General features: G+C 73.4%; 36 protein-coding genes (1 of these 36 only partly in view). 13 read left to right on the forward strand and 23 right to left on the reverse strand.

Annotated elements, in window-relative coordinates:
• From gap to IF83_RS0114870, 6 genes are all read right to left on the reverse strand, one after another.
• On the reverse strand, positions 1-929 hold the 5' portion of the coding sequence (gap, locus tag IF83_RS0114845) for a type I glyceraldehyde-3-phosphate dehydrogenase (RefSeq protein ID WP_030544640.1). It extends 76 nt beyond the left edge of the window; only the first 929 of its 1005 coding nucleotides appear in the window; the start codon lies at positions 927-929; the stop codon falls past the left edge of the window.
• 242 nt (positions 930-1171) lie between these two features.
• Positions 1172-2182, reverse strand: coding sequence for a DNA-binding protein WhiA (whiA, locus tag IF83_RS0114850; protein ID WP_030544641.1), 1011 nt, complete (start codon positions 2180-2182; stop codon positions 1172-1174).
• Entirely contained in the window at positions 2173-3195 is a 1023-nt protein-coding gene (locus IF83_RS0114855) for a gluconeogenesis factor YvcK family protein (RefSeq protein WP_051722792.1), read from the reverse strand. Before IF83_RS0114855 ends, whiA begins: the two co-directional genes overlap by 10 nt.
• Positions 3196-3251: 56 nt before the next feature.
• Positions 3252-4181 carry an RNase adapter RapZ gene (gene rapZ, locus IF83_RS0114860; protein WP_078843490.1) on the reverse strand — a complete coding sequence of 310 codons (930 nt, stop codon included), beginning with the start codon at positions 4179-4181 and terminating at the stop codon, positions 3252-3254.
• On the reverse strand, positions 4178-6280 hold the full coding sequence (gene uvrC, locus IF83_RS0114865; RefSeq protein WP_030544644.1) for an excinuclease ABC subunit UvrC: 2103 nt from the start codon (positions 6278-6280) through the stop codon (positions 4178-4180). The genes rapZ and uvrC overlap by 4 nt, the downstream gene beginning before the upstream one ends.
• Positions 6281-6525: 245 nt before the next feature.
• A complete protein-coding gene (locus IF83_RS0114870) occupies positions 6526-6957 on the reverse strand; it encodes a QcrA and Rieske domain-containing protein (RefSeq protein WP_030544645.1) in 432 nt (143 codons plus the stop codon).
• A gap of 235 nt (positions 6958-7192) precedes the next feature.
• On the opposite strand from IF83_RS0114870, the gene IF83_RS0114875 reads away from it, so the two are divergent.
• On the forward strand, positions 7193-8155 hold the full coding sequence (locus IF83_RS0114875) for a carbohydrate kinase family protein (RefSeq protein WP_030544646.1): 963 nt from the start codon (positions 7193-7195) through the stop codon (positions 8153-8155).
• 239 nt (positions 8156-8394) lie between these two features.
• On the opposite strand, the gene uvrA is transcribed toward IF83_RS0114875, so the two are convergent.
• Entirely contained in the window at positions 8395-11307 is a 2913-nt protein-coding gene (gene uvrA / locus IF83_RS0114880; protein ID WP_030544647.1) for an excinuclease ABC subunit UvrA, read from the reverse strand.
• A 249-nt stretch (positions 11308-11556) separates the two neighbouring features.
• On the opposite strand from uvrA, the gene IF83_RS0114885 reads away from it, so the two are divergent.
• Both IF83_RS0114885 and IF83_RS0114890 read left to right on the forward strand, forming a co-directional pair.
• On the forward strand, positions 11557-12285 hold the full coding sequence (locus tag IF83_RS0114885; protein WP_030544648.1) for a maleylpyruvate isomerase family mycothiol-dependent enzyme: 729 nt from the start codon (positions 11557-11559) through the stop codon (positions 12283-12285).
• A gap of 4 nt (positions 12286-12289) precedes the next feature.
• Positions 12290-12946 (forward strand): MBL fold metallo-hydrolase, encoded by a 657-nt coding sequence (locus IF83_RS0114890; protein WP_030544649.1) that lies wholly within the window; start codon positions 12290-12292, stop codon positions 12944-12946.
• A gap of 22 nt (positions 12947-12968) precedes the next feature.
• Here the strand turns inward: IF83_RS0114890 and IF83_RS0114895 are convergent, their stop codons facing one another.
• The 4 genes from IF83_RS0114895 to uvrB all read right to left on the reverse strand — a co-directional run bounded on the left by IF83_RS0114895 (position 12969) and on the right by uvrB (position 19234).
• The gene (locus IF83_RS0114895; protein WP_037680028.1) at positions 12969-13997 is read right to left on the reverse strand and encodes a TerC family protein; all 1029 of its coding nucleotides are present in this window, start codon (positions 13995-13997) and stop codon (positions 12969-12971) included.
• Between the two features lie 169 nt (positions 13998-14166).
• Positions 14167-16086, reverse strand: coding sequence for a TerD family protein (locus IF83_RS0114900; RefSeq protein ID WP_030544651.1), 1920 nt, complete (start codon positions 16084-16086; stop codon positions 14167-14169).
• A 262-nt stretch (positions 16087-16348) separates the two neighbouring features.
• On the reverse strand, positions 16349-16927 hold the full coding sequence (locus IF83_RS0114905) for a TerD family protein (protein ID WP_030544652.1): 579 nt from the start codon (positions 16925-16927) through the stop codon (positions 16349-16351).
• A gap of 180 nt (positions 16928-17107) precedes the next feature.
• The gene (gene uvrB, locus IF83_RS0114910; protein WP_030544653.1) at positions 17108-19234 is read right to left on the reverse strand and encodes an excinuclease ABC subunit UvrB; all 2127 of its coding nucleotides are present in this window, start codon (positions 19232-19234) and stop codon (positions 17108-17110) included.
• 351 nt (positions 19235-19585) lie between these two features.
• On the opposite strand from uvrB, the gene IF83_RS0114915 reads away from it, so the two are divergent.
• From IF83_RS0114915 to IF83_RS0114935, 5 genes are all read left to right on the forward strand, one after another.
• The gene (locus tag IF83_RS0114915) at positions 19586-20497 is read left to right on the forward strand and encodes a glycerophosphodiester phosphodiesterase (protein ID WP_051722781.1); all 912 of its coding nucleotides are present in this window, start codon (positions 19586-19588) and stop codon (positions 20495-20497) included.
• A gap of 89 nt (positions 20498-20586) precedes the next feature.
• Entirely contained in the window at positions 20587-21129 is a 543-nt protein-coding gene (locus tag IF83_RS0114920) for a methylated-DNA--[protein]-cysteine S-methyltransferase (protein WP_030544655.1), read from the forward strand.
• A gap of 116 nt (positions 21130-21245) precedes the next feature.
• On the forward strand, positions 21246-22535 hold the full coding sequence (locus IF83_RS0114925; protein ID WP_051722782.1) for an MFS transporter: 1290 nt from the start codon (positions 21246-21248) through the stop codon (positions 22533-22535).
• A gap of 127 nt (positions 22536-22662) precedes the next feature.
• On the forward strand, positions 22663-23934 hold the full coding sequence (locus IF83_RS0114930) for an FUSC family protein (protein ID WP_051722783.1): 1272 nt from the start codon (positions 22663-22665) through the stop codon (positions 23932-23934).
• Positions 23935-24128: 194 nt separating this feature from the next.
• Positions 24129-24758, forward strand: coding sequence for a DinB family protein (locus IF83_RS0114935; RefSeq protein ID WP_244177078.1), 630 nt, complete (start codon positions 24129-24131; stop codon positions 24756-24758).
• Between the two features lie 137 nt (positions 24759-24895).
• Here IF83_RS0114935 and IF83_RS0114940 read toward each other — a convergent pair whose 3' ends face one another.
• The 6 genes from IF83_RS0114940 to IF83_RS0114965 form a co-directional block, all read right to left on the reverse strand.
• The gene (locus IF83_RS0114940) at positions 24896-26944 is read right to left on the reverse strand and encodes a cellulase family glycosylhydrolase (protein WP_244177080.1); all 2049 of its coding nucleotides are present in this window, start codon (positions 26942-26944) and stop codon (positions 24896-24898) included.
• Between the two features lie 96 nt (positions 26945-27040).
• Positions 27041-27340: an endonuclease/exonuclease/phosphatase family protein gene (locus tag IF83_RS0114945; protein WP_030544660.1), complete on the reverse strand. Its 300-nt coding sequence runs from the start codon at positions 27338-27340 to the stop codon at positions 27041-27043.
• Entirely contained in the window at positions 27306-27803 is a 498-nt protein-coding gene (locus IF83_RS0114950) for an endonuclease/exonuclease/phosphatase family protein (RefSeq protein WP_030544661.1), read from the reverse strand. The genes IF83_RS0114945 and IF83_RS0114950 overlap by 35 nt, the downstream gene beginning before the upstream one ends.
• Positions 27804-27827: 24 nt before the next feature.
• Positions 27828-28541, reverse strand: a complete 714-nt coding sequence (locus tag IF83_RS0114955) for an antibiotic biosynthesis monooxygenase (protein ID WP_051722784.1) — start codon at positions 28539-28541, stop codon at positions 27828-27830.
• A gap of 246 nt (positions 28542-28787) precedes the next feature.
• The gene (locus IF83_RS0114960) at positions 28788-29933 is read right to left on the reverse strand and encodes an ADP-ribosylglycohydrolase family protein (RefSeq protein WP_037680031.1); all 1146 of its coding nucleotides are present in this window, start codon (positions 29931-29933) and stop codon (positions 28788-28790) included.
• Positions 29934-30009: 76 nt separating this feature from the next.
• Positions 30010-30816: a methyltransferase domain-containing protein gene (locus IF83_RS0114965; RefSeq protein WP_030544664.1), complete on the reverse strand. Its 807-nt coding sequence runs from the start codon at positions 30814-30816 to the stop codon at positions 30010-30012.
• A 70-nt stretch (positions 30817-30886) separates the two neighbouring features.
• Between IF83_RS0114965 and IF83_RS0114970 the strand changes: the two genes are divergently transcribed.
• Both IF83_RS0114970 and IF83_RS0114975 read left to right on the forward strand, forming a co-directional pair.
• Entirely contained in the window at positions 30887-31219 is a 333-nt protein-coding gene (locus tag IF83_RS0114970; protein ID WP_030544665.1) for a cupin domain-containing protein, read from the forward strand.
• A gap of 6 nt (positions 31220-31225) precedes the next feature.
• The gene (locus tag IF83_RS0114975) at positions 31226-31798 is read left to right on the forward strand and encodes a DUF488 domain-containing protein (RefSeq protein WP_037680033.1); all 573 of its coding nucleotides are present in this window, start codon (positions 31226-31228) and stop codon (positions 31796-31798) included.
• A 201-nt stretch (positions 31799-31999) separates the two neighbouring features.
• Here the strand turns inward: IF83_RS0114975 and IF83_RS0114980 are convergent, their stop codons facing one another.
• The 4 genes from IF83_RS0114980 to rpsA all read right to left on the reverse strand — a co-directional run bounded on the left by IF83_RS0114980 (position 32000) and on the right by rpsA (position 35911).
• Complete coding sequence (locus IF83_RS0114980) at positions 32000-32392, reverse strand: tetratricopeptide repeat protein (protein WP_030544667.1); 393 nt, start codon at positions 32390-32392, stop codon at positions 32000-32002.
• Between the two features lie 147 nt (positions 32393-32539).
• Positions 32540-33157, reverse strand: coding sequence for a dephospho-CoA kinase (coaE, locus tag IF83_RS0114985; protein ID WP_030544668.1), 618 nt, complete (start codon positions 33155-33157; stop codon positions 32540-32542).
• A gap of 64 nt (positions 33158-33221) precedes the next feature.
• Positions 33222-34163, reverse strand: coding sequence for a PAC2 family protein (locus IF83_RS0114990; protein ID WP_030544669.1), 942 nt, complete (start codon positions 34161-34163; stop codon positions 33222-33224).
• 227 nt (positions 34164-34390) lie between these two features.
• Entirely contained in the window at positions 34391-35911 is a 1521-nt protein-coding gene (gene rpsA / locus IF83_RS0114995; RefSeq protein ID WP_030544670.1) for a 30S ribosomal protein S1, read from the reverse strand.
• A 380-nt stretch (positions 35912-36291) separates the two neighbouring features.
• Between rpsA and IF83_RS30260 the strand changes: the two genes are divergently transcribed.
• On the forward strand, positions 36292-37248 hold the full coding sequence (locus IF83_RS30260) for a class I SAM-dependent methyltransferase (RefSeq protein WP_037680036.1): 957 nt from the start codon (positions 36292-36294) through the stop codon (positions 37246-37248).
• Between the two features lie 130 nt (positions 37249-37378).
• Positions 37379-40429: an ATP-dependent RNA helicase gene (locus IF83_RS30265; RefSeq protein WP_037680038.1), complete on the forward strand. Its 3051-nt coding sequence runs from the start codon at positions 37379-37381 to the stop codon at positions 40427-40429.
• Positions 40430-40580: 151 nt separating this feature from the next.
• Here the strand turns inward: IF83_RS30265 and IF83_RS0115015 are convergent, their stop codons facing one another.
• Positions 40581-41939 carry a lytic transglycosylase domain-containing protein gene (locus IF83_RS0115015; RefSeq protein WP_107046772.1) on the reverse strand — a complete coding sequence of 453 codons (1359 nt, stop codon included), beginning with the start codon at positions 41937-41939 and terminating at the stop codon, positions 40581-40583.
• Positions 41940-42624: 685 nt separating this feature from the next.
• On the opposite strand from IF83_RS0115015, the gene IF83_RS0115020 reads away from it, so the two are divergent.
• Positions 42625-43548 carry a DUF4184 family protein gene (locus tag IF83_RS0115020; RefSeq protein WP_051722785.1) on the forward strand — a complete coding sequence of 308 codons (924 nt, stop codon included), beginning with the start codon at positions 42625-42627 and terminating at the stop codon, positions 43546-43548.
• 508 nt (positions 43549-44056) lie between these two features.
• Here IF83_RS0115020 and polA read toward each other — a convergent pair.
• Positions 44057-46789 (reverse strand): DNA polymerase I, encoded by a 2733-nt coding sequence (gene polA, locus IF83_RS0115025; protein ID WP_030544674.1) that lies wholly within the window; start codon positions 46787-46789, stop codon positions 44057-44059.
• Positions 46790-46855 lie beyond the last annotated feature (66 nt).

Consider the following 46855-nt stretch of genomic DNA (forward strand, 5'->3'; position numbering starts at 1 on the left):
ACGACCTTGACCTGCTTGCCCTGCGCCATGGTGAGCAGCGAGTCGAAGGTGCAGGAGGCCGGCCAGTTGACGATGTCCGAGGAGACGATCGGGTCCTCGGTGTACTCCAGGACGCCCTTGAGCTGGCCCTCGGCCGCCTTCTGGAAGGCGGCGTTGACCTCGTCGCGGGTGACCTCGCGGTCGAGTTCGAGGACGAGGTCGGTGACCGAGCCGGTCGGGACCGGGACGCGCATGGCGATGCCGTCCAGCTTGCCCTTGAGCTGCGGCAGGACGAGCGCGGTGGCCTTGGCGGCGCCCGTGGAGGTCGGAATGATGTTCTCCGCGGCGGCGCGGGCGCGGCGCAGGTCCTTGTGCGGGAAGTCGAGGATGCGCTGGTCGTTGGTGTACGCGTGGACGGTCGTCATCATGCCCTTGACGATGCCGAAGGCCTCGTCGAGCACCTTGGCCATCGGGGCCACGCAGTTGGTCGTGCAGGAGGCGTTGGAGATGACGTGGTGCTGCGCGGCGTCGTACTTGTCCTGGTTGACGCCCATGACGACGGTGAGGTCCTCGTTCTTCGCGGGCGCGGAGATGAGGACCTTCTTGGCGCCGGCGGCCAGGTGCTTGGCGGCGTCGTCGCGCTTGGTGAAGATGCCGGTCGACTCGATGACGATGTCGGCGCCGAGCTCGGACCAGGGCAGGTTCGCCGGGTCCCGCTCCGCCATCGTCTTGAAGGTCTTGCCGCCGACCGTGATGGTGTCCTCGGTGTGGCTGACCTCTGCCTGCAGACGGCCCAGGATGGAGTCGTACTTGAGCAGGTGCGCCAGGGTCGCGTTGTCGGTCAGGTCGTTGACACCGACGATCTCGATGTCCGCACCCTGCTCCAGGGCTGCCCGGAAGTAGTTGCGGCCGATGCGGCCGAATCCGTTGATGCCTACGCGGATCGTCACGAACCGATCTCCTCGTTGGTACGCCGGCTGCGACACCGGCGAGCTGTATGGGATTCCCCGACCACCTCCGACCCTACCCCTAAGAGAGGACGTTCGTGACATTGGCGCCGTTCTCCCGGCCCGGTCCCGCCATGCGGACAGCGGGCCCGCCGGGGCCCGTCCGGAGCGGGCCGGCCGGGCGCCCGGCACGGGTACCGCGCCGCTCGCGGACAGCGGTCCGGGCGCCCCTGACTGACGGGCCGTCAGTGAAGCTGGCCGGCCATCTCGCCGGTGAAGTCCTCGGCCATCTCCTCGGTGAGACCGGCCTCGGTGCCGGGAATGCCCAGGTCCTGGGCGCGCTTGTCGGCCATCGCCAGCAGCCGCCGGATGCGGCCCGCCACGGCGTCCTTGGTCAGCGGCGGGTCGGCGAGCGCGCCCAACTCCTCCAGGGAGGCCTGCTTGTGCTCCATGCGCAGCCGGCCGGCCGCCGCGAGGTGCTCCGGCACGTCCTCACCGAGGATCTCCAGCGCCCGCTGGACCCGGGCACCGGCCGCGACGGCGGCGCGCGCCGAGCGGCGAAGATTGGCGTCGTCGAAGTTGGCGAGGCGGTTGGCGGTGGCGCGGACCTCGCGGCGCATCCGCCGCTCCTCCCAGGCCAGTACGGACTCGTGCGCCCCGAGCCGCGTCAACAGCGCGCCGATCGCGTCACCGTCACGGACGACCACCCGGTCAACACCGCGCACCTCGCGGGCCTTGGCGCCGATGCCGAGCCGGCGGGCCGCGCCGACCAGGGCGAGCGCGGCCTCGGGGCCGGGGCAGGTGACTTCGAGGGAGGAGGAGCGGCCGGGCTCGGTGAGGGAACCGTGCGCCAGGAAGGCACCGCGCCAGGCGGCCTCGGCGTCACAGGTGGCACCGGAGACGACCTGCGGCGGAAGCCCGCGGACCGGTCGTCCGCGACCATCCACCAGCCCGGTCTGGCGCGCGAGTTGGTCACCGCCGGCCACCACGCGGACGACGTAGCGGCTGCCGCGCCGGAGCCCGCCGGGGGCCATCACCACCAGGTCCGAGGCGTGCCCGAAGATCTCCAGGATGTCCTTGCGGAGCCTGCGCGCCGCGATTCCCGTGTCCAGCTCCGCCTCGATCACAATCCGGCCGCTGACGAGGTGCAGGCCGCCCGCGAAGCGCAGGATCGACGAGACCTCCGACTTCCGGCAGCAGGTCCGGGTGACGGGGAGCCGGGAGATTTCATCCTTCACCGCTGCCGTCATCGCCATGGGCCGATCCTTCCATGCATCCTGAAAATCCGGTCGTACGCGGCGGCCAGCAGCTCGGGGTCGTGCCGGGCCGAGCTGTCCGGCGCGGCCACCGGCGCCAGTTCGACCGCGCCGCCGAGCCGCTCGGCGGCTTCGGTGAGACTGTCCCGGTCGGGCACGGCGGCCTCGTCGGCCAGCACCACGTCGAAGGCGAGTTTAGGTGCGTGTCGGGCCAAAACCTCCAAATGACGCTGCGGGGAGAAGCCGTCGGTTTCGCCGGGCTGCGGCGCGAGGTTCAGCGAGAGCACGCGGCGGGCCTTGGTCTCCGTCAGCGCGTCGAGCAGCTCGGGGACCAGCAGATGCGGGATCACGGAGGAGAACCAGGACCCGGGGCCGAGCACCACCCAGTCCGCGTCGAGCACCGCCTCGACGGCCTCCGGCACCGCGGGCGGGTCGGCCGGGACGAGGTGCACGGACTGCACCTCGCCGCGGGTGAGCGCGACGGTGGCCTGGCCGCGGACGGTGTCCACGTCCTCCGGGCGGGCCGGGTCGTGGCCCCGGACCAGGGCCTCCAGCTCCAGCGGGACCGCCGACATGGGCAGCACCCGGCCGTGCGCCCCGAGCAGCCGGCCGACCCACTCCAGGGCCTGGACGTGGTCGCCGAGCTGCTCCCAGAGGGCGACGATCAGCAGATTGCCCACGGCGTGGCCCTGGAGGTCCCCCTCGCCCGCGAAGCGGTGCTGGACGACGCGGGCCCAGGTCTGGCCCCATTCGTCGTCCCCGCAGAGCGCCGCGAGGGCCTTGCGCAGATCACCCGGCGGGAGCACGCCGAGTTCGTCGCGGAGCCGGCCGCTGGAACCGCCGTCGTCGGCGACGGTGACGACGGCCGTCAGGTCGCCGGTGATCCGGCGGAGCGCGGCGAGCGAGGCGGACAGCCCGTGCCCGCCGCCGAGCGCGACGACCTTGGGGTTCGTCCCCCGCCGCCGCACGGTGTGGCCGGCGCGGGCTGCGGTGTGGCCGGCGCGCGCCGGCATCAGCCGCCGGACCCGTCCGCCCAGCCGGGAACCGGGCTCGGGCTGCCGCGGGCTTCTCACTCGCGCCCCATGTCCCGGTGGACCACCACGGTCTCCACACCTTCGGCGGCCAGGCGGGCGGCGAGCTTCTCGGACATCGCGACACTGCGGTGCTTGCCGCCCGTGCAGCCGACGGCGACGGTCACGTAGCGCTTGCCCTCGCGGCGGTAGCCGGCGGCGATGAGCTGGAGCAACTCGGTGTAGCGGTCCAGGAACTCCTTGGCGCCGGGCTGGTTGAAGACGTAGCCGGACACCTCCTCGTTGAGGCCGGTGAAGGGGCGCAGCTCCGGGACCCAGTGCGGGTTGGGCAGGAAGCGGCAGTCGACGACGAGGTCGGCGTCGACCGGGAGGCCGTACTTGTAGCCGAAGGACATGACCGTGGCCCGCAGCTCGGGCTCCTCGCCGCCGGCGAACTGGGCGTCCATCTTGGCGCGCAGCTCGTGGACGTTGAGGCTGGAGGTGTCGATGACGAGGTCCGCGTCGCCGCGCAGCTCGCGTAGCAGGTCCCGCTCGGCGGCGATGCCGTCGACGATCCGGCCGGAGCCCTGCAGCGGATGCGGGCGGCGGACGGATTCGAAGCGCCGTACGAGGGCGTCGTCGGACGCCTCCAGGAAGATCACCCGGCGCTTGACGTTCTTGGCCTCCAGATCGGCGAGCGACTGGCGGAGGCTGTCGAAGAAGCCGCGGCCGCGGACGTCGACGACGACGGCGATCCGTGCGACGTTCCCCTGCGAGCGCGCGCCCAGGTCCACCATGGTGGGGATCAGCGCCGGGGGGAGGTTGTCCACCACGAACCAGCCGAGGTCCTCCAGGCACTTCGCCGCGGTGCTGCGGCCGGCCCCGGACATGCCGGAGATGATGACCAGCTCGGGGATGGCGGCCGCGTCGACCGCGTCCGCCGTGGTGCCCGTACTCACCTGAGCTTCTTCTCCTTCGTGTCCGTTCATGCTCGCTGCCCCCGTATCCCCGGCGGCAGGGAAGCCGCCGGCTCGTCCTCTTCCATCATCTCTCCGGTCGCGGTGTTCACCGCGGGAGTGGCCGGTGCCGCGGCGGCGAGGGCCGCGGCGACCTGCTCGGCCGTCCGGCGGCCGATGCCCGGAACCTCGCAGATCTGTTCGATCGTGGCGGCCCGGAGCCGTTTCACGGAGCCGAAGTGCTTCAGCAGGGCCTTGCGGCGGGTCTCGCCCAGCCCGGGTACCTCGGAGAGCGGCCCGGCACGCAGGCTCTTGCCCCGTTTGCTGCGCTGGTAGGCGATGGCGAAACGGTGTGCCTCGTCACGGACCCGCTGCAGGAGGTAGAGGCCCTCGCTGGTGCGGGGCAGGACGACGGGGTCGTCCTCGCCGGGCAGCCAGACTTCTTCCAGGCGCTTGGCGAGACCGCAGACGGCGACGTCGTCGATGCCGAGCTCGTCCAGGGCGCGCCGGGCCGCCGCGACCTGCGGCTGCCCGCCGTCGACCACGACGAGCTGCGGCGGGTAGGCGAAGCGGCGGGGCCGGCCGGTCTCCGGGTCCACGGGGCCGCCGGGGAGACCGGGCTCCGGAGCCGTCCCGTCCTCCGCCGCGCCGTTCGCCTCCGCACCGTCCGCCGCGTCCACGCCCTCCCCGCCGGGGCCGTTCCCCGTCTCCTCGTCCCACTCGCCGGTCGCCATCTTCTCGCGCAGATAGCGGCGGAAGCGGCGGCCGACCACCTCGTGCATGGAACGGACGTCGTCCTGGCCGGCGAAGCTCTTGATCTGGAAACGGCGGTACTCGCTCTTACGGGCGAGCCCGTCCTCGAAGACCACCATGGAGGCCACGACGTCCTCGCCCTGGAGGTGGGAGATGTCGAAGCACTCGATGCGCAGCGGTACGGAGTCCAGGCCGAGCGCCTCCGAGATCTCCTCCAGGGCGCGGGAGCGGGTGGTGAGGTCGGAGGCGCGCTTCGTCTTGTGGAGGACGAGCGCCTGCTGGGCGTTGCGCCGCACCGTCGCCATCAGGTCCTTCTTGTCGCCGCGCTGGGGTATCCGCAGGTCGACGCGGGAGCCGCGGCGTCCGGCGAGCCAGTGGGCGAGCGGCTCGACGGGGTCGGGCAGGGCCGGGACCAGCACTTCGCGGGGGACGCCCTCGCCGCTCTCCTCCCCGTAGAGCTGCTGCAGGGCGTGCTCGACGAGGCCGGCGGTGTCCACGGCCTCGACCTTGTCGGTGACCCAGCCGCGCTGGCCGCGCACCCGGCCGCCCCGGACGTGGAAGATCTGGACGGCCGCCTCCAGCTCGTCCTCGGCGACGGCGATCAGGTCGGCGTCGGTGGCGTCCGCGAGGACGACGGCGTTCTTCTCCATGGCCCGGCGGAGCGCCTCGATGTCGTCGCGGAGACGGGCGGCCCGCTCGTACTCCATCTCCTCGGCGGCCTCGCGCATCCGCCGCTCCAGACGCTGGAGATAGGCGCCGGTGCGGCCGGCCATGAAGTCGCAGAAGTCCTCGGCCAGGTCGCGGTGTTCCTCCGCGCTCACCCGGCCGACGCAGGGGGCCGAGCACTTGCCGATGTAGCCGAGGAGACAGGGGCGGCCGATCTGCGCGGAGCGCTTGAACACTCCGGCGGAGCAGGTCCGCACCGGGAAGACCCGCAGCATCAGGTCGACGGTCTCGCGGATCGCCCAGGCGTGGGCGTACGGGCCGAAGTAGCGCACGCCCTTCCGCTTGGGGCCGCGCATCACCTGGACGCGGGGGAACTCCTCGTTCATCGTCACCGCGAGGGACGGATAGCTCTTGTCGTCGCGGTACTTGACGTTGAAGCGGGGGTCGAATTCCTTGATCCAGGAGTACTCGAGCTGGAGGGCCTCGACCTCGGTGGATACCACCGTCCACTCCACCGACGCCGCGGTGGTGACCATGGTGCGGGTGCGCGGGTGGAGGCCCGCCAGGTCCTGGAAGTAGGAGGAGAGCCGCTGGCGGAGGCTCTTCGCCTTGCCGACGTAGATCACGCGGCGGTGCTCGTCACGGAACTTGTAGACCCCGGGCGAGTCGGGGATCTGACCCGGCTTGGGCCGGTAACTGCTGGGGTCTGCCATGGCTCCACCCTACTGGCGCGGTAGGACAGCGACACCGGTTCCCGCCCCGGCCGACGAGCCGTCGACGGCGGTCTTTCCCGGGCTTCCGGGGGGTGTTGACGGCTGTTGACGGCGGCACGACGGCGGGGCCCCCGCGCGGCCGCCGCCCCGGCTCCGGCCCGGCCGCGGGCCCTGCGGCAAAAGGCCCTCCACCGGGCCCTGCCGCCGGTCGCCGTCCCGGTCGTCCCGGTAGTACCGGGCCGCGGTCAGGCGTCTCCGCCGGCCACCAGCCTGCCGTCCTTCACCGAGACCGGGACGGCGGGCAGCGCCTTGGTGGCCGGGCCGCGCAGCACCTTGCCCGTCTGGGTGTCGAAGCGGCTGCCGTGGCAGGCGCAGTCCGCGCCGGTGCCCTCGACGGCGCTCAGCACACAGCGCTGGTGGGTGCAGACGGCGCTGAACGCCTGGTACTCGTCCTCCGCCGGCCGGCTGACGAGCACCCGCTGCTCGCGGTAGAGCCTGGCGCCACCCACCGGCACCTCGTCGGCGGCCCCCAGGTCGACCGGCGCGGAGGGGGTCTCCTCGCCGCCGCCCCCGGCGTCGCCGCCCTCGCCGCACGCCGCGAGCCCGGCTCCGGCGGCGCCGGCGAGCGCGACCCCGCGGAGCAGGGTGCGGCGGGAGGCTGCGGGCTGGCTGGTCATGGGGACCCCCTGGTCGGAGCGTGGTACGGGGGCACCGCCGCCGGTACGGAGCGGACCGGGCCGGTGGTCGGGCGCCGCTCGTGGCGGACGGATGCCGCTGTGTCCGAACCCTACCGGCGGCCCGTCGGCGCCGCCGGGCGCCCCGCCCCTCGCCCGGGCACGGCATCGCGCGGGCGGGGTCCCGCACGGGGTGGGGCCGTGGACGCCCCGCCCCGTGCGGGCCAGGATGGGACGCGTGATCGTCGTAGCCGGTGAAGCCCTGATCGACCTCGTGCCGTCCGCCGCCGAGGGGTTGGCCTCCGCCGAGGGGTTGGCCCCCGCCGCGCAGCCGGCGCCCGGCGGACTGCCCGCCCTGCTCCCCCGGCTCGGGGGCGGGCCGTTCAACACCGCCCTGGCGCTGGGCCGGCTCGGTGCGCGGGCCGCGTTCTGCTCGCGGGTGTCCTCGGACCGGTTCGGCACGGAACTGCTGCGCGCCCTGCGCGCGGACGGCGTGGACACCGCCCTGGTGCAGCGCGGTCCGGAGCCCACGACGCTCGCGGTCGCCGAGATCGGCGCGGACGGGTCGGCGGGCTACCGCTTCTACGCGGAGGGCACGGCCGACCGCCTGTTCGCGCTGCCCGGGCCTCTGCCCGCGGAGACGCGGGCCTTGTCGCTGGGCACCTGCTCGCTGGTGCTGGAGCCCGGGGCGAGTGCGTACGAGGCGCTGCTGCGCCGGGAGGCTGCGCGCGGCGTCCTCACGGCGCTGGATCCCAACGTCCGGGCGGATCTGATCCCCGACGCGGAGGCCTACCGTGCGCGGTTCCGGGCCTGGCTGCCCTCGGTCGGACTGCTGAAGATGTCGGTGGAGGACGCGGAGTGGCTCGGCGGGGACCCGCGGGCGTGGCTGGCGGCGGGCCCGGACGCCGTGGTGCTGACCCGTGGCGGGGAGGGGCTGACGGCCCTGACCCGGGACGGCGAGTGGTCGGTGCCGGCCGAGCCCGTCGAGGTGGTGGACACGATCGGCGCGGGCGACACCGTGAACGCCGCGCTGCTGCACCGGCTGGCCGCGCACGGTGCCCTGGTCCCGGCCGGCCCGCGGCGGCTCACCGGCGAGGAGTGGCGGGACGTCCTGGCGTACGCCTCCCGAGCGGCGGCCCTCACCTGCTCGCGGGCGGGCGCCCGGCCGCCGTACGCCGGGGAGCTCGCCGAACGGCCCTGAGCCCCGGCGCCGGCCCCGGCCGTCCCGGTCGTGGCATCGACGCGGCCCTGGCATCGGCACCTGCACCGGCCCGGCGGTGGCCCAGCGGTGGGACCGTCCGGGCGCCGCGCACGTCCGGACGCGGGAGACGCCGGGCGGGCACGACGCGGGAGGCGCCCCGCCCCGATCCGCGCGGAGAGCGCGGGCCGGGGCGGGGCGCCCGCCGTCATCCCGGCGGCGGGCCTACCGCACGGCCGTCGTCACTTCGCGGCCGCCGCGGCCCGCTTGCGTCCGCCCGGGCGCTTCTTCGCGGCCGGGACCGGGGCGTCGCTCACCGAGTCCAGGATGTCCCGGAGGAACTTGCCGGTGTGGCTGGCGGGGACCGCCGCGACCTCCTCGGGGGTGCCCTCGGCCACCACGAGGCCACCGCCGCTGCCGCCCTCCGGACCCATGTCGACGACCCAGTCCGCGGTCTTGATCACATCGAGGTTGTGCTCGATGACGATCACGGTGTTGCCCTTGTCCACCAGCCCGGACAGCACCGTGATCAGCTTGCTGATGTCCTCGAAGTGCAGCCCGGTGGTGGGCTCGTCGAGCACATAGACCGTGCGGCCGGTGGAGCGCTTCTGCAGCTCGCTGGCCAGCTTCACCCGCTGGGCCTCGCCGCCGGACAGAGTCGGCGCGGGCTGCCCGAGGCGGACGTAGCCGAGCCCCACCTCGTTGAGCGTGCGCAGGTGGCGGGAGATCCTCGGCACGGCCTCGAAGAAGTCGAGCGCCTCCTCGATCGGCATGTCCAGGACCTCGGAGATGGACTTGCCCTTGTAGTGGACTTCCAGCGTCTCGCGGTTGTAGCGCGCTCCGTGGCAGACCTCGCACGGGACGTACACGTCCGGCAGGAAGTTCATCTCGATCTTGATCGTGCCGTCGCCGGAGCAGTTCTCGCAGCGTCCGCCCTTGACGTTGAAGGAGAAGCGGCCCGGCTGGTAGCCGCGGACCTTGGCCTCCATCGTCTCCGCGAAGAGCTTGCGGATGTTGTCGAAGACGCCGGTGTACGTGGCCGGGTTGGACCGTGGGGTGCGGCCGATGGGCGACTGGTCGACGTGGACGACCTTGTCGACGAGGTCGTCGCCGTCGACCCGGGTGTGCCGGCCCGGCACGGACTTGGCGCCGTTGAGCTCGCGCGCCAGATGCGTGTAGAGGATGTCGTTGACGAGGGTGGACTTGCCCGATCCCGAGACGCCCGTGACCGCGGTGAGCACGCCCAGCGGGAAGGAGACGTCGATGTCCCGCAGGTTGTTCTCCCGCGCGCCGTGCACGGTCAGCCGGCGCGCCGGGTCGGCCGGGCGCCGGGCGGCGGGCAGCGGGATGGACCTCTTGCCGGACAGGTACTGGCCCGTGACGGACTTCTCGTTGGCCAGCAGCTCCTTGAGCGGCCCGCTGTGCACCACGTGGCCGCCGTGCTCACCGGCGCCGGGGCCGATGTCCACCACCCAGTCGGAGGTCTTGATGGTGTCCTCGTCGTGCTCGACGACGATGAGGGTGTTGCCCAGGTCGCGGAGCCGGACCAGGGTCTCGATCAGCCGGTGGTTGTCGCGCTGGTGGAGTCCGATGGACGGCTCGTCGAGCACGTAGAGCACACCGACCAGACCGGAACCGATCTGGGTGGCGAGCCGGATGCGCTGGGCCTCGCCGCCGGAGAGGGTGCCCGCGGCGCGGTTGAGGGAGAGGTAGTCGAGGCCGACGTCGACGAGGAAGCGCAGCCGCTCGTTGACCTCCTTGAGCACCCGCTCGGCGATCGTCTTCTCGCGGTCGTTGAGCTTCATGTCCCGGAGGAAGTCCGCGCAGTCGCTGATGGACATCGCGGCGACCTCGGCGATGGAGCGGCCCTGGACGGTGACCGCGAGGACGATCGGCTTGAGCCGGGTGCCCTCGCAGGCCGGGCAGGGCACCTCGCGCATATAGCCCTCGAAGCGCTCACGGCTGCTGTCGCTCTCCGCGTCGCCGTGCCGGCGGCGGACGAACGGCACCGCGCCCTCGAAGGCGGTGGTGTACGCCCGCTCGCGGCCGTAGCGGTTGCGGTAGCGCACCTCGATCTGCGTGCGGTGGCCGTGCAGCAGGGCCTTCTTGGCACGCTGCGGCAGACCGGCCCAGGGGATGTCGGTGCGGAAGCCCAGGGCGTCGGCCAGGGCGTCGATCAGCCGGCCGAAGTACTCCTTGTTGTGGCCGTGCGACCAGGGGTGCAGGGCGCCCTCGTCGAGGGACTTCTCCTCGTCCGGGACGATCAGCTCCGGGTCGACCTCCATCCGGGTGCCGATGCCGGTGCACTCGGGGCAGGCGCCGAAGGGCGAGTTGAAGGAGAAGGAGCGGGGCTCCAGCTCCTCGAAGGAAAGGTCGTCGTAGGCGCAGTACAGGTGCTCGGAGTACATCCGCTCGCGCTCGGGGTCGTCCGCGTCGAGGTCCACGAAGTCCAGGACGACCATGCCGCCGGAGAGCCCGAGCGCCGTCTCGACCGAGTCCGTGAGCCGCCGCTTGGCGCCGGCCTTGACGGTGAGGCGGTCGACAACCACCTCGATGGTGTGCTTCTCCTGCTTCTTGAGCTTCGGCGGCTCGCTGAGCTGGACGGTGGTGCCGTCCACCCGGGCGCGGCTGTAGCCCTTGGTCTGCAGGTCGGAGAAGAGGTCCGCGAACTCGCCCTTGCGTTCCCTGACGAGCGGGGAGAGCACCTGGAAGCGGCTGCCCTCGGGCAGTTCCAGCACCTTGTCGACGATCGCCTGCGGCGACTGCCGGGCGATGGGACGGCCGCACTCCGGGCAGTGCGGCTTGCCGATCCGGGCGAAGAGCAGCCGGAGGTAGTCGTAGACCTCGGTGATGGTGCCGACCGTGGAGCGCGGGTTGCGCGAGGTCGACTTCTGGTCGATGGAGACGGCCGGGGAGAGGCCCTCGATGAAGTCGACATCGGGCTTGTCCATCTGCCCGAGGAACTGCCGTGCGTAGGAGGAGAGCGACTCGACGTAGCGGCGCTGGCCCTCCGCGAAGATCGTGTCGAACGCGAGGGAGGACTTGCCCGAACCCGACAGGCCGGTGAAGACCACGAGGGAGTCGCGGGGCAGGTCGAGGGAGACGTTCTTGAGATTGTGCTCGCGAGCGCCACGAACGGTGAGACGGTCGGCCACGCCGGTCGGCACCTTTCTTGAGAAAGCGACGGGGGTGCGGTGCGGAGCCCCGGACCCAGAGTATGAGGCGTGCCACGGCGGTGTCCCGGCAATGGGACACGGCTTCGGGCCCAGCCCGAGCCTATCGCACGCATTTTCGATTTACGTTCTCTTCCGCTCTCCTCCTGCCGTCCCGTCCGCCGCCCTCCCCCGCTTCCGCCGGCGGCTCGATCTCGACGATGCCCCGTCTCGCGACGATAGCGTCGGGGTATGACAACCGATCTCGCCCGCGATCTCGCGGCAGTGCGCGACGCCACGGAACGGCTGCTCGCCGCAGCCGGCGGACTGGACGACGCGGCCGTGGCCGAACCGTCCCGGCTGCCGGGCTGGACCCGCGGCCATGTGCTGACCCATCTGGCGCGCAACGCCGACGCGCTCGTCAACGTGCTCACCTCCGCCCGCACCGGCGAGCGCATTCCCATGTACGCGGACGAGAAGGCACGGGACGCCGCGATCGAGGAGGGGGCCGGCCGGCCGCTCGCCGTCCAGCTCGACGACCTGGAGGAGAGTTCTTCCCGATTCAACGACACGGCGGCCTCGCTTCATTCCGAACACTGGTCCCGCACCGTGGAGCTCCGCGGCGGGGTGACCGGTCTCACCGCGGCCATGCCCTTCCGGCGGCTCGCGGAGGTCGAGCTGCACCACGTCGATCTGGGCATCGGCTACGAGATGACCGACCTGCCGGCCTTCTTCACCGGTGAGCAGTTGGCATTCGTCGCCGGTGAGCGTTTCGCGGACCGCGAGGACGTGCCGGCGCTGTTGATCGCCGCCGGCGGCGAACACGGCGGGCAGGATTGGCGCACCGGGCGGCCCGGCGGGAAGCCCGTGCGGGTTTCCGGCTCCCCCGCGGCCCTGCTGGGCTGGCTCACCGGGCGCGAGGCGGGCACGGGACTCGACGCGGGCGGCTCCGCTCTTCCCTCCCTGCCCCCACTAGGCTGATCCCATGACGTACAGCGGAGCGGTGAAGGTCGGCGGACCGGCCGATGTGCACGAACTGACGGATTTGATGATCTCCAAGGTGGCGGTGGGGCCCCTGGAGAACAACGCCTATGTGCTCCGCTGCCGGGCCACCGACGCCCAGCTGCTGATCGACGCCGCGGACGAGCCGCGCACCCTTCTCCAGCTGATCGGCGACGGCGGCCTCACCGGAGTGGTCACCACCCACCAGCACGGTGATCACTGGCAGGCCCTGGCGGAGGTCGTGGCGGCGACCGGGGCCCGGACCTACGCCGGCCGGTACGACGCCGCGGGCATCCCCGTCTCCACGGATGTGCTGGTGGAGGACGGGGACACCCTCCGCTTCGGCCGGATCGAACTCACCGCCCGCCATCTGACCGGCCACACCCCCGGCAGCATCGCCCTGGTCTACGACGACCCGCACGGGCACCCGCACGTCTTCACCGGGGACTGTCTCTTCCCCGGCGGCGTGGGCAACACCGGCCAGGACCCCGAGGCCTTCGCGAGCCTCATCTCCGATGTGGAGTCGAAGCTCTTCGGCCAACTGCCGGACGAGACCTGGGTCTACCCCGGCCACGGGCGGGACACCACCCTGGGCGCGGAGCGCCCGCATCTGCCCGAGTGGCGGGCCCGCGGCTGGTAGCCGGCCGGCGGCGGCCCGCCGGTCAGGCCTCCGCGCCGCCCTTATCCGAGGTGTCCGTCGCGCCGGCCCGGCCCTTCGCCGGGGCCGCCCCCTCCGATATCTCCCGCCGCGTCTCCCGTGAGGAGGCGTAGAGGCTGGTGACCGTGGTGATGACGAGGACGCCGCAGATCACGCCCAGCGACACGGGGATGCCGATCTCCGGGACGTGCAGCCCCGACTCGTGCAGGGCGTGGAGGAGGAGCTTGACGCCGATGAAGCCGAGGATCACGGACAACCCGTAGGAGAGGTGGACCAGCTTCTTCAGCAGTCCGCCGATGAGGAAGTACAGCTGGCGCAGCCCCATCAGGGCGAAGGCGTTGGCAGTGAACACGATGTACGGGTCGTCGGTGAGACCGAAGATCGCGGGGATCGAGTCCAGCGCGAAGAGCAGGTCCGTGGTCCCGAGCGCGAGGACGACGACGAACATCGGCGTCATCAGACGCTTGCCGTTCTCCCGTATGAACATCTTCGTGCCGTGCCAGGCGCCGGTGGACGGGACACGGGCCTCGATCAGCCGGAGAAGTCGTCCTTCCTCGTACTCCTCGTCGTGCTCCTGCCTGCGGGCGTCGTGGATCAGCTTCCAGGCGGTGTAGATCAGGAACGCGCCGAAGATGTAGAAGATCCAGGAGAAGCTCGCGATCAGCGCGGCGCCGACGGCGATGAAGCCGGCGCGCATGACCAGGGCGATGAGCACGCCGATCAGCAGCACCCGCTGCTGATAGCGGACGGGCACCGCGAACTTGGCCATGATCAGGACGAAGACAAAGAGATTGTCGACGCTCAGCGACTTCTCGGTGATGTAGCCCGCGAAGAACTCCCCGGCCGGGGCGCCGCCGGCGGCGGCGTACAGACCGGCTCCGAAGAGGGCGGCCAGCACGATCCAGACCGCCGTCCAGACACCGGCCTCCCGGACGGAGACCTCGTGCGGCTTGCGGCCGATGAAGAAGTCGGCGGCGATCAGCACGCACAGCCCCACGACGGTCAGGGTCCAGACGGTCAGGGATACGTCCACGGCACTCCTCGGGCGGCGGTCGGATGCGTCGGCTCTCCGGTCCGTCCGCCGCGCGGCCCGCGTGCGCGTTCGCGCCGTCCGGACAGGCCGCGGGAAACGGGGACTCCCGGCATGCCAAGAAAGAGTACACGCGAGGCAAAGAAAGGTAAAAGTCCCCAGTTCAGGACGGTCAGCGGCCGTATGCCCGGCGCGCCTCGGCGACCTGCCGCAGCACCTGGAGCAGCACATGGCTGCCGGCCGGCGCGAGCGCCGGTTCGTACGTCCAGGCATGGCCGACCCAGGGGTCGGCCAGGTGGTCGTCCGGTACCGGCGTGATCCGCAGCAGCGAGCGCCACAGCGGGTCCAGCACGGGCCCGTACTCCCGGGCTTCCTCGCGGTCGGCGACCATCATCAGATGCACGCCGACCGCCGGCCCCTCGTCGGCGAGGTACCGCAGCTGGGTCACGGCACGGTCGTCGAAGCCGTGTGGGAAGTCGTTGACGACGAGCAGCTGCTCGCCGGTGTCGAGGTCCGGCGGCAGCGCGTCGGGGGCGCCGCCCCGGACGGCCATCTGCACCAGGTCCACGCGCTGGGTCAGCCGGGAGAGGACGGCACTCACGCCCGCGGCGCCGGTGGCCGGCGGTTCGCGGAGCACGCCGGACTCCAGCAGCGGGGCGAGGGAGGCGGTGGCCGCTCCCGCCGGATCGAGGACATGGACGGTGAACTCCCCCGCGGGATGGACGGCGAGCAGCCGCGCGGCGTGGGCCACCGCCGTCTCCACGGCGGCCCGGCGCAGCCCGTCGGGGCCGGCGGCGGGGTCCGCTCCGGAGCGGGAGCGTCCGCTGTCGATCCACAGACCGCGTTCCAGCGGCAGCCGCACCAGCATGGGGATCCGCAGTTCCGGCCGCTCGGGGAGGTGGAGGTCGCCCAGGCGCAGGGCCATCGGGATCTCCATCGGGACCCGGTAGCCGTGCCAGACCGGATTCTCCCAGCCCGCGAAGGCGGGCGGCAGGGCCGGTTCGACCACCTCGGACTCGGCGGTCAGCTGGGCGAGATCGCGGTCGAGGACGGCGCGGGCCCGGTCGACGAGGGCGGTGTGCTTGTCCCGGGCCGCCGCCCGGGCCTCGTCCGCGGCGCCGCCGATGCGGGAGCGGGGGTCGGAGAGCACCCGCTCGAGCTCCTGCTCCTGGCGCGAGTCGGCGAAGTCCACCGCGCTGCGGTACGCGGCGACGCTGCGGGCCAGGTCCTCGAACATGCCCCAGACCTGGTTGTAGAGGCGCTCGTCCATGGTCCAGCCGCTGGCGTCGCCCGCGACGGGCTGCGGCGGCCGGCCGGGCTCGGCCGGCGGGGCCTGCGGCGGCGGGGACGGAGGCGCGGTGGCCGCGCGGCCGGGGTGCCGGTAGTTGACCGGCGAGCCGCTCTGCGCCTGCTGCGGGGGCTCGGCCTCGGGCGGGACGGCGGCGGCCGGGGCCGGCACGGAGGGCTGGGGCCGGGCCGCGGTCGTGCGGACCCGGGTGTCGTCACCGGCGGTCCTGGGCGGTGGCGCTATGGTCCGGGCCATGCCGCGGACCACGGCCTCCTGGATGGTGGCGGCCAGTTCGGCGGCCTGCGGCAGCCCCTGGTCGCTCAGCATGGCCGCCAGGCCGCCCGCGTAGCCCTGGCCGACGGCGCGGACCTTCCAGGCGCCCTGCCGGCGGTAGATCTCCAGGGCGGTGACCGCCGACTCGGAGTCGAGGCCGGTGATCGTGAAGCTGACGAGCGCGGTGCCGTCGAGACCGGTGACGGCGACGAACGGCGCGGCGACCGTGCCGAACCGGGACGGCCCGCCGGCGCCGGCGGGCAGCGCGAGCAGCACGGTGACGCGGTGCACGCCCTCGGGCAGCGCTTCGAGATCCACGGCCAGCCGGTGGTCCGCCGCCGCCTGCTGGGGCACTTCCAGACCGGGGAGGTGCGGGGCGGCCGGGTGGGCGACCCGCTCCGGGCCGGCCACCCGGCCGTCCTCGTCGCCCAGGGTGGCTCCGGCGACGACGGGATCACCGGCGGATATCCGGATCTCCAGGCGGGTCCGCGTCAGCGGATGGTTCTGCCCGCGTACCAGCTCGGCCGTCATCGTGCGTTCCCCTCGGTGAGTCGCTCGTCGTGTGCTGCGGGGCCCGGCGTGCGCCGGCGGCGCGCCGCTCCCGGTGCGGTGGGGCCCGTCCGCTCCGCGGCCGTGGCGCCGCCCCGGCCGCGGAGCGGGCCCGCGGTGTCCGCCCGGTGCCGTGACCGGGAGGGTGTGCCGGGGTGATGTGCCGGTAAGCCCGCGGCGTCCGGTACGGTCCGCCGCGAACCGGTGGACCTTCCCGGTCACATCACCGATGCCCCGGCGCGCACTAGAGGTGCGGGAGGATCGTCGGCATCAGGTCCTGGAAGGTGCGGCCGTTGGCGGGGGTGCCGATCGCCGTCATCGTCCAGCCGCTGCCCGAGCGGTGCACCTTGGCCATGATCTGAGCCGTGTACTGGCCGCCGCCGGTGAGGGTGTAGCGGGCCATCTCCTGGCCGTTGGTCTCGTCCACGATGCGGCAGAAGGCGTTCTCCACCTCGGCGAAGGTCTGCCCGGTGAAGGAGTTGACCGTGAAGACGATCTGGTCGATGTGGACCGGGACGCGCTGGAGGTCGACCAGGATGGCCTCGTCGTCGCCGCCCTGGCCGGCACCGCCGACGAGGTTGTCACCGGTGTGCCGTACGGAGCCGTCGTCGCTGACCAGGTGGCGGAAGAACACCACGTCCACCGGCTGCTTGTCGGCGAAGAGCACGGCGGAGGCGTCGAGGTCGATCTCCTTCGTACGCTTGCCGAACAGTCCACGGCGCGGGGCAGCCTGCCAGCCCAGCCCCATCCGCACCGCGGTCAGAGTCCCCCCGTCGGACTTCTGCAGGCTGATGCCCTGTCCCTTGGACAAGTTGACGCTCACGCGCTGTCCCCTCTCGAAACCTGAAAAACCGCCTGTGTGCGCGGCTGGAGAGAAACCCTACGCAGTGCCACTGACAGCGCGGCCGTCCGGTCGCGGTTTGTGTCGTTCTTGCAACACAGCGGCGCCGCACGGGATGCCGGGAGGGAACCGAGGGACACCGGGGTCCCGGGAGGCAGCGGCTCAGGAGAGACCGGCCTCCCGCATCTGCCGCAGCTCCTTCTTGAGTTCGCCCACCTCGTCGCGGAGCCGCGCCGCGACCTCGAACTGGAGATCCGCCGCCGCAGCGCGCATCCGGTCCGTCATCTCCTCGATGAGTTCGGCCAGTTCGGCCGCCGGCCGGTCCGTGGGCGTGAGGGGCTCGCGGTGTCCGGACCTGGCCGCCGCCTTGCCGCCGAGGGCGGGCACGGGCGTCTTGGCCTCCTTGGCGTCCTTGGGGCTGCGGTAACCGGTGCCGAGCAGTTCCTGCGTGTCGATGTCCTCGCGGGCGATGGTGGCCACGATGTCGTTGATCTTCTTCCGCAGGGGCTGCGGGTCGAGGCCGCGCTCGGTGTTGTACGCGATCTGCTTCTCACGGCGCCGGTTGGTCTCGTCGATGGCCCGCTCCATGGCCGGCGTGATCTTGTCGGCGTACATGTGGACCTGGCCGGAGACGTTCCGCGCGGCACGGCCGATGGTCTGGATCAGGGAGGTGCCGGAGCGGAGGAAGCCCTCCTTGTCGGCGTCGAGAATGGCGACCAGCGAGACCTCGGGCAGGTCCAGGCCCTCGCGGAGGAGGTTGATGCCGACGAGGACGTCGTACTCGCCGGCGCGCAGTTCGCGCAGGAGCTCGACACGGCGGAGGGTGTCGACGTCCGAGTGGAGATAGCGGACCTGGATGCCGAGCTCCAGGAAGTAGTCGGTGAGGTCCTCGGCCATCTTCTTGGTGAGGGTGGTGACGAGGACGCGCTCGTCCCTCTCGGTGCGGACGCGGATCTCGTGCACCAGGTCGTCGATCTGGCCCTCGGTGGACTTGATGACGACCTCCGGGTCGACGAGCCCGGTCGGCCGGATGATCTGCTCGACGACGCCGTCGCCCCGGGAGAGCTCGTACGCGCCGGGGGTCGCGGAGAGGTAGACCGTCTGGCCGATGCGCTCGGTGAACTCCTCCCACTTCAGCGGGCGGTTGTCCATGGCCGACGGCAGCCGGAAGCCGTGCTCGACCAGAGTCCGCTTGCGGGAGGCGTCGCCCTCGTACATCGCGCCGATCTGGGGCACGGTGACGTGCGACTCGTCGATGACGAGGAGGAAGTCCTCCGGGAAGTAGTCGAGGAGGGTGTGCGGAGGGGAGCCGGGCTCGCGCCCGTCGACGTGCAGGGAGTAGTTCTCGATGCCGGAGCAGGAGCCGATCTGGCGCATCATCTCGATGTCGTAGGTCGTGCGCATCCGCAGCCGCTGGGCCTCCAGCAGCTTGCCCTGCTTCTCCATCACCGCGAGGGTCTCGGTCAGCTCCCGCTCGATGGCCCCGATCGCGCGCTCCATGCGCTCCGGGCCGGCGACGTAGTGGCTGGCCGGGAAGACGTACAGGTGTTCGTCCTCACTGATGACCTCGCCGGTGAGCGGGTGGAGCGTGGAGAGCGCCTCGATCTCGTCGCCGAACATCTCGATCCGGACGGCCAGTTCCTCGTAGACCGGGAAGATCTCGATGGTGTCGCCGCGCACCCGGAAGGTGCCGCGGGTGAAAGCCATGTCGTTGCGCGTGTACTGGATGTCGACGAAGCGGCGCAGCAGCTCGTCCCGGTCGTACTCCTCGCCGACCTTCAGCGGCACCATGCGGTCGACGTACTCCTGCGGGGTGCCCAGGCCGTAGATGCAGGAGACGGAGGCGACCACGACCACGTCGCGCCGGGTGAGCAGCGAGTTCGTGGCGGAGTGGCGCAGGCGCTCGACCTCCTCGTTGACGGAGGAGTCCTTCTCGATGTAGGTGTCCGACTGCGGGACGTACGCCTCGGGCTGGTAGTAGTCGTAGTACGAGACGAAGTACTCGACGGCGTTGTTCGGCAGGAGCTCGCGGAACTCGTTGGCGAGCTGGGCGGCCAGCGTCTTGTTGGGTGCCATCACGAGCGTCGGCCGCTGGAGCCGTTCGATCATCCACGCGGTGGTGGCCGACTTGCCGGTGCCGGTCGCGCCGAGCAGCACGACGTCCTTCTCGCCGGCGCGGATGCGCCGCTCCAGGTCCGCGATGGCCGCGGGCTGGTCACCGCTGGGCTGGTAGGGACTGACGACCTCGAAGGGCGCCACCGTGCGTTCGATGTGGGATACGGGCCGCATGCCACCACCGTACGACCCGGCACCGACAACCGGCGTCCGGAGACCTCGACGCCCCGGAGCGGCTCCCGTCCCGGCGCCGTCGCCCGATCGGATCAAGTCATTCCCGCGGGCTTCCGGAGCCGCGCGCCGCGGTGAAACCGCAGGCTGAAGGGGTGCGTGTGACAGGACGCGCTCGGAGTGACACCGCCCGGCACCACCGGCGGGCCGTACTTCCGTTACATATCGTCACATGTGCGATACGCGACCCTGCGGAGTCACTCGTTCACTTGTCGGCCATCCTGCGCCTGTTTCCCGTTGGCGGACGGCTGGGAACCTCAGCGGGTCCGTGAACAGACGACGCGAGGAGTCCACGTGCTCACACGCCCTGTCGCAGCCGTCACCGGCGCGGTGCTGGGGTTCTCCGCACTCTTCCTCTCCGCACCGGCGGCCCAGGCCACCGGCCATCCGGGCGATCCGGAGATCTTCGCCCACCGCGGCGCCTCCGGCTACGCCCCCGAGAACACCCTCGCCGCCGCGGACAAGGCGGACGAGCTCGACACCGCCTGGGTGGAGAACGACGTCCAGCGCACCAAGGACGGCGCGCTGGTCGTCATCCACGACACCACCCTCGCCCGCACGACGGACGTCGAGGAGGTCTTCCCCGACCGGTCGCCCTGGAAGGTCTCCGACTTCACCCTCGACGAGATCCGGCAGCTCGACGCGGGCAGCTGGTTCTCCGAGGAGTACGCCGGTGAGCGGATCCCCACCCTCCGGCAGTTCCTGCACCGGCTGTCCTGGAACCGGCAGAACCTGCTGCTGGAGATCAAGGCACCGGAGCTGTACCCCGGCATCGAGCGGCAGATCCTGGGCGAGCTGCGCCGCACCGGCTGGCTGAGCCCGTACCACGTCCGGCACAAGCTGATCGTCCAGAGCTTCGCGGCCGACAGCATCCGGACGGTGCACGAGCACCGCCCGGATGTGCGGACGGGCTTCCTCGGCACGCCGGCGGTGGCGGACCTGCCCTCCTACGCGGAGTTCACCGACCAGATCAACCCCAGCTTCCGCACGGTGACCGCCGACTACGTGGACGCGGTCCACCGGCTCAAGGGCCCGCACGGCAAGCGGATGGAGCTGCTGACCTGGACGGTCAACGACGGCCCGACCGCCGTCCGGCTCGCCGGTCTCGGGGTCGACGGCATCATCACCAACAAGCCCGACGTGGTCCGGGACGCGGTGCGCGAGGACGCCTCCGTGCCGGAGACCCTGCTGCCCTCCGCCGGCTGACCGCCGGACGCCCGCCCCCGCGGCCGGTCCCCGCCGCGGGGGCGGGCGTCCGCCCCCGGCCTGTCGGTACCGGGCCCTACCCTGCCGGAATGACCGCAGTGACCTGGACCGTGACCGGCACCCCCATCGGCCCGCTGCTGCTCGCGGCCACCGGCCGGGGGCTAACCCACGTCGTCTTCCACGCCGACGAGACCGTCTCCCGGCGCGCACGGGACCGGCTGGCGGCGCGCTTCGGCGGCACCCCGGCCGAGGGGGACGAGGAGACCGGGCCGCCCGTGCTCGCGGACGCCGTCCGGCAGCTGCGGGCGTACTTCGCCGGCACCCGGACCGCCTTCGACCTCGAACTGGACTGGTCGCTCTCCTCCGGCTTCAATCTGCGCGTGCTCCGCGAGCTGGCCACCGGGGTGCCGTACGGCACCGTCGTCTCCTACCAGGACCTCGCCGACCGGGTGGGCGAGCCGGGCGCCGCCCGTGCCGTCGGGATGGCCATGGGGTCCAACCCCCTGCCGGTGGTCGTGCCGTGCCATCGCGTGGTCGAACGGAACGGCGGCATCGGGGGCTTCGGTGGCGGGCTGCCGACCAAGCGGACGCTGCTGGAGCTGGAAGGTGTCCTTCCGCAGCCGCTGTTCTGACACCCGCGCGAGGCACCGGGACGAGACGCCCGTCGCCCCTCCGCGTCTCGCCCAGCCCTTCCGCCGGGAGGGAACCCCCGTATACCCCTTCCGGTACCTGCTGGCACACTCGGTCCGTGACCTCCACCCGGGACCCGGCCGTGCACCGGGAAGCACCGCTGGACCTCGCCGCGCTGCGCCGCCGCACCACCGCGGTCCTCATCGCGAGCCAGATCCTCGGCGGGCTCGGCGTCGCCATCGGCATCGCCCTGGCCTCCGTGCTGGCGGAGGAGATCAGCGGCTCCGAGGCGCTGTCCGGGCTGGCGCAGACCGCCGCGGTGGCCGGCACCGCCCTGCTCTCCATGCCGCTGGCCGCGCTGATGAGTGCCCGCGGCCGGCGCCCGGGCCTGACCCTGGCCTACGCCATCGGCGCCGCGGGCGGCGGCCTCGTCGTCCTCGCCGCCGCCCTCGGCTCCTTCCCGCTGCTCCTGGTGGGCATGGCCGCCTTCGGCGCCGGTTCCTCGGCCAACCTCCAGGCCCGGTTCGCGGCCGCCGACCTCGCCCCCGCGGAGCAGCGGGCCCGGGCGATCTCCACGGTCGTCTGGGCGACCACGGTCGGCGCCGTCCTCGGTCCCAACATCGCCGCGCCGGCCGGCCGCAGCGTGACGGGGCTCGGGATACCCGAGGCCGCCGGCCCGTTCCTGTGGGCCGCGGCCGTCTTCGTCGTCTGCGCCGTGCTGGTCGCCGTGCTGCTGCGCCCGGACCCGCTGCTCACCGCCCAGGCGCTCGCGCCCCGGGACGGGCACCGGGAGCACGGGCGTTCGCTGCGCTCCGGGCTGGCCGCCGTGGCCGCCTCGGCGCCGGCCCGGCTGGCGCTGGTCACGGTCAGCGTCTCGCACACGGTCATGGTCGCGATCATGGTGATGACCCCCGTCGACCTGGCGCACCACGGGGCCGGTATCGAGCTGATCGGTCTGGTGATCAGCGGTCACATCGCCGGCATGTACGCCTTCTCGCCGCTGATGGGCTGGCTCTGCGACCGCGCCGGCCGGCTGCCGGTCATCGGTCTCGCCGTGGTCCTGCTCGGCACGGCGGCCCTGCTCGCGGGCACGGCCGGGGGCGGGCACGGCCGTACGGCGGCCGGGCTGTTCCTGCTCGGCCTCGGCTGGTCGGCGGGGCTGGTGGCCGGCTCGGCGCTGCTGACCGACTCCGTGCCACAGGCCGCGCGCGCCGCCGTCCAGGGCCTGTCGGACCTGACGATGAACACGGCGGCGGGCCTCGGCGGTGCGCTGGCCGGCCTGGTCGTCGCCCGCGCCGGCTACGGCTGGCTGAATGCCCTGGGTGCCCTGCTGCTTCTCCCGGTGGTGGTGCTCGCCCTCCGCGGGCGCCGCGGCACCGGCGGCACCCGCGGCGGCGAAACCGCCTGAGCCGTCCGCCGTCCCCGTCCCTCCCGGCCGGCGGGCCCCCCGGCGGGCGGCCGCGGACGGTGGCCCACCCGGGTGGCAGGCTACCGGTGGGTGTCATCGCGCCTGGCGGAGCGGGAATGCGGACACAATGCACGATGTCGTCCCGGAGCCCGTGGCGGAGCTCGCCAAGCGCCGCAGGGAGCCGGTCGTCGTCCAGACGGTCCGCTCCGCGACAGCCGCGACCATCGCCTACGCGGCCGCCGTATGGCTGCTGGGCTCGAAGCCTCCCCCGCTGCTCGCCCCGCTGACCGCGTTGCTCGTCGTCCAGGTCACCCTCTACGCCACCCTCACCAGCGGTGTCCGCCGGGTGAACGCCGTGGTGGTCGGTGTCCTCATCGCCGTCGGCTTCAGCGCCTGGGTGGGGCTCACCTGGTGGAGCCTCGGTCTGCTGATCATCTCGGCGCTGGTCACCGGGCATCTGGTCCGGGTCGGGGAGTTCGTCCCCGAGGTGGCGATCTCCGCCATGCTCGTCCTCGGCGTCACCCATGCCACCGATCTGGCGCTGGCGCGGGTCCTGGAGACCCTCGTCGGCGCCGGGGTGGGACTCCTCTTCAACATGATCTTCGTGCCGCCGGTCTGGGTGGAGGACGCGGGCGAGTCCATCGAGGACCTGGCCAAACGGATGTCGGCGCTGCTGCTGGAGCTCGGCGAGGAGCTCAGCGGCCACACCCCGGTGGAGGAGGCCGCCGCGCGGGTCGAGGAGGCACGCCAACTCGACCACGACATCACGGAGGTGGACGAGGCCCTCACCCGCGCCGAGGAGAGCGTGCGGTTCAACCCCCGGGTGAAGGAGGGCCTGCTCTCCCGGATCGTCCTGCGGACCGGTCTGGACACCCTGGAGATCTGCGCGGTGATACTGCGGGTGACCACCCGGAGCCTGGCGGACCTGGCCCGGGCGCGGACGGAGGAGGCGCTGTTCCCGCAGGACGTCTCCGCCGCGCTGCGCGAGCTGTTCATCAACATGGCCGGAGCGGTGGAGAGCTTCGCCGTCCTGATCACCGATCAGGTCAGCGCCAACGCGGAGGACGCGGAGACCTTCCTGCTCACCGAGCTCTCCGCGGCGCGGATGAGCCGGGAGCACGTGGCCCGGCTGCTGCTGGAGAAGGTTCAGGAGCACCCTCGGCAGTGGCAGCTGCACGGGGCGCTGCTGGCCGAGATCGACCGCTTCCTGGACGAGCTGGACGTGGAGAAGCGCTCGACCCGGCTCGCGGAGGAGCTCGACCGCTACTCCCGCGAGCAGCGCGCCCGCCACCCGCGACTGGACAAACTCAAGCGCCGCGCACGCCGGTACCGGCGCCGCCGGAATCGCGGGCAGAGCCACTGGCGGGCACTGACGAAGCAGGACGTGGACGCGGCCTGAAGGACGCCGGGAGGCGGCCCGGAGGCGCGGAGCGCCCGTGAGACCGGCGCGGCACATCGCGGACAGGATCCGGCCTCAAGTCCGCCTACGGTCGGGGAACCGGCGGCACACGGGCCCGGTGACACCCCGGGTGCCCCGCCCCCGGGCCTGCCCTCTTCCCGCCGGCCCGTCAACCGTACGAAGGGACCCCCTCGGTGAACGCTTCTTCAGTGAACGCTTCCTCGGTGAACGCCCCGGCCTCCGCCTCCTCCAAGACCTCCGGCGCCTCTTCCGGGGCTTTCGCGGCGGATGCCGCCTCCCCGCGCGACCTGCCCGGTGAACGCGGTGAGTTCCTGCGCAGCCTGGCCGAGCAGCGGGCGAATCTGCTGCTCACCGTCCGTGGTCTGGACGACGAACGGGCCGCCCGGCGCACCACGGTCAGCGAACTGACCCTCGGCGGGCTGCTCCGCCACGTCGCCCAGGGCGAACGGGCCTGGATCCGGATCCTGGCCGACGGAGACGGCAGGGCCCCGGAGGGCATGTTCGACATGGACCAGTACCGGATGCGGGAGGAGGACACCCTCGCCGCCCTGGTGGCCGGCTACGAGGCCGTGGCGCGGAGGACCGAGGAGACCGTGGCCGGCCTGCCCGGACTGGACGTGACCGTGCCGCTGCCGCAGAGCCCGTGGGGACCGCCGGAGACGGTTCACTGGTCGGCCCGGCGCATCCTGCTCCACATCGTCCGCGAGACGGCGCAGCACGCGGGCCACGCCGACATCATCCGGGAGGCCCTGGACGGGGCGAACACGACGGCGCAGATGATCCCGCCGGGCACGAGCACCTGAGCGACCGAGCGCGCCCGCCCTCCGGACCCGGACCCGGCGTGCTCACGGCACGGATCGGCGCACTCACGCCGCGTCAGGCCGCACACGGCCGCGGACCCGCCGGGGGGACCGCCACGACGGCGCGGCCCCTGGCGCGGTCACCCGCCGAAGCCGGCGCGGGCGGCCCAGTCGGCGAGTTCTCGCTGCGCCTCCTCCCGCAGTTCCGGTGGCGCGGCCTCGGTGCCCTCGGCGATCAGCGCGAAGTGCAGCCGGCCGCCCGGCCCGCCGTCCTCGCCGGCCGTCCCGGGTGAGAGCAGCAGCCGCCGCGCGTCCGTGCCCCCGGCCTCGGGGGCGGTCGCGATCGGGTGGCGGGCCATGCGGCCGTCGGCGGCGTACGGGGGCGGCCCGGCGGCCGTCCCGAGGTCGGAGACGACGACGGTGCGCTCCGGGTCGAAGCCCTTGGGGAGGTGCAGTTCGGTGGGGGCCTCCTCCGCACCGCCGCCGGGCGCGTCCGAGCGCCACACCAGCATCCCGTAGCGGCCGGAACCGGTCAGCTCGGCGACGTGCGGCAGGCCGTCCGGGATCCGGTTCCAGGTCAGGGTGCGGTCCCCGTCGCGGGAGCGGTCCTCGTAGACGAAGGCGAGGGTGCGGCCGGACACGGCGGTCGGGTAGAGCCGGTCGAGCAGGCGTTCGTCCTGGCGGAGCACCGGCTCGCCGGACGCGTCCAGTTCGACGGCGGAGAGGTCCTCGTCGTTCCAGGCGTCGCCCTCGGTGAGCACCTTGTCCGGGTTGCCGTTCATCAGTTCGCGGTGACGGCCGCTGTAGATGTCCCACTGCCACTGCTGGGCGGAGAGGACGGGGCCGGACTCGGCGGCCCGCCGCCACCAGTCGCGGCCGGCGAGGCGGGAGTCGAGCGCCTGGTACATCGCCTTGAGGACGGTGGGCGCCTTGTCCGCCGTGAGCCCGTTCAGCGGATGCCCGAACTCACTGACGACGGCGGGCACGCCGGTCGCCGCCGAGCGCTCGCGCACCTTTGCGAAGTCGCCGAGGTTCTGCCCGTCGCGCGCCTTGCCCGGCATGAGGAGGCCGGAGATGGCCCGCTGGTCGTAGAAGTGCGTGTTGAAGACGGAGCGGGGGCCGAGCCGCCCGGCGTCCAGGAAGCCGCCCTCCTCGTGCTGGAAGCCGATGTTGGAGTTCCAGAACATGTTCGGTTCGAGGAAGGCCGGCTTGTCCCGCCATCCCGCGGCGTCCATGCGGGCGCGGAAGCGCTCGTAGAACGGCGCCAGGGTGTCCCGCTCCCAGGACCGGCTGTCCTCGCCGTCCCGGTAGGTGCCGGCGTGGGGCTCGTTGTACGGGTCGAAGCCGGCGATCCCCGCGAACTGGCCCTCGGTGAGGTGCTCCTTGAGGTGCGCCATGGTCTTCTCGGCGGTGGCCAGGAAGGCGTCCTGGACGCCGAGGGGCCCCGCCTCCGTCTCCAGGACGCGGTTGTGCCAGAAGTCGCGGCTCGCGTCCAGGACGGCCTTGTTCTGGGTGATGTTCTGTCCCCAGTGGACGCAGATGCCGCAGAACTCCCGCGGATAGCCGCCGGCTTCGACGGCCCACCGGGGCGCGCCGTCCCCGGTGTACCAGCTGTCCCGGTGGAAGAGGTACCGCGAGTAGAGGTCCTGGTGGAAGTCCGGGTAGACGCGCAGGCCCGCGTCGAGGAAGGCGCCCATCTGTTCGGTGACGGCGGCCAGGTACGCCTCGTCGACCCGGCCGGGCTCGGGTTCCGCGTACGCCCAGGAGAGCAGGAAGCGGACCGTGTTGCCGCCGGTGAGGCCGCGCAGCGCCTCGGCGGAGGCGCGGGCGTCGGCGGTGCTCGCGAAGGGCAGGCCGCGGTTCTCGTGCAGCTTCGTCCCGCCGGAGACGTTGAAGCCGCGCAGGACGACCTCCCGGCCGTGCCCGTCGGTGAACCGGGTGCCCTCCGGCGTCACCTCGGCGGCGGCTCGGCCGTCGAACCAGAGGCCGCCGTCACCGGCCGCGCTCGCGCCGTCCGCGGCGGAGCCCCGCGCCCGCGCGACGGCGGCCTCGTCCGTCTCCGCGGCTCTCGCGGTCGTGTCCGGGCCGTGCAGCCCGGCCGTCATCAGGGCGCCGAGGACGATCGCCACCGCCCCGGCCCGCCGCCGTCCTCCGCCACCACGCCGCGTCCGCGCACCGCCGATCACCATGGCCGATACGATCAGGGGTTGCTGACGCCCTGTCAAGACTGCACAGCCAAGCGGGTTACCAACGGTTATGGCTGGTGACGACGGCCGGCAAGAGGCTCAGCCCGATGTGGCGTTCAGCTCCGCCCACACCCTGTGGTGGTCGGAGCACCTGGAGGTACCGGAGCCCGGGCACTGGTCGGCGGTGTCCTCGATCCGGCCACGACCGGTCGCCTTCGGGAAGGAGTCGCGGTGGGTGAAGACATAGTCGATCTTCCTGTCGGGGAGACCGGTGCGCGCCTGGGTCGTGCCCGACGGAGCGGCGTCCACGAATCCCTGACCAAGCACCGGCCGGAGGCCGGGATCGTCCGGCTGAAGGTTGAAGTCACCGGCCAGGACGACCGCTTCGCCGGCATCCACCGCCCTTTTTCGCCTCTGCGGCGAGGGGCGGGATCCGGTTGCCGTGTGCGCCTTCGACCACCTTGTCGTCCGTGTGCACCGAACAGACCCCGACCGGGCCACCGGAGGTCTCCCGGAGTTGGCGCAGGCAGACGTTCAACTGCGTCCCGGCCGGGGCCGCTTCCGCGGCGTCCCGGGAGAGGACCGCCTTGCCCACTCCCTTCCCGCCCGGTGCGGGCGGGACGTTCTGCGGAACATCGGGGCAGCGGGGGTCGCTCTTCTTGTCCGGCACGAATGCCGCACCGGCCATCGGGTGGGCGCGCTTGTCCAGTTCGGCCTTGAGTCGCTCGAACTGGGCGCCGCACACCTCCTGCACCGCCACGAACTGCGGCCGCTCCTCGGCGATCCTCTCGGCCAGCCGCCGCACGACCGTGAAGCCGTCCCGATTGAGCTCATCGCTCTCCGAGCGCACCGCACCGGCCATTCCGCATCTCCACCGCTCACAGCGTCACGGCCGCAGACCGCTCCACGCCCAGTGGTACCGCTTGACGTCACTGCGCAGCAGCCCCGGGAAGCTCTGCACCCGCCGCCACTGACCGGTGGCGGAACCCACGCCGTCCCCCGGGGCGGCGAGCGCTTCGGCATGGGCCTGTTCGCTCGTCCACTCCGCGTAGTTGAGCACCCGGGTGCCGTCCGTGCTCAGGAAGAAGTTCGCGGAGATGCCGCCCGGGTGGGGCCGCGGGTCACTGTCCAGGGCGTCGAACACCGCGTCGACCCAGGCGCGCTGCCGTCCGCGGTCCGGACCGTCGAACTCGACGTCCACGATGACGACGCAGCCGGGCACGGCCTCAGGATCGCGGGACAACCGGCTGCGGTAGAGCTCGTACGGCGCGATGCCGACCCGTTCGATGCCGGGGACGGCGGCGTCGATCTCGTCGTTCCGCTCCCGCCGGTGGGTCCGGACGAAGGCGTGGTAGGCGGCCTCGTCCGTCCACTGCGAGTGGTGCAGCAGGGTGTCGCCGTCGGTGCCCGCGTAAACGTGGTAGGCGAGCAGGTCGCGGGCGGGCCAGGGGCGCTGCGCCCAGGTGGCGGCGATGGCCGCCACCGCGGCCCGCTGCCGCTCGGGGGTGCCGACCCGCCAGGTGCTGAAGAGGCGGGCGCCGGCGTCGGGGCGGGTGACGTCCGGCCGGCCGGGGGCGGGGGCGGGGTGTGCGGTGGTCATGGGCATTCCTCCGTGGTGATCGCGGGGCGGGAGCCCGAACGCGGGGGACACGCCGTCCGTGCCCCGTCGATCACCAGCCTCGTACCTCAACAGCACTTGAGGTCAAGCGAGTTGGAGCGTGTCCGAGCCGCGGACCGTCCCCGCGCGGCTCACCCGGCACGGCCGCACCACCACCCCGGCCGTGCGGCCCCCCGTGCTCTCCAGCGGTTCGCCCCCTCGCCGGTCCACCGGCCGGGTCCCCGGGTCTCAGCCCCCGTCCGCCGGGTGGAACGCGGCCGCGAAGTCGTCCGCGAGCAGCGTGATGGCGGCACGCCCCTCGACCCGGTGCAGCCAGTCCTGCGGCAGCCGCAGGTCGCCGAGGTGGGCGCCGAGGAGGTTGCCGCAGATGGCGCCTGTGGAGTCGCTGTCGCCGGAGTGGTTGACGGAGAGCAGCAGAGCCTCGCGGACCGCCGCTCCGGAGGCCGTGGCGGGACCGCCGGCCCCGCTCCGGTCCGGGGTGTGGACCAGCACGCAGTACACGGCGATGGCCAGCGCCTCCTCCGCGATCCAGCCGCCGCCGAGCGTCTCCACCCGCTCCGGGCCCGGAGCGGCGCCCGAGCCGGAACCGGCCGCGAGGTCGAGCGCCGCGCCGAGAGCGGCGGTCGTCTCCTCGTGGCCCGGATAACCGGCCAGCAGACGCAGCGTCAGCAGCACGGCGGCCTCCGGGCTCTCGCCGTACAGCAGATGGTGGACGATCGCGGCCAGCGCGCCCGCCGCGTAGTAGCCGGTCGGATGGCCGTGGGTGATCTGGGCGCAGTGGGCCGCCAGTTCGAAGGCGGCGCGCGGTCCGGAACCGGTGAGGCCGAAGGGGGCGGAGCGCATCACCGTGCCGCAGCCCTTGGAGTCCGGGTTGACCGGGCCGTGTCCGCCGCGCAGCGCTTCGGCCGGGTCGGGGGCGTACGCCTGCTCGATGCCGGAGAGGCAGGCGTTGCCGGGCGCCCGCCGCGCGTACAGCCACCGCTCCTCGCGAAGTGTCCCGGTACGGTGCGGCCGCCCGTCCGCGGCCGGCGGCCCGTCGTGCTGCTGGGTGTCCAGCCAGCGCAGATAGGCATCGCGCACCAGCCGGGTTCCGTCGCTCCCGATGCCGCCCGCGGCGCCCCGCTCGCGGGCGCGCATCAGGCCCTCGGCCGTGAAGAGCGTCATCTGGGTGTCGTCGGTGACGGTGCCGGCCGGCGCGCCGCCGCCGTCGGCCACCATGCCCCGCAGGCCCTCCGGTCCGTGCGCGGCGCGGATGCGGCCGGTGGACAGGAACTCCACCGGGTTGCCCAGCGCGTCCCCGATCGCCCCGCCCAGCAGGCATCCGCGCAGACGGGCCCGTACCGCCACCGCCTCGTTCCAGGACCTGTCGTTCATGCCGCCCCCACCTGTGGTGTCATCGCTCGAACGGACATCCTGCCAGGTGCACCCGTCCCGTCGGCGGGAACGGGCCTCAGGCCGGTGCCTTGCGGGCGACGAGCTGGAAGATCCGCGCCAGGTGCGGATAGGGCGGACGGCCGGTCACCGCCAGCTCCAGCCGCTCCAGCGCCGCGTAGAACGCCGGATCGCGCTTGCGTTCGTCGTCCGCGATGACATCGCAGAAGCTGCGGATGCCGTAGTGGTGGATGTCCGAACAGCCGAGCGACTCCAGGACGGGGATCACGTCCTCGGCGGTGTGCAGGACCAACTCCGTGTCGAACGTCCGGGTGTGGTCCCGGCGTACGTCCAGCGCGGCGAGCGCTGCGGCCGGGTCGAGTTCCCGGACGGCCAGGCTGAGCGGTCCGGAGTGCCGGTTGAACGCCATCACGGAGAGCAGCCCGCCCGGCCGCAGCGGAGCGAGGGCCGCGCGCAGCACGCGTTCGACGTCCTCCCGGTACTGCAGCAGGTTGTGGCAGACGACCAGATCGTGCACCGGCAGCGTCAGTTCCGCCGGAAGCCGCAGCACATCCGCCTCGACCGTGTCCACCAGCCCGGCGACGCCGGCCGCGGCGGCGCGTTCCCGGGCACGGGCGAGCATGGCCGGCGTGAAGTCGGCGATCGTGACATGACACCCGCGCAGGGCGAGGCGGATCGCGTCGCCGCCATCGGCCCCGGCCAGGTCGAGAACGCGCGGCCGGAGGTCCCCGGCGCCCGGCGGATCACCCGTGTGACGGGCGAGATTGGCCTCGGCGAGGGCGTAGCGCAGCCGGCCTCCGGGGCTCTCCTGCCACCGCTGCCACGCCTCCATCGCCGCGTCGAACTTCCCCGCGGATACGGACATCCCCCGACCGTAGCCGACACCGGACGGCCGGTCTGCCCCGTTCCCCGTCCCCGGTGCGAGACTGGCGGCCATGCAGAAGCTCTCTCTCGACGCACAGGCCCGTGAACACCTGGCGCGCGCCGCCAACTCCTCCACCGGACGCAGCGCCGACACCCTCTACGGGGGTCACGAACACACTCTTCGGCAGACCCTTCTCGCGCTGACGGCCGGCAACTCCCTCTCGGAGCACGAGAACCCCGGCGAGGCCACCCTTCAAGTGCTCCGCGGCCGGGTGCGGCTGCACAGCGGCGGCGAACACTGGGACGGGCGCGACGGTGACCTGCTCATCATCCCGCCGGCCCGGCACAGTCTGGAGGCCCTGGAGGACTCGGCGGTCCTGCTGACCGTCGCCAAGTCCGGCTGACCGCCCGTGAGCACCCCGGCGCCCCTGCTGACGTTCGGTCACGGCACCGCCGGACGGGAACGTCTGACCGCATTGCTGCGCGACGCCGGGGTGACGGCCGTCGTGGACGTCCGCACGGCGCCCGGCAGCCGCCGCAACCCGGACGTCGCCCGGGACGCCCTCGCCGGGTGGCTGCCGGACGACGCGGGCATCGGCTACCGCTGGGAGCAGCGGCTCGGCGGCTTCCGCCGGGCCGCGCCCGACTCCCCCGACACCTTCTGGCGGAACGCCTCCTTCCGCGGATACGCGGGCCACACCCGCGACCCGGGCTTCCTCGCCGCCATGGACGAACTGCTGCGCGAGGCGGCAGCCGCCCGCACGGCCGTGATGTGCAGCGAATCGGTGTGGTGGCGCTGCCACCGGCGGCTGATCGCCGACTTCGCCGTCCTGGCGCGCGGTGTCCCCGTACTGCACCTCGCCCACGACGGCCGCCTCACCGCACACCCGCCCACCCCGGGGGCACGCCTGCGCGAGGACGGCCTCCTCGTCTACGACCACCCCGCGTCCGCCGGCACGGCGAGCGACGGCAACGGACGGTGACGCCACCGGCGGGAGCCGGCTCCGCCCCGGTGCCCCTCGCCGGGCTGCCCCTCCGCCCCTGCCGGGGCACGCGGGTTCAGCCCGGCATCCGGGGTCACGGGTCACGGGTCACGGGAGCGCCGGGCCGGGTGACGGCAGGAACGTCACGGACTGCCGGACCGGGAGAGACGCGACCGGAGGAACGACGGCCGGGCCGGTTTCTCAGTCCCGCGCCGGGCCGAAGACGCCGCCGTCACCGCCGAAGCCCGCGGCCGCCAGGTAGTCCGGCCTGGGGTCGAGGGCCGCCGCGAGCCGGAAGTGACGGGTGGCCTCGGCCGGGCGGTCGGCGCGCTGAAGGGTGCGGGCCAGGGCGAAATGGGCGAAGGCGTTGTCCGGTTCGCGCTCCAGGACGACCTGGAACTCCAGCTCGGCCGGGCGGAGCTGCGCCGCGTGGAAGAAGGCACGGGCGCGCAGCAGCCGGGCCGCGGTGTTCTCCGGGTGGGCCGTGACGACGGCGTCCAGCAGCTTGACGGCGCCCAACGGGTCGCGGGCGGCCAGCAGCTGCTCGGCGGCGCGGTACTGGATGACGGTGTTCTCGGGGGTGCGCGCGGTCACGGGCTTCTCCTTCCCGGAGCGGGCGGCGGCACGGCGGCCGCGGCGAGCTCCGTACGGTCTCGCACAACACCGGTCCGGCGGCGGTCATTCCCGTGCCGGAGCGGCGGCGACCCCTCGCCGGCCATCCGCCGGCCCCGGGCGTACCGCTCAGGGGGCGGCCGCGCGCGTGGCCCGCTCGCGCCGCTGGAGCTCCTCCCACACCGCCCTGACCTGGGGTTCCAGTGCCTCGATCGGGCCGTCGTTGTCGATGACCACATCGGCGACAGCCCTGCGCCGCTCACGGGTGGCCTGCGCGGCCATCCGGGACCGCGCCTCCTCCTCCGACATGCCGCGCCGCCGCACGAGCCGGTCGAGCTGGGTTTCCGGGGCGGCGTCGACCACGACGACCAGGTCGTAGAGCGGGGCGAGGCCGTTCTCCGCGAGCAGCGGGACGTCGTGGACCACGACGGCGTCCTCGCCCGCGGACGACTCCAGCTCGGCGGAGCGGGCACCGACCAGCGGGTGCACGATCGCGTTGAGCGCCTTCAGGCGCTCCGGGTCGGCGAAGACGATGCCGCCGAGTTTCGGCCGGTCCAGGCCGCCGCCCTCCGTCAGGATCTCCGGGCCGAACTCCGCGACGACCGCCGCCAGTCCGGGGGTTCCGGGCTCGACGACCTCCCGTGCGATCTTGTCGGCGTCCACGATCACCGCGCCGTAGGAGGCGAGGAGCCGGGACACCTCGCTCTTGCCGGCGCCGATACCGCCCGTGAGACCCACCTTCAGCATGAGGTCAGCCTACCGGGCGGTATGGAGCGCGGACGCGGGCCTCCGGTGACGGCGGCGACGGAGGTCAACCGTCGTTGCCCTCGCGTTCGGCGAGGAAACGCTCGAACTCCCCGGCCAGTTCCTCCGCCGACGGCAGCGGGGTCGCCTCGGCGACGAGGTTGCCGCGGGTCTCGGCCCCGGCCGCCGCGTCGTACTGGTGCTCCAGCCCCTGGACGAGCCCCACCAGCTCCTCGTCCCCCTGGCCGAGCTGGCGTTCGATCTCGGCCTGCGTGCGGTGCGCCTCGCTGCGGAGCACGTGCGCCACCCCGGGCAGCACCAGCCCCGTGGCCGCCGTGACGGCCTCCAGCACGGTGAGCGCCGCGTCCGGGTACGGCGAACGGGCGAGGTAGTGCGGTACGTGGGCGGCGACGCCCAGAACGTCGTGACCGGCTTCCGCGAGCCGGAACTCGACCAGTGCCTCGGCGCTGCCGGGCACCTGGGCCTCCTCGAAGAGCCCGGCGTGGCCCGGCACCAGGTCCACCCGGTTGCCGTGCGGGGTGATGCCGACGGGGCGGGTGTGCGGCACGCCCATGGGTATGCCGTGGAAGTTCACCGAGAGGCGGACGCCGAGGCGCTCCACGATCTGCCGGACGGCCGCGGCGAACCGCTCCCACTCGACGTCCGGTTCGGGGCCGGCGAGCAGCAGGAACGGCGCCGCGGTGGCGTCCCGCACCAGGTACAGCTCCAGCTTCGGCTCGTCGTACGCGGTCCAGCGGTCCCGCTCGAAGGTGAGCAGGGGGCGCCGCGCCCGGTAGTCGATGAGCCGGTCGGCGTCGAACCGGGCCACGGTCTGCCGGGGCAGTCCGTCGAGCAGCCGCTCCACGATCTGGTCGCCGGTGTCGCCCGCGTCGATGTACCCCTCGAAGTGGTACAGCATCGTCAGCCCGGCCGAGTCCCGGGTGTTGAGCGCGTCCGCGGCCGCGAGCCCGGCCGGGTCCCACGTGTACAAACTCTGGGGATCCTGCACAGTGCGTTCCTCCTCGTTCCTGTGCGGTGAACACCGGCCGCGGCGCCCGGCATTCCCCCGCACCGCACCGAGCCGCACCGCACCGCGCGGGCCGGGGCGTCCGTCACACCCACCGCTCGGGCCCGTTGCCCGGGGCCCGGACGCGGCGAGGCCCGCTCCCCCGAAGGGGAACGGGCCTCGCCGTTCGGTTCACCGGCCTGCCGGCCGGAATGACCTGTGACCGGGCGTCAGCTCTGGCCGCCGGCCAGCTTCTCGCGAAGAGCCGCCAGGGCCTCGTCCGACGCCAGGGCGCCGGAGTTGTCCGCGGACTCGGAGGAGTACGAGCCGCCACCGGCCGCACCGCCACCGCCGCCACCGGCGCCGGCACCCGGGGCCGGGGCGGCAGCGCCCTCGGCCGCGGCCTGCTCGTCGGCCTCGCGGGACTTGACGACCTGCGCCTGGTGCTGCTCGAAGCGCTGCTGCGCCTCGGCGTACTGGCGCTCCCACTCCTCGCGCTGCTTCTCGTAACCGGGCAGCCAGTCGTTGGCCTCCGGGTCGAAGCCCTCGGGGTAGATGTAGTTGCCCTGGTCGTCGTAGGACGCGGCCATGCCGTACAGGGTCGGGTCGAACTCGACCGCCGTCGGGTCGGCACCGAAGGCCTCGTTGGCCTGCTTCAGCGAGAGGCTGATGCGGCGGCGCTCGAGGTCGATGTCGATGACCTTGACGAAGATCTCGTCGTTGACCTGGACGACCTGCTCCGGGATCTCCACGTGGCGCTCGGCCAGCTCGGAGATGTGCACCAGGCCCTCGATGCCCTCGTCGACGCGGACGAACGCGCCGAACGGAACGAGCTTGGTGACCTTGCCGGGAACGACCTGGCCGATCTGGTGCGTCCGGGCGAACTGCTGCCACGGGTCTTCCTGGGTCGCCTTCAGCGACAGGGAGACGCGCTCGCGGTCCATGTCGACGTCCAGGACCTCGACCGTGACCTCCTGGCCGACCTCGACGACCTCGGAGGGGTGGTCGATGTGCTTCCAGGACAGCTCGGAGACGTGGACCAGACCGTCGACGCCGCCGAGGTCCACGAAGGCGCCGAAGTTGACGATCGAGGAGACGACGCCGGAGCGCACCTGGCCCTTCTGGAGGGTGGTGAGGAAGGTCTGGCGGACCTCGCTCTGGGTCTGCTCCAGCCAGGCACGGCGGGACAGGACCACGTTGTTGCGGTTCTTGTCCAGCTCGATGATCTTCGCCTCGAGCTCCTTGCCCACGTAGGGCTGGAGGTCGCGGACGCGGCGCATCTCGACGAGGGACGCCGGGAGGAAGCCACGGAGGCCGATGTCGAGGATGAGACCACCCTTGACGACCTCGATGACCGTACCGGTGACGATCCCGTCCTCTTCCTTGATCTTCTCGATGGTGCCCCAGGCGCGCTCGTACTGGGCGCGCTTCTTCGAGAGGATCAGGCGGCCTTCCTTGTCCTCCTTCTGGAGGACCAGGGCCTCGATCTCGTCACCGACGGCCACGACCTCGTTCGGGTCGACGTCGTGCTTGATCGAAAGCTCGCGGGAGGGGATGACGCCTTCGGTCTTGTAACCGATGTCGAGCAGGACCTCGTCCCGGTCGACCTTCACGATCACGCCGTCGACGATGTCGCCGTCGTTGAAGTACTTGATCGTCTCATCGATCGCCGCGAGGAATTCTTCCTCGGAACCGATGTCGTTGACCGCCACCTGCGGGGTGGTGCGGGTTGCCTCGGTGCTGCTCGTCATGTGGGAAAGGGCTCCGGTACGGACATGGTGTCGTAGATACTGCTACGCCGAGAACCCGTATCGCACTGCCGAAGCCGGACAGCCTTGAGAACGCCTTACTTCCGGGGGAAGAACCGGCGTCCCGACGACCGAGGGGACATGCAACAGATGCGAGCGCGACCTGCTCTGTCTGAGGCGCGCAGGCCCGCAGCGCAACTTGTAGCATACGGGGGCAGCCGGACAGGGTCAATGCACGAAGAGCGCAGGATGGGCGGAAACTCCCAAACCCGGCAGATATCCGCTCAGGGCAGAACCGCATCACGCGCGCTCACGCGGCCCCGGCGGGAGCCGCCGGCACCGCGTGGCCGCGAGTTGGACGGAAGACTACGACGACGGGCGCGATGAACCAAGAGGACGGACCAGAAGCGACGGCGACACGGCGCGCCACCGGCGAGACGGAGAGCAGCCGCGCGAGCCGCGGCTGGTGGGACCGGAACGCCGACGAGTACCAGGACGAGCACGGCGCGTTCCTCGGCGACGACCGCTTCGTCTGGGGCCCGGAAGGGCTGGACGAGGCGGAGGCCGCCCTGCTGGGGCCGGCCGAGGGGCTGGGGGGCCTCGACGTGCTGGAGATCGGCGCCGGCGCGGCCCAGTGTTCCCGCTGGCTGGCGGGGCAGGGCGCGCGGCCGGTGGCGCTCGACCTCTCGCACCGGCAACTGCAGCACGCCCTGCGGATCGCGTCCGGCGCGGGCGGGGAGGGCGGCACGAGGGAGAAGGACGGGGAGCCGGCGGCCGCCGGACCTGCCGCGGGCGCCTCCGGCTCCCCCGGCTCTCCCCGTGGGCTTCCGGCGGCGGGCGCGGCCTCCGGTACGGGCCCGGGCCGCGCCGGCCCGGTGACGCTGGTCCAGGCCGACGCGGGGGCGCTGCCCTTCGCCGACGGCTCCTTCGACCTGGCCTTCTCGGCTTACGGGGCGATCCCGTTCGTCGCCGACCCGGTACGGGTGATGCGGGAGGTGCGCCGGGTGCTGCGGCCCGGCGGACGGTGGGTCTTCTCCGTCACGCACCCGCTGCGGTGGGCCTTCCCCGACGAGCCGGGTCCGGAGGGACTGTCGGTCGCGGCGTCGTACTTCGACCGCACGCCCTACGTCGAGGAGGACGAGCGGGGGAACGCCGTCTACGTGGAGCACCACCGCACGGTCGGCGACCGGGTCCGGGACGTGGTCGCGGCGGGCTTCCGGCTGGTGGACCTGGTCGAGCCGGAGTGGCCGGACTGGAACACCCAGGAGTGGGGCGGCTGGTCCCCCTTGCGGGGGCGGCTGATCCCGGGCACGGCGATCTTCGTCTGCGCGCGGGACTGAGCGGCGGGGGCCTCCGCCTCTCTTCTCCGGCCGGGCGCCGGCACCCGGCCCGGGGCGGCCCGGACCTGCCCGGGTCTGCCCGGGGCGGCCGGGCTGCCCGGTCGGCCGCACGGTCCGGAAGACTGGGGGCGTGATCCGGACCGACGCTCTGTTCGACCTGCCCGTACACACCGTCGTACCCGAGCTGCTGGAGGCGCTCGGGGCCCACGGCGCCGCCGTGCTCGAAGCCCCTCCGGGAACCGGCAAGACGACGCTCGTGCCCCTGGCGCTGGCCGGGCTGGTGCCCGCTCTCGCGCCCGGCGGCGCTCCCGAGACGCGGCGGGTGCTGGTGGCCGAGCCGCGCCGGATGGCGGCGCGGGCCGCCGCCCGCCGGATGGCCTGGCTGCTGGGCGAGGAGGTCGGCGGCCGGGTCGGCTTCACGGTGCGCGGTGAGCGCCGGGCCGGCCGGGAGACCGTCGTGGAGGTGGTCACCACGGGTGTGCTGCTCCAGCGGCTCCAGCGCGACCCGGAACTGCCCGGTGCGGACGCCGTCCTGCTCGACGAATGCCACGAGCGGCATCTGGACGCCGACACCGCCGCCGCCTTCCTCCTGGACGTCCGCTCGGCGCTGCGGCCCGGGCTGTGGCTGCTCGCGGCCTCCGCGACAACGGACGCCGCCGCCTGGTCGCGGCTGCTCGGGGATCCGGAGGGCGGCGGGGGCGCGGCGCCGGTCGTCCGGGCGGAGGGCCGGGCGCATCCGGTGACGGTCCATTACGTACCCCCGCCGCGGCCCGTGCGTCCGCCGCACGGCACCCGGGTCGATCCCGCGCTGCTGGAGCACGTCGCCGCGACGGTGCGGACCGCGCTGCGGGAGGCGGACGGCGACGTGCTGTGCTTCCTGCCCGGCGTCGGAGAGATCGCGCGGGTCGCCGGCATGCTGGGCGGCCTCGACGCCGAGGTCCTTCAGTTGCACGGGCAGGCCCCGGCGGCCGTCCAGGAGGCGGTGCTGCGCGGGAGCGGGGCACGGCGGCGGGTGGTGCTGACGACGTCGGTGGCCGAGTCGAGCCTGACGGTGCCGGGGGTGCGGACCGTCGTGGACTCCGGACTGGCACGCGAGCCGCGGATGGACCACGGGCGTGGGCTGGGGGCGCTGACGACCGTAAGGGTGTCGGCGGCGTCCGCGGCGCAGCGGGCGGGCCGTGCCGGGCGCGAGGCCCCGGGCCGGGCCTACCGCTGCTGGGCCGAGGCCGAGGACGCGCGGCTGCCGCGCAGCCCGTCACCGGAGATCGCGGTAGCGGACCTGGCCCCGTTCGCGCTGCACGCCGCCTGCTGGGGCGATCCCGACGCGTCATCGCTCGCCCTGCCGGACCCGCCGCCGGCCGGGGCGATGGCGGTGGCGCGCGAGGTGCTGACCGCGGTCGGGGCGGTGGACGAGCGCGGCCGGCCGACCGAGCGGGGTGTCCGGATGGCCCGGCTGGGGCTGCATCCGCGCCTCGCGCGGGCTCTGCTGGACGGCGCACGGGAGGTGGGCGCGCGGCGGGCGGCGGAACTGGTGGCGTTGCTGTCGGAGGAACCGCCGCGCGGGCTCGGCGACGATCTGGCGGCGGTGTGGCGCGCGGTGCGCGGCAGCGGTGCGCGCGGGGACGGCGGCGGTCGGCAGGACGGCGTCGGTCGGGGCGGTCGGGACGGCCAGGGCGCCTACGCTGCGCGCTGGCGGCGCGAGGTACGGCGCCTGGAGAGCGCCGTGAGCGGCGACGGCCGGGCCGTCGCGGACCGCGGCGCGACCGGCCCGGCCGCTCGTGCTGCCGGGGACGGCGCCGGTGCCGGTGGCGCGGGCGGCACAGGCGGTGGCGGTGACACGGGCGGTGCCGGTGCCGGTGACCGGGGCGGTGCCGGTGCCGGTGACCGGGGCGGTGCCGGTGGCAGTGGTGGTGGCAGTGGCACGGGCGAGACGGGCGGTGCCGGTGACAGCGGCCCTGCCAACGACAGTGGCGGCGCCGGTGGCCGTGGCAGAGCCGGTGGCGCGGGCGGTGGTGGCGGCGACGCCGGTGGCGGAGCCGGTGGCAGTGGCAGTGGCGGAGCCGGTGGCGGTGGCAGTGGCGGTGGCGGTGGCGGTGCCGGCGGCCGTGGCAGTGGCAGTGGCGGTGCCGGCGGCCGTGGCAGTGGCAGTGGCGGTGCCGGCGGCCGTGGCGGTGGCAGTGGACGTGGGGTGCTTTCCGATGACGGGGCCGCCGGGCTGGTGGCCGCGCTCGCGTTCCCGGAGCGGGTGGCGCGGCGGCGCGGGACGGGCGCGTATCTGATGGCCTCGGGCACCGGAGCGGAGCTCGGTGACGGCTCACGGCTGGGGGCGGCCGAGTGGCTCGCCGTCGCCGTCGCCGACCGGCCGGTCGCGGCGGCCTCGGCCCGGGTGCGGCTGGCCGCGGTCATCGACGGGGAAAGCGCGCGGTGGGCGGCGTCACCGCTGTACGCGGCCGGGGAGGAGGTCGCCTGGTCGGCGGAGCGGGGCGACGTCGTCGCGCGCCGGGTGGAACGCCTGGGGGCGCTCGAACTCGCCGTGCGCCCCCTGTCCTCTCCCGACCGGACCGCCGTGCGGGCAGCACTGCTGGACGGTCTGCGGCGGGAAGGGCTGGGCCTGCTGCGCTGGTCGCGGGAGGCCGAACAGCTGCGGGACCGGATGGCGTTCCTCCACCGGGAGCTGGGGGAGCCGTGGCCCGATGTCTCCGACCCGGCCCTGCTGGCGCCCGGCCGCGTGGAGGAGTGGCTGGGCCCCGCGCTGGAGAGGGCGCGGCGACGGGCCGATCTCGAGCGTGTCGACGCGGGCCGGGCCCTGGCGCACCTGCTGCCGTGGGCCACGGGCGAGGCCGCGCGCTTCGACGAGCTGGCGCCGGAGCGGATCGCCGTCCCGAGCGGCTCCCGCGTCCGGATCGACTACGGCGGCCCGCAGCCGGTGCTGGCCGTCAAACTCCAGGAGCTGTTCGGCCGGCAGGAGACGCCCCGGATCGCGGACGGCCGGGTGCCGCTGCTGGTCCACCTGCTCTCGCCCGCCGGCCGCCCCGCGGCGGTGACCGCGGATCTGGCGTCCTTCTGGCGCGAGGGCTACCGCTCCGTACGGGCGGAGCTGCGCGGCCGCTACCCGAAGCACCCGTGGCCCGAGGACCCGGCCACGGCGGAGCCCACTCGCCGCACCAACACACGGCGGTGACACGGGCCCGGCGCAGGCGCACCGCGGATCGGTGCAGCCGTCACGCCGCGCGCCGGGGAGCCGCGGGGTCCCGGGCTCGGTCGCGCGGACGGTCCGCGGCCGGACGGCCGGCCGCCGAAGCGGGCGGCCGGGCGCCGAAGCGGGATCGGGGTCAGAAGGACGTCAGGCGGGCCAGGGCCGCGCCGAGGACCGAGCCGGTCGAGGAGCTCGGCTCCGGCTCGGGGGCCGCCTTCTGTTCTTCGGCGTCCTCGTCGGCGCAGGGGTCGTCGGGCTCGTCGCTGGGCGAGGCCGAGGGCGAACCGCTGCCGCTGGGGGTGGGCGTCGGGGTGGGGGTGGGGCTGCTCGAAGAGCTTCCGCTCGGTGAGGGGGAGACCGGGTCGGTGGGGCACTCGGCGGGAGGCGTGCTCTCCTCGTCCTCGGGCTCGGACTCCGAGGGGGACGAAGACGGAGAGGAGGAGGAAGAGGAGCCGCCTCCGGGGCTGATGGTTCCGCCGGCGGTCGCGGTCGGCGCACCGGGCGCGCGGGTCTTGCCGCCCTCGTCGCCGGGGTCGCTGCCCGGCTCCTTGCCCTGGCCGCTGCCCGGGTCCTCGCCCTGGTCCCGGTTCCGGTCCTGGTCCCTGCCGTCGGAGCCGGAGCCCTGGTGCGTGCCGCCCCGGCCGCCGGAGCCGCCGGGCTTGCCACCGTCCGCGGTGCCGGCACCGGCGCCGGGGGTGCGGGGCAGGACACCGGTGCCGTCTGGCACCCGGTGCGTGCCCTTGCGGTAGAACTCCAGCCAGGACAGGACCGTGCGCAGGTACTCCCGCGAGCGGTTGTAGCCGAGGATGGCCTCTTCCAGATCGGCCGGGTCCGAAAGATCGCGGCTGCCGGCGCAGAGGTAGCGGCCGGCGGCGAGCGCCGCGTCATAGATGTTGTTCGGGTCCTTCGCGCCGTCGCCGTTGCCGTCGGCGCCCCATCGCATCCAGGTGCCCGGGATGAACTGCATCGGGCCGACCGCCCGGTCGTACACGCTGTCGTTGTCGTACGTGCCGCCGTCGGTGTCCGAGATGCTGGCGAAGCCGTTGCCGTTGAGCTGCGGGCCGAGGATGGGGGTGAGGGTGGTGCCCTCGGCGTCCACGGCCCCGCCGCGGGCCTGGCCGGATTCCACCCGTCCGATCGCGGCGAGCAGTTCCCACGGGAGGTTGCAGCCGGGGTTGCTGTCGGCGAGCGACGCCTCGGCCCTCTTGTACGCGGCGAGAACGGTGGCCGGTATGCCGGAGTCCCGGTCCTCGCCACCCGGCAGGTCTATGGAGGCACCGGGTTTGTCCGGGGTCTGCAGTGGCGGCAGTTCCGTGTGGTACGGCGATCCGCCGTCGATGGAGTGGTCCTCGGAGGGCGAACCGGCGGGCACGTCGGGGTCCTTGAGGGGCAGGGACCCCGGGGCCTGGGAGGCCGTCAGCGCCGCCATCGCCACCGCCGCGATGGCTGTCGTGGCCGCTCCCCTGCGAAGCCGTCGGCCGATGTGCGCTGCCATGCTGCGTCCCTCCCCTGGACTCCGGGGCGGTACCGCCGCCCCTTTGACACCTTCCGCACCGCCGAGCGCCGTCATACGGCCTGCTCCCCTGACGGTCCTTCCCGGCAACTGCCGCGACACTACGACAACTTCTGGCCCGAGGTCACCGCCCCCCGGCATGTTTCACCACATTCGCACCACCGGGCCGTGCGGAGGCGGACCGCCGGACTCCGGCAGCGGCCGCCGGTCCTCCCGGCCACCGGTCCTCCCCGCCGTCGCGCCGGGAGGCGCCGCGGCAACGGGGCCGCCGCGGGCTGTCACAGACCGCTGCGGCCCGCCGTGGTCCGTCGCGGCCGGTCGCCGTGCTGCGGTTCGTCGCGGTCCGCCGTGGCCCGTCGCGGTCCCCTGCCGTCCGCCGCCGTCCGTCATCGTCCGCTCGTCCGCCGCCGTGCCCGTTCGTCCCCCCGCCGCCCGTCGCCGTCCGCCGTGGCCCGTCGCGGAGCCTGCCGCTTCGGCGCCGGGCGGGCGCCGGAACGAACGGGGCACGGCCGGCCCGGTGTTCCGACGGAACCCGGAGCGGCGGCCCGCCGCCGTGCGGAGGTGACCCGGCTCTCCCCCGCCGACGCGAACCCCGGGACGCGGCCCGGCGTCTGTACTCTCCGGACGGACCGCACCGGTCAAGGGGCCGAGGACACCGAGGGGGACCATGCCGTTCACACTGAGCCACGCGGCGGCCGTACTGCCGGCCATCCGGCGCACCGGGCGGGCGCGCGGGCCGCTGGTGGCCTCGGCGCTGGTCGCCGGGTCCTTCGCACCGGACCTGACGTACTTCGCCGACTCCGTGCTGCCCGGCGCCATGGCCTTCGGCGAGGTCACCCACTCCCCGCTCGGGGTGCTGACCGTGGACACGCTCCTCGGCGTGCTGCTCGTCGGCTGCTGGCTGTTCCTGCGGGATCCGCTGGTGGGGCTGGTGCCCCCGGGCCCGCGGGGGCGGGTGTACGGGCTGCTGCGCGGCCGGCCGTGGCGGGGGCGGCCGGTGCCGTCGCTGGTGCTGTGGTTCTGGGTGTCGGCGGCGCTCGGCGCCACCACGCACGTGGTGTGGGACGCGTTCACCCACGCCGACCGCTGGGGTGTGCGGCTGCTGCCCGTACTCGGCGAGATGACGGCGGGCCTTCCGCTCTACTACTACGCGCAGTACGGGGGTTCGGCCCTGGCCCTGGCCGGTCTGGCGGTGTTCCTGGTGTCGGCGGTGCGGCGGTCGCCGGACACGGAGCTGCCGGTGTCCGTGCCGCGCCCGGAGGCATCGGGGCGGCTCCTCGCCGTGGCGCTGCTCGGGCTGTGTGCCGCGGTGGGTGCCGTGCACCGCTGCGTGCGCCAAAACGCCGCGACCGGCTGGGACTACAACCTCGTCAACTACACGCCCACGGCCATGTTCGGCGCGGGTGCCGGCCTGGCGGCAGGCCTCGCCGTCTACGCCGCGGCGGTCCGGGCGCGCCGGTGGCGGCGGCCCTCCGGAGGGCCGCCCCGTACGGGACCCGCGCCCCACCCGCGCGAGACCGCCGCCACCCCGGCCGGCGCGGCAGGCGCGGCAGGCGCCGATACGGCCGGGGGCCGGGCCGCACCACGCTGAGGGCTGCCGGGTGCCGGGAGTCTTCCGGCTGACCGGCTCACCAACCGGGGCCCCGCACCGGACAGCCGCAACGGGCCCAACCCCTCCAGGCCCACGGCGCGTTCGCGCCCGGCCGGGAGGGTGGCGGCAGCCGACGATCCGGCCGGTGAGCACCCGTGCGGCCCGTCTCCCCCGGCTCCTTCGGCCACGGCCGACCCGGTCGGCACCGAAGGACTTCCGGCCCCGCCCGGACCGGGGACCGTCCGGACGGGGCGCTGCCCGAGCCGGAGCCCATCCGAACCAGCACTGCCGGAGCCGGGCACTGCCCGGGCCGATGGCACCCCAGAGCCGGAGGCCGCCCGAGCCGGACGCCCCCGAGCCGGGACCACCCAAGCCAGACGCCCCCGAGCCGGGGGCCTCCAGGACCCGAGACCTCCCGGACCGGAGACCTCCCGGACCGGGCATCGCCGGTGCCGGGGCGGGCCCCGCCGCCCAAGACCGGCCCGGAGAGCCGGTCGCCGGCCGGCCGTCAGTGGGCGGCCGACTCCCAGTCCGTGCCGAAGCCGACGGCCACGTCCAGCGGCGCCCGCAGGTCCGCCGCCCCCGCCATCTCGCGGCGGACCAGCTCCTCCACCGGGCCGCGCTCGCCGTGCGCCACCTCCAGCACGATTTCGTCGTGCACCTGGAGCAGCATCCGCGATGCCAGCCCCTGCTCCGCCAGCGCCCGGTCCACCCGCAACATCGCGATCTTCACGATGTCGGCGGCGGTCCCCTGGATGGGGGCGTTCAGCGCCATCCGCTCGGCGGCCTCCCGGCGCTGCCGGTTGTCGCTGTTGAGATCGGGCAAGTAGCGGCGGCGGCCCAGGATCGTCGAGGTGTAGCCGCTGGCCCTGGCCTCCTCCACCACCCGGTGGAGGTAGTCGCGGACCCCGCCGAAGCGCTCGAAGTAGGTGTCCATCAGCCGACGGGCCTCCGCCGCCTCGATACCGAGCTGCTGGGACAGCCCGAACGCGGAGAGACCGTAGGCGAGCCCGTAGGACATGGCCTTGATCTTGCGGCGCATCTCCGGGTCGACACCGCTCCGGCTGACACCGAAGACTTGGGAGGCGACCGTGGAGTGCAGGTCCTCACCGGAGGTGAACGCCTCGATCAGGCCCTCGTCCTCCGAGAGATGGGCCATCACCCGCAGCTCGATCTGGCTGTAGTCGGCGGTCAGCAGGGATTCATAGCCCTCGCCGACGACGAAACCGCGGCGGATGGCCCGGCCCTCGTCCGTGCGGACCGGGATGTTCTGCAGATTGGGATCGGTGGAGGAGAGCCGGCCGGTGGCGGCCACCGTCTGGTTGAACGAGGTGTGGATGCGCCCGTCGGGCGCGATCGTCTTGATCAGCCCCTCGACCGTGGACCGCAGCCGGGCCTGCTCACGGTGGCGCAGCATGATCACGGGGAGTTCGTGGTCGGTCTGCTCCGCCAGCCAGGCCAGGGCGTCGGCGTCGGTGGTGTAACCGGTCTTGGTCTTCTTCGTCTTGGGCAGGCCCAGTTCGCCGAAGAACACCTCCTGGAGCTGCTTGGGGGAGCCCAGGTTGAACTCGTGCCCCACCGCGTCGTGCGCCTCGCGCACCGCCTGCTGCACGGCGGCCGCGAACTGCTGCTCCATCCGGTCCAGCCAGCCGCGGTCCGCGGCGATGCCCGCCCGCTCCATCCGGGCCAGCAGCTCCGACGTCGGCAGGTCCACCTCGCGCAGCAGATCGGCGGCGCCGGCCTCCGCCAGCCGCTCCCCCAGCACCTCGCCCAGATCCAGCACGGTGCGGGCCTCGGCCATCAGGGCGTTCCGCTCGGCGTCCTCGTCGGCGCCGAAGGCCAACTGCCCGCCACCGTCGGCCGCCGGCACCAGCTCACGGCCCAGATACTCCAGGGAGAGGGCGTCCAGATCGAAGGTGCGGCGGCCGGGCTTGACGAGATACGCCGCGAGAGCGGTGTCCATGGTGATCCCGGCGACCGTCCAGCCGTGCTCGGCGAAGACCCGCATGGTCTCCTTCGCCTTGTGCACCACCTTCGGCCGGGCCGGGTCGGCCGTCCAGGCGGCGAAAGCCCGCTCGTCGGCCTCGTCCAACTGGGTGGGATCGAACCAGACGGCCTGCCCGGAGGCCGGCGCCAGGGCGATCTCGGCGCAGCTCCCGCTGCCCAGCGACCAGCTGACGACCGACGCGAGCCCGAGCAGCTGCCCGCCGTTCTCCTCCAGCCAGGGGGCGAGCTCACCGGAGCCCAGCACCTCGCCGTCCACCTCGACACCGGCCGCCGGGACCGGCTCCTCCTCCCGCGCGCCCGGATCCACGGCCAGCAGCCGCTCCCGCAGATTGGGATTGCGGATCTCCAGCGAATCGAGCAGCACCGCCAGCGACTTGCGGTCGTACGGCTCCCGGCACAGCCCCTCCGGGCCCGCCGGCAGCGCCACATCCCTTATCAGGCCGGTCAGGCGGTGGTTCAGCTTGACCGCGTCCAGATGCTCGCGGAGGTTCTGCCCCGCCTTGCCCTTGACCTCCTCGGCCCGCGCCACCAGCTCGTCGAACGAACCGAACTGGTTGATCCACTTGGCGGCTGTCTTCTCCCCGACCCCCGGAATGCCGGGGAGGTTGTCCGACGGGTCCCCCCGCAGCGCCGCGAAATCCGGGTACTGCGCCGGGGACAGGCCGTACTTCTCCACCACCTTCTCCGGGGTGAACCGGGTCAGCTCCGAGACGCCCTTCGTCGGGTAGAGCACCGTGACGTGCTCACTGACCAGCTGGAAGGAATCGCGGTCACCCGTGACGATCAGCACCTCGAAGCCGGCGGCCTCCGCCTGGGTCGCGAGCGTGGCGATGACGTCGTCCGCCTCATAGCCCTCCACCGCGAAACGGGTGACCCGCATCGTGTCGAGCAGCTCGCCGATCAGCTCCACCTGGCCCTTGAACTCGTCCGGCGACTTCGAACGGTTCGCCTTGTACTCCGCGAACTCCTCGGAACGCCACGTCTTGCGGGACACGTCGAACGCGACGGCCAGATGCGTCGGCTGTTCGTCACGCACCGTGTTCGCCAGCATCGAGGCGAAACCGTAGATCGCGTTCGTCGGCTGCCCCATGCTCGTCGTGAAATTCTCCGCGGGCAGCGCGAAGAACGCGCGGTACGCCAGGGAATGCCCGTCCATGAGCATCAGTCGGGGCCGGCCGTCCCCCTGCCCGGGAGAAGCGGTCGCTGCGGTCTTCTTCGATGCTGTCTTCGCCACGTCCACGATCCTGCCAGACCCCGCTGACACTCCCCGCCCCGCCGACACCCCCGCCCGCCCACGGCC

Source organism: Streptomyces albus subsp. albus (assembly GCF_000719865.1).
Taxonomy (GTDB): Bacteria; Actinomycetota; Actinomycetes; order Streptomycetales; family Streptomycetaceae; genus Streptomyces; species Streptomyces albus_E.

Coding starts and splice junctions, on each gene's coding strand:
- whiA (WP_030544641.1), bottom strand. CDS start 2,182: ATGGCGATGACGGCAGCGGTGAAGGATGAAATCTCCCGGCTCCCCGTC.
- IF83_RS0114855 (WP_051722792.1), bottom strand. CDS start 3,195: ATGCCGGCGCGCGCCGGCCACACCGCAGCCCGCGCCGGCCACACCGTG.
- rapZ (WP_078843490.1), bottom strand. CDS start 4,181: ATGAACGGACACGAAGGAGAAGAAGCTCAGGTGAGTACGGGCACCACG.
- uvrC (WP_030544644.1), bottom strand. CDS start 6,280: ATGGCAGACCCCAGCAGTTACCGGCCCAAGCCGGGTCAGATCCCCGAC.
- IF83_RS0114870 (WP_030544645.1), bottom strand. CDS start 6,957: ATGACCAGCCAGCCCGCAGCCTCCCGCCGCACCCTGCTCCGCGGGGTC.
- IF83_RS0114885 (WP_030544648.1), top strand. CDS start 11,557: ATGACAACCGATCTCGCCCGCGATCTCGCGGCAGTGCGCGACGCCACG.
- IF83_RS0114890 (WP_030544649.1), top strand. CDS start 12,290: ATGACGTACAGCGGAGCGGTGAAGGTCGGCGGACCGGCCGATGTGCAC.
- IF83_RS0114900 (WP_030544651.1), bottom strand. CDS start 16,086: ATGACGGCCGAGCTGGTACGCGGGCAGAACCATCCGCTGACGCGGACC.
- uvrB (WP_030544653.1), bottom strand. CDS start 19,234: ATGCGGCCCGTATCCCACATCGAACGCACGGTGGCGCCCTTCGAGGTC.
- IF83_RS0114920 (WP_030544655.1), top strand. CDS start 20,587: ATGACCGCAGTGACCTGGACCGTGACCGGCACCCCCATCGGCCCGCTG.
- IF83_RS0114930 (WP_051722783.1), top strand. CDS start 22,663: ATGCACGATGTCGTCCCGGAGCCCGTGGCGGAGCTCGCCAAGCGCCGC.
- IF83_RS0114940 (WP_244177080.1), bottom strand. CDS start 26,944: ATGGTGATCGGCGGTGCGCGGACGCGGCGTGGTGGCGGAGGACGGCGG.
- IF83_RS0114950 (WP_030544661.1), bottom strand. CDS start 27,803: ATGGCCGGTGCGGTGCGCTCGGAGAGCGATGAGCTCAATCGGGACGGC.
- IF83_RS0114955 (WP_051722784.1), bottom strand. CDS start 28,541: ATGACCACCGCACACCCCGCCCCCGCCCCCGGCCGGCCGGACGTCACC.
- IF83_RS0114960 (WP_037680031.1), bottom strand. CDS start 29,933: ATGAACGACAGGTCCTGGAACGAGGCGGTGGCGGTACGGGCCCGTCTG.
- IF83_RS0114965 (WP_030544664.1), bottom strand. CDS start 30,816: ATGTCCGTATCCGCGGGGAAGTTCGACGCGGCGATGGAGGCGTGGCAG.
- IF83_RS0114970 (WP_030544665.1), top strand. CDS start 30,887: ATGCAGAAGCTCTCTCTCGACGCACAGGCCCGTGAACACCTGGCGCGC.
- coaE (WP_030544668.1), bottom strand. CDS start 33,157: ATGCTGAAGGTGGGTCTCACGGGCGGTATCGGCGCCGGCAAGAGCGAG.
- rpsA (WP_030544670.1), bottom strand. CDS start 35,911: ATGACGAGCAGCACCGAGGCAACCCGCACCACCCCGCAGGTGGCGGTC.
- IF83_RS30260 (WP_037680036.1), top strand. CDS start 36,292: ATGAACCAAGAGGACGGACCAGAAGCGACGGCGACACGGCGCGCCACC.
- IF83_RS0115015 (WP_107046772.1), bottom strand. CDS start 41,939: ATGGCAGCGCACATCGGCCGACGGCTTCGCAGGGGAGCGGCCACGACA.
- IF83_RS0115020 (WP_051722785.1), top strand. CDS start 42,625: ATGCCGTTCACACTGAGCCACGCGGCGGCCGTACTGCCGGCCATCCGG.